A 42,282-nucleotide genomic window follows, 5' to 3' on the forward strand; every position below is an offset into this window, starting at 1 on the left:
TACAGGCTTAAGCAAGTAATCGGTAGAAAAATTACATAAGGGTTATCCCTTGATGCTGATCTTATCCACCCTTTCATTGGCTGTGCGAAATGTAGGGTTTTGAAGGCGCGGCCAAATGCCGCATTTCAAGGCCCACAATCAAAATGTCGATCAACAGCAGGTGCAAAACTCGGCTGACCATGGGCAGGTGGGTGGCAGCGTGTTCGTTGTGCTCGGCCACCAGGGCCACGTCGGCTTTGCGGGCTAAGGGTGATTGATTGGCCGTAATGGCAATCAAACTGGCACCCCGTTGTTGAATTTTCTCCTGCAAAGCCATCAGCTCTGGCAATTTGCCGCCGCTGCTGATGATCAGTGCAACGGTCCCCGGCTGGATGGTGGACGCTGTTAAGTCTTGCAAATGGGGGTCGGTGTGCGCACCGCAAGGCAAGCCCAGTCGCAGAAACTTGGTTTGTGCATCTTGGGCCACCGCAGCGTAGTTGCCGACGGCAAACAATTCCACCCGGTCGGCGGCGCCCACCAATTCAATGGCGCGGTCAATCGATTCACGTTGCAATTCATTGCGCAGTTGCAAGATGGCATTGGCCGTGTTACCCAACACCTTGGCACCCAATTCCAGCATGGAGTCGTCGTGTGTCACTTGAGAATGCGTGATGGGCACCGACATGCTCAAACCAGAAGCCAAACGCAATTTAAAGTCGGACAGTCCCTTGCATCCAACGGATCTGCAAAAGCGAATCACGGTGGGTTGGCTCACCTGTGCGGCCACAGCAATGTCGTGAATCGGGTCGCTTAAAACGGACCTTGGTTTGGACAAGACCAAATCAGCCACGCGCTGTTCGGCGGGTGAAAGCTCGGCTCTAGAACGCCGGATCTGAGTCAGGATGGCCGAACCGGGTGAATTGAGCAAAGCCCGCAATTGGGCGTCCAAAATGGCTGAGGCGCCCATGAATGTGGCTTCGGGCGCTGTGATGACGAAGGTGGGAATGTGGGCCAAGTAATTGGTGAACCGGCCCTTTTCTTCAAAACGTTTTCTAAACCCCGAACGGTCAAAAAACGCACCCAGGCGCGGCACGATGCTGCCCCCAATGTAGATGCCCCCAGTTGCCCCCAAAGTCACTGCCAGGTTGCTGGCGGCCGTGCCCAACATGTTGCAAAACACCTCCAGGGTTTCTGCACAAAGCGGGTCTTTGTCTTCCAAAGCGAGGCGCGTGATATCGGGTGCAGACAAGGCTTTGACAGTTTGCTGATTCAATTGGGCCAAGGCGAGGTAAGTTAACTCCAAGCCCGGCCCCGATAACAAACGTTCAAATGAAACGTGTTGAAACTGTTGCCATGCAAACTGCAAGACTGCTGCTTCTCGGGCATCGGCGGGGGAAAAACTGGTGTGGCCGCCCTCAGAGCCGAGTGAGGTCCAACCGTCACCCGCAGGAATCAGGCCAGAGACACCCAAGCCAGAGCCCGACCCGATCAAACCAATCACACTGTTTTTGACGGCTTGGCCAGGGCCTACTTGTCGAAAGTCCGCAGAAGCCAAGCGAGGCAAGGCCATCGCAAGGGCTGTGAAGTCGTTCACCACTACCAAGGTTTCCAGCCCTAAGTGAGCGCGTGTTTCTTCGATGGAAAATTGCCAGTGGTAGTTGGTCATGCGAACCAGATCGCCATCCACGGGGTTGGCGATGGCCACCGCCGCATGGACCACACCTGCTGACTTCAGGCTTCCTAAATAAGCCGACATGGCGGCTTCAAAACTGGGGAAATCGGCGCATCGCAAGCTGCGTTGCTGAGAGAACTCGCCGTAACTGGTCTCGATGGCAAACCGAGCATACAAGCCGCCAATGTCAGCAATCAGGCGGGGAGAATCGAAAGCGATCATGGGTAAGTTCTAGGTTTGGCACTTGCCATTGGGTACGTGAACAGCGTCTCTTTTGTAATGTAACTACTTCAAAATGTACCTGCACTGTAACCGCATTGAGGGCAGGAATTCAAGCGGTGTTTTCCAAAAAATCAAGCAAAATAGGCGTTTTCTGAACCATCTGCTGGTTGGGGTGCCCATGTTTTTTTCCAACTTTCGTAGTAAAGCTACAGTTCTCTCGGCATGTTTGACGCTGTGGGGTGGGCTTCTGAATTCAGCGGCTGCGGGGCCAGCTTTGAAGCTGCACGTGCCTTCGCCTGATTGGCGAGATCAAATCATTTATTTCCTCATGACCGATCGGTTTGAAGACGGAAATCCTCACAACAACAACCAAGGCGCGGGGGAGTTCAATCCGCAAAAAGAATCGCATTACAGCGGTGGTGATTTGGCGGGTGTGAAAAAAAGACTTGCCTACATCCAGGGCTTAGGGGCTACGGCAGTTTGGATCACGCCGCCTGTGGCCAATCAATGGTGGAACGGTGAATATGGTGGCTACCACGGTTATTGGGCCTCCGACTTCAAACGCTTGGACCCACACGTGGGCACTTTGAAAGAGTACCAAGAACTGTCCGATGCTTTGCACCGCAAAGGCATGTACCTGGTGCAAGACATTGTGTTGAATCACACGGGTGATTTTTTCCGATACAAAAACTGGAACCCCCAAAACCCTGCGCAAGGGTTTGAGCTCAAACCTACGTCTGTGCCCATGAAAGCTCCGACGCAAGCGCCCTTTCACATGAACGATCCGCGCAATCCGGCGCACCGCGCGGCCGGCATTTATCACTGGACGCCGGATGTCAACAATTACAACGACCGACAACAAGAATTGAATTTCCAGATGTCGGGGTTGGACGATTTGAATTCTGAAAATCCAGTGGTTCGCCGCGCATTGCGTGACAGTTACGGCCATTGGATTCGGCAAGTGGGTGTGGATGCGTTTCGTCTAGACACCGCCGTGTTTGTCCCGCCAGACGCAGTCCAAGATTTTTTATACGCCAAAGACCCCAAGCAACCCGGTATGCGCATCGTGGGGCAACAAACCGGTCGCAAAGATTTTTTCACCTTCGGTGAAGGATTTGCCATCGACAAGGCGGGCGAAACCAAAGCCATGCGCAAAATTGAAGGCTACGTTCGCGATGACCAAGGCAAACCTGTGATGCAGGGCATGCTGAATTTTCCGCTCTATGGCAGTGTGGGCGAGGTCATGGCGCGAGGACGTCCAACCCAAGAATTGGGTGAGCGCATTCGCCAAATGATGAAGTTGCACAGCGACCCCCATCGCATGCCCAGCTTCTTAGACAACCACGATGTCGACCGATTTTTAAAAGGCAGCAATGAGGTGGCCTTGCGTCAAAGTTTGGCCGTGATCATGACCTTGCCCGGCATTCCAACTTTGTATTACGGCACCGAGCAAGGATTCAAGGAACAGCGAGCCGCCATGTTTGCCGCAGGTTATGGCTCAGGTGGCAAAGATCACTTTGACATCCAAGCACCGCTTTACCTCTTCACCAAAAGCCTCGCCCAAGTACGCAAGCAGCACCGTGTCTTTTCGCGGGGCGTGCCCACTGTCTTGCGTGACGATGCTGCAGGTGCGGGTGTGTTGGCCTATCGCATGGACCATGGCGGGCAATCGGCTTGGGTGATTTTCAATACCGCAGAACACCCTGTGTTGCTGGACAACTTGGACTTGATGCAAGGTTTGTCAGTGTCACAAAGACCGCGAACACTGACAGGTGTGTGGGGCGTTGAAGGCGCACAATTCAAGATGCCACAAGATGTCGATTTGCGCGCAGCACTGACGCCCACGGGTTTGTTCAACTTGTCGTTGGCACCCCGCAGTACCTTCATCTGGGTAGGCAGCACAAAGCCTGTGCTTGAAAGGCGGGAGGCCCCCACTGCCTTGAAGTTAAAGTTGCCTGCCAATTTGCCGACGCAGGTATCGGGTGATTTTGACTTGACAGGTGAATGGCCAATCACCTCCGCCGCCAACGTGGAATGCGTGTGGGTGGTCAATGGTGATTTGAAAAATGCACAGGTGATTCAGCCTGCCATGGGCGCCGCAACTCGGGAATGGCAACTGCGCGTTGACACGTCGCGTTGGCCCGATCAAACCGCCCAACGTGTGGTGCTGTTGCTGCGCCATGCACAAACCAAAGAGGTGTTGGCGGTCAGTGATGCGCAGCAGGTCTACATGAAAAAAGAGTGGCAATTGATGGCTGCAATCGATGACCCTGTGGGAGACGATCGGGGTCCGCAGGGGCAGTATGTTTACCCGCAAGACCCGACCTACGTTCCAGGTACTTTTGACATTGAAAGGCTTGAAGTCTGGTCCGCTGGAAAATCTTTGCGGCTCAAAGTGAAGATGGGGGCGATCAACCGAAGCTGGAATCCAGCCAATGGCTTTGACCACGTGGCCTTTACTTTTTTCATTGGCAAGCCCGATGCCAGCAACGGCTTGCGCGTGATGCCATTGCAGCAAGACCACTTGCCCGAGAGCACGCATTGGCATTACCGCTTGCGTGTTCACGGGTGGTCCAATGCTTTGTTTGCAGCCCAGGGTGCCAGTGCCACGGCAGAAGGAATGGCTTTGCCTGAAGGCGCCAAAATTCAAGTGGATGTTGCCGCTCGCACGGTTCAATTTGATTTGCCAGCCAGTTTGTTGGCCGATGTGACTTCGCTCAAAGGGCTTCAGTTAAGCGTGAACACATGGGACTACGACAACGGTTATCGCAAGTTGTCGCCGCAAGGTGGCGGGTCTGAGATGGGCGGTGGCCAAGCCGCGCAGCCCTTGTGGATGGACCGTGTCTTGCTTGAATTGAAACCATGAAGTTACGCTTTGGTGCGGTTGCTGCGCCTTTGTTTGTCGAATTGGGGATCGGCATTGCCGTCGGCATGCTGGGGACACGCTTCGCCGCGCATATTTCGGATGCAGCTGGCGGCGCATTTGCGCTGACCAACCATTTGTTTGGTTTGTTGTTCATGGTCTTTCGCTTGGTCGGTGCGGGCATCGGCGTTGTCGTTAGTCAAAACCTAGGCGCCAAACAATTTGCGGAAGCCGATCGTGTAGCGCGTGCTGCATTGGCAGCAGGGACATGGATGGGGGGCAGCATGGCGGTGGTGGCCTTGTTGTTTGCCACGCCTTTGCTGCAACTGCTCAATGCACCGCCTGATGTGTTGGCGCTGGCAGTGCCACTGTTGCAAGCCTTGTCATTGGCCTTGCTGTTGGATGCTTGGAATGCTTGCATGGCCAGCGTCATGCGCGCGCATTTGCGGACGCGGGAAACTTTGTGGGTCATGTTGGTGATGCATGCGGTGCATGTCAGTCTGGCTTGGCCTCTTATGCACGGTGCACCTTGGTTGAAATTCATCTCAGATTGGCCTGGTATGGGTTTGCCGGGCTTTGCGGTAGCGCTTGTCATCAGCCGCTTGGTGGGTTTGATGTTGCATTGGCTGCTTTGGCAAAGGCGTTTGAACTTGGCACCATCGTGGTCTGACTTTTGGCGTGTTCGTTGGACCCAAATGAAACACATCTTGCACATTGGCTTGCCGGGTGCTGCCGAAAATCTGTCGTGGGAATTGGCTTTCATGGTCAGTGTCGCAGCGGTCGGCGTCATGGGGACGCATGCCTTGGCCACACAGGCTTATGTGTTGCAGTTCAACATGTGGATCTTGATCAGCGGTGCTGCCATTGGCATGGCCGTTGAAACGGTGGTGGGCCATTTGGTTGGCGCTAGACATTTGCGGGAAGCACATGTCTTGGTCAAGCGCGCACAAACCATTGGTTTTGCAGTGACCACCGTGGTGGCTGTGATGATGGCATGGCAAGGGTCGAGTTTGCTCGGTTGGTTCACCAGCGACCCCCTCATTTTGGAAGAGGGACGGCGTTTGTTTTGGTGGTCTATCTTGCTAGAAACTGGCCGTACTTTTAACTTGATCGTGATCTCTGCCTTGCGCGCCACAGGTGATTCTCGCTATCCGTTTTATGCCGGCGCAGGATCAATGGCGGTGGTGTTGGCTGGTGGCAGTTGGTTGCTAGGCGTGCATTGGGGCTGGGGCCTGACGGGCGTATGGATTGCGTATGCCGCGGATGAGTGGATTCGCGGCTTGATGATGTGGCACCGCTGGGTCTCACGCGGTTGGATTCCGCATGCACGGGCGACGCATGCCCGCATGCGTCATCAGGCGCTCAATTGACCTCAAGACAAAACGTAAACGCGTGCTTCCCACGCAGCCAAGGTGTCGGGTGCCAAATGCCATTCTTCAAGCGGCAAATTGCCAATTAAGGGCGTAGCTTTTGAAATGTCAGGTAACTGCTTCAATGGCAAGCCCTGAAACTGGCTGCTGAAATTGCACAGCACCAACAATCGCACAGACGCCATTTGCCTCGTGTAAGCAAACAAAGTGGTGTGTTTGGGCAGCAGCAATTCAAATTGACCGTCGATCAGGACTGGCCATGTTTTGCGCAAAGCAATCAACTGACGGTAGTAGTGAAACAAAGAGTCTTCGTCAGAAAGTGCCTGTGCGGCATTCACTTCCGCGAAGTTGTCGTTGACTGCCAGCCAAGGCTGTCCTGTGGTGAAGCCCGCTTGCGCATCACCGGTCCACTGCATAGGGGTTCTGGCATTGTCGCGACCCTTGGCGTGAATGGCCTTCATCACCTGCTCAGGGTTTTGTCTTTTTTGGGTCACTGCAACATGAAACATGTTGCGCGTTTCAATGTCTTGGTAGGCGTCAATGTGGTGCCATTTGACATTGGTCATTCCCAGTTCTTCACCTTGGTAGATGAAGGGTGTGCCTTGCATCATGTGCAGACAAGTTGCCAGCATTTTGCCGGAGCGAACGCGAAACACGCCATCGTCACCAAAGCGAGAGATGGCTCGGGGTTGATCGTGATTGCACCAGTACAAACTGTTCCAACCTTTGCCATGCAAAGCAGTTTGCCAATGGCTCAAACTGGCTTTCAAATCGGGCAAGTGCAAAGGCTTCAGCGCCCACTTGCCTTTGCCTGGTTGGCTGTCGACGTCCATGTGCTCAAATTGAAACACCATGTTCAAAGCACCTGTTTCAGCGTCCGTGATGGCCTGTGCTTGTTCAACTGTGGCGCAAGGCGATTCACCAACAGTGATGCAATCGTAGTGGTCCAGAACTTCACGCCGCATTTCGTGCATAAAGTCCATCAAGCGTGGGCCATGCGTCACCATCTCAAATGCCGGTTGCAAAAATCCGTCTTGAACAACCGGTGCATCGGGCAATCGCGGCAAAGATTGACCTGTCGGGTCCAATTGCCATGGTTTTGAGATCATGTTGATCACGTCCATGCGAAAGCCGCCCACACCTTTTGTCAACCAGAAGTGCATTAGCGCGTACACCTCTTGCCTGACCTTGGGGTTTTCCCAATTCAAGTCAGGCTGCTTTTTAGAAAACATGTGCAGGTAGTACTCGCCCGTGGCCTCATTGAAGGTCCATGCCGAGCCATTGAAAGCTGCTTCCCAGTTGGTAGGCTCGCGCCCCTCCACAGGGTCCTGCCAAATGTAAAAGTCGTGATACGGGTTGTCGCGTGAACTGCGAGCCTGCTTGAACCACTCGTGTTCATCGGAGGTGTGGTTCACCACCAAGTCCATCATCAAGCGAATTCCGCGTGCCTTCATGCCTGCCAACATCTGGTCAAAGTCGGCCATGGTGCCAAACTCTTTCATGATGCGGCGATAGTCGCGGATGTCGTAGCCGTTGTCGTCGTTGGGAGAGTCGTACACCGGTGACAACCACACAATGCCCACGCCCAAGGCTTCGAGGTAGTCTAGCTTGGCTGTGATGCCGGGCAAGTCGCCAATACCGTCGCCATTGCTGTCGGCAAACGAACGTGGATAGATTTGATAGGCGACCTGTTGGCGCCAATCGGTTGAAACGACAGTCATGTCAGTTGGGCAATTCCACGGTGCGCTGGCAGGCCATGCCGTGGCTGTCAAACAAATGCAGTTGGTCGGGCAGCATGCACAAATTGAGTGAGGTGCCCGCGCTGGTGGTGGCGCTGCCTTCCACTTTCACAGTGGTTACGGCTTGGCCTTCGCCCATTTGCACATAGAGCAAAGACGAATCGCCCAAGCGCTCAATGTGTTGCAAGTGGCCTGCCACGTTGCTGCCTCCACCAGTGAAGGTCAATGGAATGTGCTCGGGCCGGATGCCCAATTGCACGCGTTCACCCGCTTTCAAGTGTCGTGCGTCCACCGCGGCCTTGATCAATTGTTCGCCTACTTTCACCGTGGCGTAGCCTTCTTGTGCATCGACCAAATGGCCGTGCAACAAATTCATTTTGGGTGAGCCGATGAACTCCGCCACAAACAAGCTCACAGGGCGGTGGTAAAGGTCCATGGGCGAGCCCACTTGGGCCACGCTGCCGCGCTCTTGAATCAGGGCGCCTGTGTGCAGCAGCACAATTTTGTTGGCCAAGGTCATGGCCTCCACCTGATCGTGCGTGACGTAAATCATGCTGGCCGAATTCATGTCCTTGTGCAGCTTGGCAATTTCCAAGCGCGTTTGGACGCGAAGTGCCGCGTCAAGATTTGACAAAGGCTCATCAAATAAAAACAGCTTAGGTTCTTTCACAATGGCGCGGCCAATGGCCACACGCTGGCGCTGGCCACCTGACAAAGCTTTGGGCAAGCGATCGAGCAAAGGTGTGAGTTGCAAAATGTCGGCAGCCGCCTTGACCTTGCGATCAATCTCGGCTTTGTCAGAGCCCAATACGCGCAGACCAAAGGCCATGTTTTCGCCCACCGTCATGTGCGGGTAAAGCGCATAGCTTTGGAACACCATGGCCACGCCACGCTTGGCTGGTGGCAAGTCGTTCACACGCTGACCTTCAATCAGCAAGTCACCTGACGTGATGTCCTCCAAGCCTGCCACCATGCGCAGCAGGGTGGACTTGCCGCAACCCGATGGGCCCACAAACACACAAAACTCACCTTGTTCGATGGTGAGCTTGGCGTTGTTGATCGTCAAAGGCAACTCGGGTGAGTAACGCTTGCAGACGTTTTGGAAATCAATGCGTGACATGCCGGTCTCCGATGTCAAAGGGCCAACAGCAACGCGCCGTAGGTCTCTAAATGAATGTTCTCGCCCGACACACTGCCACCGCCCAAACCTGGGATGGGCAACATCGATGCAGACTTGAAGGGCGCAGGCAAGTCTAGGATGGCTGCGCTGTCGCTAAAGTTAAATGTGCACAACACTTTTTTTCCTTCATGTTCGCGAACAAAGGCCATGACTTGTTGGTGCACGGGCAGCAAGGCTTGGTCGCCATGTAGCAAAACTTCTTGGCCTTTGCGCCAAGCCAACAAGCCCCGATAGAAGTTCAGCAAAGACTGGGGGTCTTTGTCTTGCTCAGAGACGGCCAATGTGCGATAGGCTTCTGTCAAAGGCAGCCAAGGTTTTTGCGTTCCGCTGCCAAAGCCCATGTCGGCCGCTTGGCCATCCCAAGGCATGGGCGTACGGCAGCCATCACGGCCTTTGAATTCTGGCCACATGGTGATGCCGTAGGGGTCTTGCAAATCTTCAAATGCCACTTGTGCTTCAGGCAAGCCCAGCTCATCGCCTTGGTAAAGGCAAGGCGATCCGCGCAGGCACATTTGGAAGGCTGCGGCTACACGCAGTTTGCGAACGTCGGGCGTCTCTCCGCCCCAGCGTGAACCCACACGCACCACATCGTGATTCGACAAAGCCCATGAAGGCCAACCGGTGGCATTCTTTTCGGCAAATCGCGTCATCAAATCGTGCAAGTACGTGCTGCTGCTGTCGGGACCAAGCAAGTCAAAGCTGTAAGCCATGTGCAGTTTGTCCGTACCACTGGTGTACTCGGCCATGACACTCAGGCCATCGTCGTCACCAATTTCGCCCACCATGGTTGTGTTGGGGTATTGGTCGAGCAGCGCGCGCAGTTGTTTCAAGAACCCGATGTTTTCTGGCTGAGTTTTGTCAAACTTGTGATGCTGCCAGCCGTAGGGGTTAACGTCGTTCACAGCAGGATCGTTGCCCTTCGGTTGTCCCCGTCCAGGATTGCTGCGCAATTCTTTGTCATGGAAATAATAGTTGGCCGTGTCCAAGCGGTAGCCATCGACCCCCAGTTCTAACCAAAATTTCACAGTGCCCAAAATGGCTTCTACGACTTCGGGGTTGTGATAGTTCAAGTCGGGTTGGCTACTTAAGAAGTTGTGCAGGTAGTACTGACGACGGCGTGTGTCCCATTGCCAGGCACTGCCACCAAAAATGGACAGCCAGTTGTTCGGTGGGTTGCCATCGTCTTTGGCATCAGCCCATACATACCAATCCGCTTTGGGGTTACTGCGTGAACTGCGGCTTTCTGCAAACCAGGGGTGTTGATCGGAGGTGTGCGACAGCACTTGGTCAATCATCACGCGCAGGCCTAAGTCGTGTGCTTTTTTCACCAAAGCACGAAAGTCGTCCAGCGTTCCAAACAAAGGATCGACGTCGCAATAGTCACTCACGTCATAACCAAAGTCCTTCATGGGACTTTTGAAAATGGGCGACAACCAAACGGCATCAGCGCCCAGTTGGGCCACGTAATCTAAGCGCTGTGTGATGCCAGGTAAATCGCCGACACCATCACCGTTGCTGTCGGCAAATGAGCGAGGGTAAATTTGGTAAATGACGCCGCCGCGCCACCAGTTGTTGTTAGGTGCTTTGCTCATAATTTAGAAATACAAATCAAACTGAAGAAGTTAACCCTTGACCGCGCCTGCTGTGAGGCCCGAGACAATTCGTTTCTGGAAAAAGAACACCAACAGCAGCAAAGGCACTGTGACAATCACTGAGCCTGCCATGATGGTGCCCCAAGGAATTTCAAATGCCGTGGCACCGGCGATCAAAGAAATGGCCACGGGGACTGTGCGCTCTGTGTCATTGATCACAAAGGTCAACGCAAACATGAACTCATTCCAAGCGCCAATGAAAGCCAGCAAGCCCGTGGACACCAAGGCTGGCCATAGAAGCGGCATGAAGACTTGAAAAATAATTCTGATCGGACCACAGCCGTCCATGATGGCGGCTTCTTCCAACTCGCCAGGCAGTTCTCTCATGAAGGTGGTCAAAATCCAAACTGTGAATGGCAGTGTGAAGATGGTGTAAGGCAAAACCAACCCCCAGGCTTTGTTGTAAATGCCCAGCCACTGAATCAGCTCAAACATGCCCGACAGCACCGCTACTTGCGGGAACATCGAGACCCCCAAAATACAAAGCAGTAGCAAGCCTTTGCCTTTGAAACGAATCCGGCCCAGTGCATACGCTGCAGTGACGCCTATCAGCATGGCAAAGCCAACCGTCATCACCGCCACCATGACCGAGTTGACCAAGCTTTTGCCGAAAGGCTGCACACCTTCAAACAAGGCGGCGTAATTTCGCAAGTCTGCTTGATCAGGAATGATTTGCGTGTTGAACAGGGCGGTACCAGTTTTCAATGAGGTTGAAATGGCATAGACAAATGGATAGACAGAAACCAAGACCACCAAAGCCGAAGCGAGGTAGATGAAGACTGTGGTCCCAGATGAACGGTTTGTCATTTGGCATCCTCCGACAGTTTCACACGGGCCAACTTCAAAAAGACAATGGCCGTCAGCAAGATGATCAAAAACAAGGAGGTAGAGGCGGCCGAGCCATAACCCATGTTGCCGTACTCGACCATTTCGCGGCGTACAAAGCCCGACATGCTGATGGTGGTGCTGCCGTTGGCAGTGAGCACATAGATCAAATCAAACACGCGCAGCGAATCGAGCAAGCGGAAGACGACAGCCACCAACAAAGGTTGGCGAATCAAAGGCAAGGTGATTTTCCAAAACACACGCAAAGGATGCACACCGTCTACCCGTGCAGCTTCATAACAATCTTTCGGGACCGTTTGCAGAGCCGCCAAAATCAACAAAGCCATGAACGGGGTTGTTTTCCAAACGTCCACCAACACCACAGTCCACAAGGCATAGGCCGGCTCTGCTGTCCATGCAATCTTTTGAGAAATCACACCCAGTGCAAGCAGGTAGTTGTTGATCACACCAAATTGATCGTTCAGCATCCAGCCCCACATCTTGGCCGACACAATGGTCGGGATGGCCCATGGCACCAACACGGCGGTGCGAACCAAGGCCCTGCCTTTGAACTCTTGGTTCAACAGCAAGGCAACCCCCAATCCGGTCAGCGTTTCTAAAATGACTGACACCACAGCAAAGCTGAAGGTGTTGCGTATGGAGACGCCCCAGTCACCCGCCCAGAATCCACCTTCATCATTGGGGTTGAAAAACAAACCGTATTCGCCAAAGTAGTTTTCCCAACCCACAAATTCGGCAGCCGAGATGTCGTTGATGTTGATGTCAGTAAAGCTGAACCATATCGAGCGTGCCAAGGGCCAAACTGCCACGACCAGCATCAGCAGCACCATGGGTGCCAAAAAGAGCCATGCGGTTTTAACTCTGGAATTCATGAGGCGTACTTTCCGGTATCACCAGTGTTTGCGTCTGATTTGTTTCAGGCGCGATTCGAGTTTGGTCACGGCTTCTTCGCCAGTGGTGCGTTTGGACATCACTTCGTGAGCCGCATTCCAAAAGCTTTGGCTCACTTGGGGGTATTTGAGGCCAGTGGCTGTGGTGGGCCTGGCCACACTGTTAGCGAACACGTCGGCCAAGGCCCCCATGAATTCGTTGGCTTCTAGCACTTCTTTGTCTTTATAGAGTGCAGGCAATGTGGGGTTGTACGAGCCATGAATGGCACGCGTTTTTTGCACCGCAGCGCTGGTCATGTACATCACCAAGTCGGCGGCAATGGCGGGGTGCTTGGAGTATTTGGAGACGCCCAACTGCCATCCCCCCAAAGCGGCTGCACTGGGGTTGCCTGGCAATTTGGCAACGCCCACTTTGCCTTTGACCAAGCTGTCATTTTTCTGCATCAAGGCCCATGCATAGGGCCAGTTGCGCATGAAGAGTGCATTGGCATTTTGAAAAACACCGCGCGCTTCCTCTTCCTCATAATTCAACACGCCAGCAGGACTGATGCTGCCAATCCAAGAGGCGGCCAAGTTCAAGGCCTTGGCAGCTTGGGCATTGCGAATGGTGATCTCGCCGTCCGCATTCACCACCGTGCCGCCGCCTTGTCCGCCCACCCATTCAATGGCGTTGCAAGTTAGCCCCTCATAGGCTTTGGCTTGAAAGACAAACCCATGAAAATCTGTATCGCCTTTAGCGCGCTCACCTGTTTGAACTTTCAACGCTGTTTGCGTGAGTTCTTCCCAAGTTTGAGGCACACGCAAACCATATTTTTTCAGCAAGTCGGTGCGGTAATACAGCAGGCCTGCATCGGTGTACCAAGGCATGCCTAAGAGTTTGCCGTTGACACTGTTGTTGGCAATGATGGCTGGAAAGTGCTGAGACTCAACCCCTTGGCTGTAGGGCTTGAGGTCGGCCAAATGGTCCTTCAACAAGCCCGGCCACACCGTGTCGATTTGCACCACATCGATGTCGCTCGATTTGGCTGCAAACAGCTGGCGGTACAGCGCCAGTTTTTCAGTGGGGCTGTTGGGAGGGGAGAAGTTTTTGATGGTGTTGCCTGTTTTGGCAGCCCAAGCTTGGGCATGCTTCAAACAGAATTCAACGTCGCTGCCACTTGGGCCGCATGTTATGGTGATTTCAACGGCTTGCGCGTAAAGAGATGCGCCCAGCATGCCAATGGCGAACACCCAACTTGGCAAAGTCCGCGCTAATTCTTTGTACGTCATGCGAAGTCTCCGTAAACAAAAGGGTCCTTCAAGGTTGGCCTCCCTTCACAATGAACACCACGGCACTGCGCGCTGGAATGTCAAAACCGCCTGTGCTGGCGTAGTATCGCGCCTCATGCCGAATTCGTTGATCGGCCGCTTTGGCGTCCGCCAACACAGGATGCAACTCAAACGCTTGATGCGCCAGGGCCGATGTGCTGAAGTGCTTAGCCTCAGGGGCGACATTCACAAAATAAATCAATGCGGCATAGTCCTTGAGGTCGCGTCCATTCACATGGCCGACGATCAAGCGGGGGTCTGCCTGTGCTTCAGTGTTCAAGAAAGTTAGACGATCTTGGATAGCTTGAGCCGATTTCAAACGCAGCAATTCGGTGCTTTGTCGAATCTTCAACACATCGCGAAATGCATCTCTTGTCCAAGCAATGTCCTGAGGCGTGGGCTGTAGCTTTTGATTTTGAAGCAGTGAAGTACTCAAGGCTTTTGCGCTGGCAGTGCCATTCAATTCAGGGACTGCTCTGCCGAAACCGTTGTGCTTGTAAGACCAATCCAACACGTTGAATGCATCACCTGAGTCATAACTGTTGCCATCCAAGGATTTGGATCGCAGGATGTCCATGCCTGCGTGAAAATAGGCAATGCCTTGACTGAAGGCTGTCAAAGCCGAGGCCAAATGCTGTACACGTGCACGCTCTGAGCTTGGCGTGTCCAGCGGCAACTTGTAAGCCAAGCTGTCAAACAAGGTCAGGTTGTCGTGGTTTTCGGCATAGTTCACCACTTCGCTGGGTTCGCTGGCATAACCGGTTGGTTGATCGCCATAGGGTAGGTCTTGTAAAGCCTTCACGTTGCCATCGGCCGTCACCATGCGATAGGTGCGCAAAGAGCCGGCCAAGCCAGCGCGAATTTGTGCGGCCACGTGCGCCGACTTTTCTTGGCCACTCACAAAACCTGGCATCTTGACCAAAGTTTCAACCGCATCACTGGCGCCGCCACCGCGGATGGCATCGCGCAAACGATCGTTGAACGTGCCAATGCCCGTGCCATTAAGTGACAACTGTGACGCTTGGACAAAGCGTGCACCATTCGCCACTTCACCAAAGTTCCAACCTTCGCCGACAAAGTCAATGCGTCGGCCGGTGACTTGTTGCACGCGTTCTTGCATGTCGACCATCACTTGACGCGGTTGATGCCCCATCAGGTCAAACCGAAATGAATCGAGCTTGTAATGCGCTGCCCACATCAACACCGAGTCGGACATCAACTTGCCCATCATCAGATGCTCCGTCGCGGTGTTGTCGCAGCATGTTGAACGTTCGACTTCGCCTTGTGCATTCAATCGTTGGTAGTAGCCAGGGACGATGCGATCAAGAACCGAATGAAGATGTTGCCCCGAAGCCGAGGTGTGGTTGTAGACCATGTCCATGCCAACTCGCAAACCTACTTCGTTCAAGCTCTTCACCATCTGGCGGAATTCAAGAATGCGTTTTGCGCCGTCCTCGGCATCGCTGGCGTAGCTTCCTTCAGGCGCATTGAAGTGCAAGGGGTCATAGCCCCAGTTGAAGCAATCTTGTGTGCGCATTGTGGGTGTCAATGCGACCTTGGCGTTTAGGCTGCTTTGACAGTTTCTTTCTGGGACGGTGGCAAAGTCAAAAACGGGCAGCAAATGCAAATCCGTCATGCCAGCTTGCGCCAAAGCTTTTAAATGGCGCATGCCTTGCGACTGCTTTTGTGTCAATGCCAAGTACTTGCCGCGCATCGACACAGGCACTGTTTTGTCTTGAATCGAAAAATCGCGCACATGCAATTCATAGATGCGCATGTCAACGGCGTGCTTCACCGAAGAGGGTGAAGTGTGCGTGTCCCAGTTGGCAGGTTTTAGATGCGCTGCATTCAAGTCGGCCACATAACTGCGCTGCGAGTTGGCGCTCAAACTGACCGCGTAGGGATCATTCACATGGTTGATCACGCGGCCCACTTGGGGCACAAACACTTCAACGGCATAACGGTAGTAGGACCCTTGGGGTGCCTTCTGTGTTGTACTTGACCACACGCCGCTGACGTCATCGCGTTGCAAGTCCAACTTGCCATTGGCTTTACCTCGTGCTTTGGGATACAAGCAGACGCTGACTTTCAGTGCGGTAGGTGCCCAAATCGCAAAGGTCGTTTGATCGGCAGCGTGTTTGTGAGGCTGTTGTGTGATGGTGGCGCCCAAGCGGGCGTTCAAACTGGCAGGCGCAAACAAGGTGTCCAAGGCTTTGGCCGCTTGAATTCGTGTGGCATGTTGGACTCGCCCTTCGCTGTCCTCTTGAACCAAGACCAATTGCGATGCATGGAGTCGCCGCAATTCATCAGTCGACAGCGCTGACAATTCCCTCACATCATCGTTCCCTTGAAGCGGCCAAGATTGGTCATGGCCGATGGCTTGTTGGCCCACTTGAATTTGCAACGTGCCTTTGCGAGAGGCAAGCAGGCGCCATGGGAGGGCTGATGCAGGGGTACCACGGCCCGCACCTTGGGGCCATTGAATATGAGTGGCATTTAACCAAATGGCAGCAGCGGGTAAGCGCAAGTCATTGGCTTGCAGGGTTTGATGACCCAAAGGCGCATCGCACATCGACAAATTCGCGTCGCGTGGAATGTCCGCAGCCATGCTGCTGGTCAAAGCCAGCATGGCAGGGATTGAACAAAGCGGTGCCCGCCAGGCGGGCGCGCTTGCGAAACTTGGCATCAAAAGACTCTAGGGTTTGAATACCGCAAATTATCGTAATAAAACTACAAAAAATCACCATGTAATCGATTGAATTAGGGTAATTACTGAATATCGGAAATTTTCTTAGATTGAAAATCTGTAGCTTTTCTACATTCGGTGGGGTCAGTCTGTATTGTGCGGTCTGACTTTCGCAACATGACCTTCAAACATTTCTTCCATCTCCGTTTGGGCTTGTGGGCCTTGGTTTTTCTTTGCTTGTCGTGTGCCAACGCACAGCCAAAGCCTCAAACCAGCCCATTGCCAGAAGCTTGGCACCGCGGGGCTTTCATGGAAATCTTTGTTCGAAGCTGGCGTGACAGCAACGGGGATGGGATTGGCGACCTTCAAGGCCTGACCCAATCCTTGGACCATTTGCAAGACTTGGGTGTCAAGGGCATTTGGTTGATGCCCATCACCACGAGTGCAGATCACGACCATGGTTACGCCACCACCGACTTTCGCAACATCGACCCCGACTACGGCACCTTGGCCGACTTTGATGCCTTGATCAAAGCTGCGCACGCGCGTGGCATCGGCGTCATCATGGACTATGTGCTCAATCACAGCGCGGCTGAGCATCCCTTTTTTCAAGACAGCTTGCGCAACCCTCAAAGCCCTTACCGTGATTGGTTTGAGTGGCGCAAAGAAAAGCCCACAGGCTGGGACATTTGGGGTCGTGATCCCTGGGTGGTGACGCCTCAAGGCAGTTACTTGGCCACCTTTGGGCCGCACATGCCTGATTTCAACATGCGCAATCCGGCCGTTGTGAAGTACCACGAAGACAGTCTGAAGTTTTGGTTGGACCGCGGCATCGATGGCTTTCGCCTGGACGCCGTGCCACACCTCATTGAAAACAGCGCCAAAAATTGGAATGACCAACCGGAGAGCCGTCAGCTGACGAGTCACTTCACCCGCCTGATCAAGTCCTATCCTGGCCGCTATGTGGTTTGCGAAGCCACCGCTGAACCCAAGGCCTACGCCCAAGAAGACATTTGTGGTGGCGCTTTTGCTTTCGGTTTGGAAAATCAAATTGCCAAAGCCGCAAAAGGCGAAAGCGATGCCATTCAAAAGGTGGCGCAGTATTACCAAACAGCGCCCCACACTTTGGCCAGTTTTGCGTCCAACCACGACCAATTTGCTGGCAAGCGCCTTTGGGATCAAGTTGCTGGCAACGAAATCCACTACAAATTGGCAGCGGCCACTTATTTGTTATTGCCCGGCACGCCTTTTATTTATTATGGCGAGGAGATTGGCATGGCAGGCGCCCAAGGCCTGACGGATGACCCCTTCATCCGCGGCCCCTACAGCTGGTCAAACGATGCGGCAACGGCTGGCTTCACCTCTGGCAAGCCCTATCGCGCATTGGCCAGCAATCTGGCCACCCACTCTGCAGCGCTTCAATACCAAACGCCCAACAGCCTGCGTTCTTTTTACAAAGATTTGCTCAAGTGGCGCAATGCCCGTCCATCACTTTCACAAGGGACTTACGAGCAGGCGACTGCCCATGGCCAGCTACTGTCCTATGTGCGGCGGTGGGGCACCGAAGCGACGTGGGTCGTGATCAATTACAGTACGCAGCCGGCAGATTTCAAGTTCCCAATCGGTTCGGCACAGCCCCGCTTGTTGTACGTCGGCCCGTCCTCTGAACCCTATATGTCAAAGCAGGGGACAATACCCGGACAATCGGTGCAAATTTTTTCCCTTGAGCCTTGAGTAGTTTTGATTCATGCAACACGTTTCCTGGTCACGCAGTGCCAACATTTACGAAGTCAATGTCCGTCAATACACCCCTGAGGGGACGCTGAACGCATTTGCTGCACATTTACCGCGCTTGCAACAAATGGGGGTGGACATTTTGTGGTTCATGCCCATTCATCCCATTGGCAAACTCAAGCGCAAAGGCAAATTGGGCAGTTATTACGCAGTGAGCGATTACAAGGCCATCAATCCAGAATTTGGCAAGCTCAAAGATTTCAAAGCCTTGGTGCAACAAGCGCACGAACTGGGCATGAAGGTCATCATCGATTGGGTGGCCAACCACACGGCATGGGACCATGAATGGGTCAAGCAACATCCAGAGTGGTACTTGAAAAACGACAAAGGCCAAATTCAGAGTTATCGTTACGACAACGGTACTGAAGTCGAAGATTGGACAGATGTGGTGGGTTTGGATTACAGCCAAAAAACCTTGTGGACCGCCATGATCCAAGCCATGCAGTACTGGGTGAAAGAAACCGACATCGATGGCTTCCGATGTGATGTAGCGCATTTGTTGCCACTTAAGTTTTGGCAGCAAGCGCGTGCCAAGTTGGATGCACAAAAGCCCATGTTCATGCTGGCCGAGTCAGATGACGCGCATTTGCATGACGCTGCGTTTGACATGACATACGACTGGGCCTTGCAAGACGTCTTGAAAAAAATTGCCAAAGGTCAGGCAGATGTGCGTGACCTCAAAGCCTATTTGGCATCTGCTGCGAATGCCTTGCCCGCAGATGGCTATCGCATGACCTTCACAGCCAATCACGACACCAATTCTTGGCACAACCACGATGCGGGTCATTTTGGCGATGCCTTTGCCGCCATGGCCGTCATTGCCGCAACTTTTCCGGGCATGCCATTGGTCTATGGCGGACAAGAGTCGGGACTGAACAAAATGCTTCTGTTCTTTGAAAAAGACACCATCGATTGGCAAAATTTCAAACACGAAAAGTTGTACGCCAATTTGTTGGCGATGAAGAAAAAGCACCCTGCATTGCACAACGGTGTTTTAGGTGCACCCGTTGAAGTGTTTGACGCAGAAAATCACCACATCTTGGCCTTTCGCCGACAAAAAGGCATCGACGTGGTGTCCGTGCAGGTCAACATGAGTGGACAAAACCAAAGCTTCAACTTGCATGGCAAACCGCGCAAACTGGGTGCGTGGGAATTTCAAATTCAAACCAGTTGAAATCCATGCTGGCAGCCCTCGGGTGCTGCCAGCATTTTTTTACATCGCCGGCGCAGCGCAATGCTTGGCAATGTACTCGGCGTGATCGGGCATGAAGTCCACGCATTTGGCAATCACGTTGCGCACGCTTTCTAGGTACTCTTGAATACTGCCTTCGTCTTGCAAGTCAACCAAGGGGTTGTAATGGGCAGGTTTCAAGTTTTGACCTTCCATCACTTGCAGCCAACCCACTTGGGAGAATAGCTCTTCATTGAAGCGGAAAATTCTGCCGTGGGTTTGGTACAAAGCGATTTTTTCTTTGAGCGAGTCGGGCACCGCCATGTACGCACAGGCTTTCCAAAATTCGGAGTCGGTGCGCTGGTTGGCGTGGTAATGCAGGATGATGAAGTCGCGGATGCGCTCATACTGAAAACGGCTTTGGGCGTTGTAGGTGTCGATGTCGATTTGACTGAAGCCTTGGTCCGGGAAAAATTCTACCAACTGGGCTACGGCAGCTTGAATCAAATGGATGCTGGTGGATTCCAGCGGTTCTAAGAAGCCGCTGGACAGACCCACTGCAATCACGTTTTTGTTCCAAGCCTTCTTGCGCATGCCCGTGTTGAACTTGATCAATCTGGGATCTGCCAAAGGCTTACCATCCAGGTTGGACAACAAGGTGGCTGCGGCCTCATCTTCGCTGATGTGCTGACTGCAAAATACGTGACCATTGCCAATGCGGTGCTGCAATGGAATGCGCCACTGCCAGCCGGCTTTGTGTGCGGTTGAGCGCGTGAAGGGCAACAATTGAGGGGCCGATTCGCAAGGCACAGCCAACGCACGATCACAGGGCAACCAATGCGTCCAATCTTCATAGCCTGTTTTCAAGGTCTCTTCAATGAGCAAGCCTCTGAAGCCAGAGCAGTCAATGAACAAATCACCTTCGACGCGCTCGCCACTGGCCAGCACCACTGCATCGACATGGCCATCGCTGGCGCGTTGTGAGACCTGCGTGATTTTGCCTTCGGTGCGAACCACGCCACGCGCTTCGCACAATTTGCGCAAGTACTTGGCATACAAATTGGCATCAAAGTGATATGCGTAAGTGATGTCGCCCAAAGGTGAATTGGGGACCGACAAATCTGGACGCATGAATTTGTTGGCGCGGGCAGCGGCGCGTGTGATGGAATAGCTGCCAAGGTCTGCAGCTTTGCCAGCAGTCCGCATCTTGTGCCAATACTGCTCAAACGGCACAGTCCACAAGTCTTGTCCGATGGGGCCAAATCCGTGCATGTAGCGATCACCCACTTGGCCCCAATTGACAAACTCAATGGCCAATTTGAAAGTGCCGTAGGTGGCTTTTAAAAACTCGTTTTCATCGATCCCAGCCACTTTGTTAAAGCGCTGAATCATGGGAATGGTGGCTTCGCCTACGCCCACAATGCCAATTTCATCCGATTCCACCAATCGAATGTTGTACTTGCCACGCAGCACGCTGGCCAATGCGGTCGCCGTCATCCATCCCGCCGTGCCGCCGCCCACAATGACAATGTTTTGAATTAAAGGGTTTTGCATCTTCAACACCAAAGTGAAAAAAAAGGGAGGACAAGTCCCCCCTTACTTTAACGTTCCTCAAACACGCTGGCTTGAGGAAGGTTAAATGACAAGTCCAATTAGAACTTGTAAGTTGCGCCCATCAAGTAGATCTTGCCGTATTTGACTTTCTCTACGATGTTGTCAGGCGTGTTGCTGTAGCGCTGGAATTGCGCGTTGGTCGCGTTGTTCACTTGGAACAACAGAGACAAGCCTTTGGCAGGTCCTTGTTGGAACTCGTAACCAGCTTGCAAGTCGACCACAGTTTCGCCTTTGATGAAGGTCAACTGACGGTTGTCTTGGTAGTCGCTGATTTCGCCCAAGAAGTCTGAACGTTGACGACCTGCAACGGCAAACTGGAAGCCGCTCTTCTCATAGTAGAAGCGCAGGTTGTTCACGTTTTTAGACAAGCCTGGCAAAGGAATTTTGTCCTTGCCAATGTCTTGTGTGCTGAAGCTTGCTGCGGGCAAGTTCACGTTGCTAGATGTGCTGGACATGTTGGCCATTACGCCGAAGCCGTCCAACGAAGGCGTCAGCATGGAGAAGGGCACGTTGATCGCCACTTCCACACCGCTGATATCGCCACCCTGACCGTTGATAGGTCGTGTCAACATGCCCATGGTGCCGTAAGGCAGGCCTGTGGGTGCGTATGCACGGAAATCAAACGGTGTTGCAGTTTTCAGGATGTAAGTGTCGAGGTTCTTGTAGAAACCAGCGATGCTGACATAACCTTTTTTGCCGAAATATTTTTCGTAGGACACGTCAAAAGATTTGGCGCGGAAAGGCTCCAAGCCAGGGTTGCCACCGTCGCCGGTGTAGGTGCCCTTGGTGCTGTCGTAGCTGAAGTTCATGCTAGAGCGCATGTCGCCCATGTTGGGTCGAGCCAAAACTTTGGCCACACCCACACGCAAGACTTGGTCATTGCCCGCATCGAAGTTCAAGTTCAAGCTGGGGTTGAAGTCGCTGTAGGTTTTGCCATTGCCAACTGAGATGCCAGGGCAAGTTGCAACCGTGTTACCTGTGCAAGTGGCGCGGTTCACGTTAAAGCCGGTGGAGCTTTGGTCCGTGTTAACCAATTGCGCACCAATGTTGCCACGGTAAGGCATTCCAAACAGTGTGCCGTCCACATCGCCTTTGACGTAAGTGGTGGTCACTTTCTCGTTCACAGACCAGTCTTTGTTCAAGATGTCGCTGTCAACTTTCTTGGCCAAGTCATAGATGGTGCCCAATGAGCCACGTGGATCCCAAGACACCACGGCCAAGCCTGTTGTGCCGGCCACATTGGTGGCCGTGCCAGGAACGGCTGCGCCTGCGTAAGGATCGCCACCTTTGACGACCAAACGGCCTTCTTGTGTGGTGCGAACTTTGGTGCGGTCAGAGAAGTTGGCGCCAATTTCAACCGAAGAAACGGGGCCGTATTCCACATTGCGACGACCTGAGAAGCGAACGTTGTCCACTTTGTCTGTCACTTGAGGAATGGCCACATAACCTGCTTGAGGTGATGAAGGACCACCGCTCCAGCCGTTCACGTCGGTCAATTTGATTTGTGAGCGATCTGCATAGCTCAAACCAGTTTTGAAGAGCGTGTCAGCCAAGTTGGTGCCATTGAAGCCAGACCAAGAAATGGTGTCGGTTTTGCCTGTGGTGTTGCCATCACCAGGCAAGCCGGCTGTGGTTTCGTAGCGAGAACTGACGCGTGAGACTTTCGATTGAGAAATATCTGCTGCAGCTTTCCAGTCGCCTGCTTTGAACTTGGTGTTCCAGCCGAAAGAGTCCAGTTTGTCATCACCTGATTCCAAGTGGTTGCGGACCACGCCTTTGTAGCCATCCATCGTGCCGCTGGTCACGAAACCAGCAGAGTTGACAATGGCGCCAGGCAAGAGTTTGCCGGCAGGGTCGTAGCTGGCGTTTTCCAAGAAAGCGCCTTCCAAGCCTGTTTTCTTCAAAGCAAAAGTGCCTTTGGAAGAGAACACGTCCAACACAGTTTCAAAATCTTTGTTGGGTTTGTATTGAATGACCGCCATCAAACCTTCACGGTTCGACGTGCTTTGCTCTGTGTCGGCTGTAAAACCGCCAGGAATCTTCACGTCTTGACCGTTGTATTTGATGTCGCGGTTCCAGCCGCCCCATGAGTTGAATTTCAACTGTTCAGCGCCTTCGTCTTTGAGCTTGGTGTAACCGAGGGCAATACCCAAAGTGCGGTCAGCAAATTGGTCAACGTAGGAGAAAGACTGGCGATCGCCTTTGCCTTCTCCAGCACCCGAGTCAACACCTGAGCGCTGTGAGCGAACGTTGGCTGAGAACGTGCGCTTGTTGAAGTCCAAAGGACGCACTGTGCGCAAGTCAATGGTGGAGGCCAAGCCTTGACCCACCAAAGAGGCTTCGGGGGTTTTGTGGATCACGATGGAGCCGAGCAATTCTGCGGGGAATTGGTCGAACTCAACGCCACGGCTGTCGCCCGTAGAGGCTTGTTCACGGCCATTCAGCAAGGCGCCGTTGAAGTCGGGTGACATACCGCGAACGCTCACAGATTGCGCGCGACCTGTGGACTTATTGCGCTGTGCAGTAACGCCAGGCAGGCGAGACACCGATTCTGCAACCGTAGAGTCAGGCAACTTGCCGATGTCTTCTGCAGACAAGGCTTCAACGATGCCGTCAGAGTTGCGTTTGGTGGCAATGGCGTTTTCGATGGAGGCGCGGATACCCGTCACCACCAGCTCGCCGCCTGTTTGTTGCGCATGTGTAGCGCCTGCAACGCTGATCAACAAAACAGCGCAGCCAGCCGCAACGGGACTGACTTGAAAGCCGCTCTGTCTGACCGCTTTGCGCGATTTCTGATTGGTTTGTGTCATTCTTTTGACCTTAGATTGAGAAATGAAAAAAAGAGGTGTGCCGCCCTTGGAGACTTCATGTAAACGATTGCACGAAGTGATTGTGTAGTAAAACTAGATGACCATTCACTTGGGAAATACCCTAGCTGTTGTATAAAAAAAACCAGGCAATAGTGAGTACTTTAGAGGTAAATAAATCCTGAGGGATGCATTGAAGCTGCGTCAAAATAGCGGAAAATTCGAATTCCTGTACCAAAATTACAGTCGGTCTGCCGATACAGTCACCCAGTCCTTTCTTGAAGAGTCCGCCATGCAGCTTTATCGCCCCTCTCTTTTGCTTTCAATTGCCTTGCTTTGCATTGGTTTTGTCGCTCAGGCGCAAGCCCAAGTGGCCATTCGACCTGAGGTGGCCAAGAGCCTTCAAGCGGCCCAAGATGCCCTGAAGGCGGGGCAAGTCGACAACGCTTTGAGCTTGTCACAGCAAGTCTTGGCCATGCCAGGCATCACCCCAGTCGAGAAACCCATCATTCAACGCACCTTGGCTGTGGCGGCGCTTCAGGCTAAGAATTTTCCTTTGGCTGTCAGCACCCTTGAGAACTTGATTCAAGAGATGCCGGCAGATGCGCCCGCTGCACAAAAGCGACCTTTGATCGAATCCTTGCTCAATGCCAGCCAACAGACGCAGGACCACCAGCGAGTGGTCGATTGGGCTCGCATCTATTTAAAACTCGAAGGCAGCAACCCCTCGGTTCGGCCGGTCCTCATTCAAACCTTGTCCGTAATGAAACGACATGACGAAGTGGTTCAAGAAGTGAAAGACAAAATGCGTTCGGACGAGGCTGCCAAGCTCAAAACCCCCGAGAGTGAATTGCGCTTGATGGCCGTGAGCCAACGTCAATTGAAAGACGATGCGGGGTACAACGCCACCTTGAAGTTGTTGTTGCAAAACTATCCCTCCAAAGCCTATTGGGCAGAGATGATTCCGCGTTTGGCGCGTCAGGCCAACTTCAACGCCCGTTTCGATCTGGACCTGTACCGCTTGCTCGAACTCACCGGCAACTTGGAGGACAGCATTGAATACATCGACATGGCCAATTTGGCGCTCAAAGCAGGTTTGCCCGCTGAAGCTGCGCGAACTGTCGAGCAGGCCTACAGTGTCGGCTTGATGGGCAAAGGCAGCGACGCGGCCAACCATCAAAAGTTGCGTCAACAAATTCAGCAGCGTTTGAATGAAGACGACAAGGCCCTGCCCGCTTTGGAGAAGTCAGCCAAAGATGGCAACGCCATGGCCAGTTTGGCCGATGTCTACGCCGCGAAACAAAAATGGGATTTGGCACATGCTCAGTACACCAAGGCCTTGAGCGTGGGTGGCTTAAGGCGTGAAGCAGAAACGCGCCTGCACGCCGGCATCGTCTTGTTCAAAGCGGGTCAAAAAGACGCGGCGCTCAAAATGTGGGACAGCGTGGAAGGCGATGCAACAGCAGTCGACATTGCCCAACTTTGGAAAATCTGGGCGGCCAGCAACTGATCGCGTCAGTTGAAAATTTGAACACCTTCAGCCCTCTGACTGTTTAAAGCGTGGAAAAAAGAAAACTGCAAATGTCAGACATAGCCAAGTTGGCAGGTGTCTCCACGGCAACGGTCTCGCGAGCCTTGAATGGCAGTGAAGCCATACGGCCTGAAACGCGTGAGCGCATCATGGCCTTGGCGCAGGCGCATCAATACACAGTGCACGCAGGTGCCAAGAACTTGCGAAGTGGCGAAAATCGAACCTTGGGTTTGGTCATTCCTTACCGCGCGTCTCTTCGCATGCAAGTGACAGATCCTTTCTTCTTGTCGATGTTGGGCCATTTGGCCGATGCCATGACCGAGGCACAGTACGATTTGCTGTTGTCGCGTGTGAATGCCGATCATTTAGACGAGTGTGCTGCGCTTTACGATTCAGGTCGGGTGGCTGGTATGGTGGTAGTGGGTCAATGGGATCACCATGATCAACTCAACGCACTTGCCAAAAGACACGTGCCTGTGGTGGTGTGGGGCGCACATTTACCAGACCAGCTCTACTGCAGTGTTGGCAGCGACAACGCCAGGGGTGGCTTTGAAGCCACCGAGCATCTGATTCAGCAGGGCCGCAAACGCATTGCGTTCATGGGTGATTACGCTTCGGGTGAAGCCAAGTTTCGCTACGATGGCTATTGCAAAGCACTGCAAAAATATGGCATTGCCGTCGATCCGTCGCGGGTCATACCCTCTCCCTTCACTCCCCTAGAAGCGCAGCAGGCCATGCATCGATTTTGCGATCAACACCAGCCCATCGATGCCTTGTTTGCGGCCAGTGATTTGATTGCCATCAATGCCATGGGCGTTCTCAATGCACGTGGCTTCAAGGTGCCTGAAGATGTGGCGGTGGTTGGCTACGACGATGTGGACGCCGCGCGTCACAGTTTCCCGCCCTTGAGCACCATTCATCAACCATTGGATGTAGCAGCACGGGCGCTCTTGCAATCCTTGCAAGAGGTGATGCAGGGACGTCAACCTGCTTCGCGTCAACTCAGCAGCCCACTGGTGATTCGCGCTTCATCCCAGCTGGCCAAATAAGCTTCATCGTTGCGTGTTGTGATTCAGTCCTTCTGAACAACCGAAGCCGCAGCCGCTTTCAACGCAAACTCGGCACGCAAAGCGCGAAGTTTTTCGCGCGGGTCTTCTTTGATGGTGGTTTTGTCTAAAGCCATCTCAGCAATGAAGCGGCTGGGCAATGCCGCGATGGTCTCGCGCCCTTTTTTGCGGCGCTTGGTCCAACTCACCGCCAATGAGCGCTGTGCACGGGTGATGCCCACGTACATCAAGCGCCGTTCTTCTTGCAAGCGCGTCAGTTGTCCCTCAGCGTGAATTTCTGCATCGATCGACTCTTTGTTGTCCTCGTCCATTTTGAAGGGCAGCAAGCCTTCGTTCACGCCCACCAACATGACGTGCGGCCACTCCAAACCTTTGGCAGCATGCAATGTTGAAAGGGTGACCACATTGGGATCTTCCTCGCGTTCGTTCAAGGTCGACAGCAATGAAATGGTTTGCGCCACTTCCAGCAAAGATTTGGTCTCACTTGCCACGTTCACGCCAGCCGCATCATCTATCGTGCCGCCACACCGGCCCGCCATCCAATCGCAAAACTCCAGCACATTGGTCCAGCGCGCTGCGGCTACTTTCTCGTTGTCTTCGCCATCGTACAAATGCTTTTCGTAGCCAATGTCTTTGAGCCATTGCAGCAAGAAAGCTTTGGCTTCTTCGGCGCCATGGGTTCTTTTGGCGCGGTACTCTAAATCGTTCATGAAGCGACCAAACTCGTGCAGGCTGCCCACGGCGCGCGCAGAGAGTCGGCTGCTGAGGCTGTTGGAAAACAAGGCCTCAAATAAACTCAATTTGTATTGACTCGCCAAGGTGCCAAGGCTCGCCAAAGTTTGATGGCCAATGCCCCGTTTGGGACTGGTGACAGCCCGCAAGAACGCAGGGTCGTCATCGTTGTTAACCCACAGGCGAAACCAGGCACACAAGTCTTTGATTTCTGCGCGATCGAAAAAACTCTGGCCGCCCGATACTTTGTAGGGAATTTGCGCGCGACGCAAAGCTTTTTCAAAAGGCTTTGCCATGTGATTGGCGCGGTACAAAATGGCGAACTCGCGGTAATCGCGGTACTGCACACCGCCTGCTGTGGTGGCGGTGCCTGCGCGCAATGATTGAATGCGAGCCACCACGCGATCGGCCTCGTGTTCCTCATTGTCTGCATCCATGACGCGCACAGGTTCGCCTTCACCCAGTTCAGAAAACAGGGTCTTGGGATAGAGCTTCGGGTTGGGTTCGATCACGTTGTTGGCAGCACGCAAAATGGCGCTGGTCGAGCGGTAGTTTTGCTCCAACTTGATCACTTTCAACTGTGGAAAGTCTTGTGGCAAGCGTTTCAAGTTGTCGAGCGTCGCGCCGCGCCAACCATAGATCGATTGATCATCATCTCCCACCGCGGTAAATCTAGCGCGCTCGCCCACCAAGTGTTTCAGCACTTCGTACTGTGTGGCATTGGTGTCTTGGTATTCGTCTACCAGCACATGGCCCATGGCCGCCTGCCAACGTTCTCGAACCTCTGGAAAATCGGCCAGCAGTTTCAAGGGCAAGCCAATCAAGTCGTCAAAGTCCACGCTTTGGTAGGCTGCCAAACGCTCTTCGTATCGGCCCATGATGCGCGCGGTGACGCGTTCGTTTTCAGTTTTGGCAATGGCCTCGGCTTGTGAACTGTTCAAACCGCTGTTCTTCCAAGCGCTGATGGCCCATTGCCATTGACGCGCCGTGTTGGCGTCCGTGGTGCCGCCGCAATCTTTCAAGATGCTCACCACATCGTCGGCATCCAAAATACTGAACTGTGGCTTGAGCCCCAGCACGTGACCGTCTTGTCGCATGATGCGCACGCCCAGTGCGTGGAAGGTACAAATCATCACGTCCTTGGCATCTTTGCCAATCAGTTTGCGAGCGCGTTCGCGCATTTCGCTTGCCGCTTTGTTGGTAAAGGTGATGGCTGCAATGCGCTTGGGTTCTAAGCCCACTTCAATCAAGCGCGCAATCTTCTGCGTGATCACTCGCGTTTTACCCGAGCCAGCGCCCGCCAACACAAGGCAAGGGCCTTTGACGTAGTGAACGGCTTCAAGTTGAGCGGGGTTTAGACCGAAGGTGGGGGACGACATGCTATTTGGACAGAAACACCGCAGCAGAAGTCACGCGGTGTGGTCATGGATCATAGCGGGCAAATCGGGCTCAATTTCCAAGGCACAATGTGGACCATGTTAGATGTCTTGCGCGTCACTTTCCCCTTCTTTGCATTGGTCTTTTGCGGCTACGTGGCTGCGCGCCGACAACTGTTGCCCTTTGAAGCCATTCCAGGGCTCAATGGTTTCGTGTTGTTTTTTGCGTTGCCTTGCATGCTGTTTCGCTTTGGTGCCAGCACCCCCATTGCACAGCTGCTCGATGCGGGCGCGTTTTTCATGTACTTGTTTTGCGCTTTGGTCATGGTGGCTTTTGTCTTAGCGGTCACCATGAATCGACGAATCGGTTGGAACGATGGTGCGTTTGGTGCCTTGGTGGGCGCCTTCCCCAATACGGGCTTCATGGGCGTGCCTTTGTTGGTTGCGTTGCTAGGATCTGCCGCTGCGGGACCTGCCATTGTGACCATCGTCATTGACATGGTCATCACCACCTCTTTGTGTGTGGCACTTTCTCGTTTAGATGGTGCCAGCGAACAAGGTGCCGCACAGGCCACCAAAAATGCTTTGTTGGGCATGGTCAAAAATCCCATGCCGTGGTCCATTTTGTTGGGTACTTTGTTCTCCGCCTATCAAGGCCAATTGCCTGGGCCTGTCGACAAAACCGTCGCTTTGCTGGCCGACGCAGCATCACCAGTGGCTTTGTTCACCATTGGCGCCGTACTGGCGCGTTCGCAGAAAATAGCGCATCACCAACAGCACGGCCCCCTCACTTGGCATGACTACGTGCCCGTTGCATTGATCAAATTGTTTTTGCATCCCGTGTTGGTTTTGCTGGTGGGTTTGGCGGCCATTGGGGTGGGTGTTCCCATCGATGTTTTCGCCCTCAAAGTGATGGTGTTGGTGGCGGCATTGCCCAGTGCCAGCAATGTGGCCATGTTGTCAGAGCGCTTTGGCGCTGACAGTGGCCGCATTGCGCGAATCATTTTGGTCTCAACCTCAGCGGCCTTCCTCACCTTCTCGGCAGCGGTCGCCTTGCTGCAATAGCGCGCTGCGTCAAATGGCCAGCGGGTCAACATCGACCAGCCATCGAATCAAACCTTTGTGCGCAGGATCCGTGCGCGACGCGTGCAGACACCCCTGAAGCAAATCCAACACTTTGTGCAGCGATGAACGAGATGTGCTTTCTAGCAGCATTTGCGCGCGCTCAACATTGGCCACGCGTTGAATGCTCATGGGCACGGCAGGAAACACACTGACCTCCGCCATCATGGCCGCAACGTCTGCATCGTCTTGCGCCAGACTTTGCAGTTGTGCATGGCCATGGTTTAAAAAGGCTTGCGCCACAGCCTGCATGCGTGCATCGCAGCGAATCAAAGCCTGAAAGCTGCTGGGCGGCAAACCGGCTTCTAAGCGTTCTTTCAATTGTTGTTCTGCAAACGCTGGGTAGTCGTGTTTTTTCAGCGCCTCAAACAAGGGGTGCGCAGGGTGAAAGGTTTGGACCCACATTTCACTGGACGCACTTTGCGCTGCATCGCGGCCCGCGCGGCCCCCAGCTTGCATCAGCAAAGCAAACAAACGCTCTGGTGCTCTGAAATCACTGGAGAACAATGCGCCGTCTGGGTTGATGGCGGCCACCAAGGTGATGCGCCTGAAGTCATGTCCCTTGGCGATCATTTGCGTGCCCACCAACACATCCACTTCGCCGCTGTGGACACCTGCCAATTGGGCTTCGAGTGCACCCTTGAGTTTGGTGCTGTCGGCATCAATGCGCATCACCCGAACGGCTTGGCCGTCTGGTCGTTTCACGTCCACCAACAGCTCGGCCAAATGTTCTTCCAATTGTTCGGTGCCGCGTCCCATCGGGGCAATGTCTGCATTGCCGCACGCCGGGCAGGCCCGTGGTACACGCTCGGTAAAGCCGCAATGGTGGCACCGCAGGGTTCGGTCAATTTTGTGAAACACCCGAAAGGCGCTACAGTGCGCGCACTCACTTTTCCAATCGCAATCGGCGCAGTGCAGCACAGGTGCATAGCCGCGTCGATTGAGCAGCAACATGCTTTGCTCACCTTTGGCCACACGCTCTTGAATGGCTGCAATCAAGGGTGCAGACAAGACGGTTTTGCGGGGCTGATGGTTCATGTCCACGCGGCGCACAAAAGGCAGTTTGCCCGCACCAATGCGCGCCGGCATTTGCAGGCGCACATAACGACCGCCTTCTTCAGCAGGCCGACTTTGGTGCCAACTCTCCAAGGAAGGTGTGGCCGACCCCAAAATCACTTTTGCACCTTCTAGCCTTGCGCGGTAAATGGCCAAGTCACGCGCTGAATACCTGGCGCCTTCTTGTTGCTTGTAACTGGCATCGTGTTCTTCATCGACCACAATCCATTTCAGCTTGGGCATGGAGGCAAAAATCGACATGCGTGTGCCCAGCACAATTCGCGCTGAACCGTTGTGCGCTGCAAGCCAACTTTTCAAACGTTGCGGCCCGGTCATGCCACTGTGCATCGACACCACGCCTTCGTCACCAAAACGCGCTTTCACACGCTCTTCCAATTGCGGGGTTAAATTGATTTCGGGCACCATCATCAGCGCCTGCGCTTCAGGATCCTCTGCAAGGCACCGCGCAACGGCTTGCAAATAAACTTCGGTTTTGCCACTGCCCGTTGCGCCGTGGATCAAAAAGGGGCCTGGTGCTTTCGCCATTTGCGCCAGCACCTGGGTTTGCTGTTCTGACAAAGGCCAAGGCGATGCCAGTGCCGCTTTCAAGGAGGCGTCGGATGCGCTTTGTTTTTTCAAACGGCGCGCCAGTTGCACGGGAGTCAGGTCACGCAATTGCGGCGGCAAGGCTGCCAAGGCCACTTCACCAATGGCGCGTTGGTAATACTGCGCCGTGAATTGAACCAACTGAAGCCAATGTGGGCTTAAGGGGCTCACGCCGTCAAGCACAGCCGCCACATTTTTCACGGCGCTCTGTGCCAAATGCGAGGGGGCCTGCGAATGCACGCGCCAGACCACACCCAAGACTTCGCGCTTGCCAAAGGGGACGCGGACCAAGTGACCGACTTGCGCCGGCAGGTCTGTGCAGTACGTGAGCAGTCCACCCACTTGGCTGTGGGCGGGCGCCGAAACTGCGACGTCAAGCCACATTTGCATCAAGTCCCTTGTGTTGAAACTTCAAATTGAAGTCGTTGCTGCATTCTGTCATTTTCTTGCTCATAAATATTCTTGAAATCACAGGTAAGTCGTTGTTTTTCAAGATCTTTAGAAGCAGTCCCAATAAACTGTGGATAACTTTGTTGAAAACTCATTCTGATGCCTCGGAAAGCCTTGAAAAATAAGGCTTTGCTTGGATTGCTCGAGAACTGAGCAGATTCATAAAGTTGAATTAAATCAATAACTTAGATAAATCATGGCGCAAGCAAAAAGAGCGCATGCAAGCTGATAATTTGAAATTCTACCGAAATTGCTTTTGTGCATAAGTCAATAGAAAAAACCCAAAAATTTAAATATTTTTTGGGTTTTTATGGGGTGTTTACGCGTTAAGGCGCGAACTTTCAAACATCATTTTCGCAGCGCCTTGGAATGGCTGTGAACGGCCTCTACCAGGGCTGAGACGTGTTCTGGGGGGGTGAACTGGCTGATGCCATGCCCCAGATTGAAAATATGCGTGGGTCCTGTGCTGTTGGCATCGGTGTGCGGCTTGCCAAAACTGTCCAACACCCGAATCACTTCTTTTTGAATTTGCGCAGGTGGCGCAAACAGCACATTGGGGTCAATATTGCCTTGCAAGGCTTTGCCCGGACCATTCACGTCACCCCCCACCATTTGGCGGGCGCGTCCCAAGTTCATGGTCCAGTCCAAACCCAGTACGTTGCAATCGAGTTGTCCCATCTCTTCAAGCCACAAGCCGCCGCCTTTGGTGAAAACAATGCTGGGAATGCGCACGCCCAGGTGCTCTTTTTTCAGCAGCGACAGCACTTTGGCGGTGTAGGCCAAGCTGAACTCCTTGAATGCCGCATCGGCCAACACGCCACCCCAACTGTCAAAAATCATGACGGCTTGCGCACCAGCTTCAATTTGGGTGTTGAGGTAGGTGGCCACTGATTGCGCATTGATCTCCAAAATGCGGTGCATCAAATCAGGACGGCTGTACAACATGGTTTTGACCAAACGGTAGTCGTCCGAACCTTTGCCTTCCACCATGTAACAAGCCAGTGTCCAAGGGCTGCCTGAAAAACCAATCAAGGGCACGCTGCCATTTAAGGCTTTGCGAATGGACGTGACCGCATCAAACACATAGCGCAGTTTGGCCAAGTCGGGCACTTGCAGTTCGGCCACTGCCGCTTCATCGCGCACACTTTTGGCAAAACGTGGGCCTTCACCCTGCGCAAAGCTCAGCCCCAAGCCCATGGCATCGGGCACCGTCAAAATGTCGCTGAACAAAATGGCGGCGTCCAGCGGATATCGCGACAAGGGTTGGAGGGTCACTTCGGTGGCGTAGTCCACGTTGGTGGCCAGGCCCATGAAACTGCCCGCTTTGGCACGTGTGGCGCAATACTCAGGCAAGTAACGGCCCGCTTGCCGCATCAGCCAGACGGGCGTGTGGTCCGTGGCCTGGCGCATGCATGCACGCAAAAAAGTGTCGTTGGTCAAAGGGGCAAAACTGGCAGAGGTCATCGCAATCAAAGCCGTAGCGGCATTTCCAAATGGTTCTGCCGCATTCTCGCAGACGATCTGCTGCCTTTGTTCTCAATTGACATGCGTCAATCTAAATTATGGCGAAGTCTTCACTTGGCTCAATGAATTTTGAATCTCTGAAACCGACGGCAATTCAGACAACAGTTGCACGTTTTGACCGGGTGCATACCAAGCATACACAGGCACGCCATTGCGGCCCAGCGCGTTGAGGGCTTGGGTAATGGCCGGGTCGTAGCGTGTCCAATCGGCCCGCAGCAGCAAAACTTTCTTTTGTGCAAAGTCGGAGATCACGGCGGGGTTGCTGAAAGTTATCTTTTTGTTGAACTGACACGTCACGCACCAAGCCGCCGTAAAGTCCACAAACACCGGTTGACCTGCCGCCCTGGCCTTGGCCACTTTGTCTTCAGACCAAGCCTCCCAAACAACACCCGAAGTAGCTTGCGCGCCCTTAGCGTTTGATGCAGATGCAGATTCATTTGCGGCAGCAAGGCCCGCATTGCCATTCAGATTGCCCAAGTCAGGGTCGATGTGTGTCCAACTGGCGCCCCATTGCCACAAAGTGCCGAGCATCACCAGTGCGGCGAAGCTCCGCAAAGCCCAAGCGGTTTTGCTTTGGTGTGCCAAGGCCCACAACATGAAGGCCAAGCTGAGCAAACAAATCAGGAAGCCCGTGACGCCCTCCATGCCCACTTGTTGGCCCAGCACCCAGACCAACCAAATGACAGTTGCATACATGGGAAACGCCATGAACTGTCTGAACGTCACCATCCATGCACCAGGCCGTGGCAGACGGTTCACCCAAGCCGTGCTGAAAGTTACCGCCATGAAAGGCAGTGCCATGCCCAAACCCATGGCTGCAAAAATGGGCAGCGCTTGCCAAGCGGGAAGACCGATCGCCAAGCCAAGTGAAGCCCCCATGAAAGGTGCTGTGCAGGGCGAAGCAATGACCACAGCAAACACGCCAGACCACAACGAATTCACCCAGGTCTTGGACCATTGAACGCCAGCAACGCTGCTCGGAACAAACGATCCAAATTCAAACAGGCCCGACAGGTTCAATCCCATCACGGCAAACAACATGGCCAAGCCACCCACGACCCAAGGCGATTGCAATTGGAAGCCCCAGCCCAATTGCGATCCGGCTGCTCGAAGTGCCAGCATCAAACCGCCCAGCAGCAAAAATGAAATCAACACGCCTGCGGTAAAAGACCAAGCAGACACCTTCATCGCCTTGGGGCTGTCAGAGTGCTGCGTGATGCTCAGCAACTTGATGGCCAAAACTGGAAAAACGCAAGGCATCAAATTCAACAACAAGCCACCCGCAAATGCACCCAACAGCGCCAAAGCCCAGGTGGCCAAAGGCGCGGGCAAGCTGCTGACGGTTGATGCCGCAGGCGGGGTTGCTGGTTTGGCGTCTTCTGTGAACGTTTGCCACTGACCTTGTACGGGCGTATTGAAAGTCCACTGCAATCCCGTCGGTGCTTCGGCCTTGCCTTGCATCAACAGCCACGCCATTTCCTTGGGGCTGTCCATTCGCTCACTGGAAACTTTCACTTGAACCTGTGTCAGTTCCTTGCCGTCTTGAGAGGTGCCTTGGATCAGGGGCGCTGCATTGTTCTGAATCACATTGGCCGTTTGGGGCAACACGGTCCAAGGCCCCTTTTTCAATTCGTCCGGTAATGCTGCAATGCTGAGTTGAATCGAGCGGCCATCGTCCGCAATGCGCGCTGCATGGGCGCCTTTCAAAGGTGTTGCTTGCTGTGCCAGTGCTTTTTGAAATGAAGCCGATGCCATGACTGTGGCGCCTTGGAGCGGGATCGACAACTGAAAATCGCCTTCTTGCGGAATGCATTCTTGTTTGCAAACCAGCCAATTGGCATGAAGCTGAACATCGAGGGTGGTGAGCGTGGCAGACGGTTTGAAGCCCTTGTCAATTTGAAGGGGTGTTACCAGCAACACCGTGTCTTCGTAGCCAAAATTGGCCATGGGGCCAATGGGAATCATTTTGGGTGCAGGCCAAATCAAAGGCGATGCCGAAACGCCTGCAGGCAGTTTCCAAGTGAGCTCGGTGGGCAGTCCAGAGTCACCGGGATTGCGCCAGTAAGTGTGCCAATGGGGTTGATGCTGCAGTTCAAGGCCCAGCCAAATGGTTTGGCCCGCCGCAATGCCCTGCGGCGCAAGGGCCAACAGGCTGGCTTTGACTTGCTGGGTTTGAACCACATTGGACACCTTGGCATTGCCCAGCAATTGCGTTGGGGTTTGTGCTTGCGCTGACAAGACGCCCACGACGAAGACCCAAGCCAGCAGCATGGCGAGCCTGAGAGGGTTCAAAAAGCGACGAAAGTTCAACAGCAACATAAGCCAGAAGCATTCCAAAAATAGCAACGATGCCATGTTCTAACTCTACACCGCAAAATCATTCCCCGAAATGCTGTGCCTCAATTAAACTGACGCCATGAAAAGTTCGTCAGCCAAGCCCACCGCGATCCACTTTTGGTCAGAACTGACCACCCTCGATTTTGCGAGCATCGACACTTCACGCGCCATTGCCGTGTTGCCCCTTGCCGCAACGGAGCAGCATGGCCCCCATTTGCCTTTGTCGGTCGATACAGACATCGTGAACGGGGTGGTGCAGGCCAGTTTGCCTCACCTGCTTGCAAGTCATGAGGCCAGCGCGGCAGCCTTGCCCGTCTACTTTTTGCCTACCCAACATGTTGGCCTCAGCCCCGAGCATGCAGCGTTTCCCGGCACACTCACCTTAAAGCCTGACACCTTGATTCGCCTGTGGACCGACATTGCCGAATCCGTGAAAGCAGCAGGTGTCAACAAGTTGGTCTTGTTCAATTCACATGGTGGTCACGTGGGCGCCATGGACGTGGTGGCGCGAGATTTACGTGCCCGATTGGGCATGTTGGTCTACAGCGTCAATTGGTATCAGTTGCCGATGCACAACGCACAAGGCGACGATGTGAATGCTTTGTTCTCTGCACATGAACATCGATTTGGTGTGCACGCCGGCGATGTCGAAACGTCCGTCATGTTGGCCCTTACGCCCCAAAAGGTGCGCATGGCGCTGGCCCAAAATTTTCAATCCATGTCGGAAGAACGAGCCGCCAACTTCCCCATTCTGGGCAACGGGCGCAGTGCCAAACTGGCCTGGCAAATGCAAGACTACAACCCCGCTGGCGCAGCGGGCAACGCAGCTGCCGCTACAGCAGAGAAGGGCCAAGCCTTGTTAGAGGCCGCTGGCCGCTCACTGGCTGCACTGTTGTTGGAAATAGACCGCCTTCCGCCTGGCACCCTTCGCAATTGACGAAGGCCATTGGCTTGCTTTAAGTAGAAGTTAAGCAATAACGGGTAATTGGAGTTCGCAATCACCCACGTATATTTGCTGTGGGCACTCGCGGCTGGCATCGAGACAACCGCCCTCGGCGTAAATGCCTTTGCCATCGCGCATGCGCATCATCACACCCAAGACATGGTCCATTTTTTGCGGATCTGACAAGGTTTCATTCACACACGCTTCGACGATGTTTTCATCGATCCAAGCTTCGCCATGTGGGTTGGTACGAAGGCCGTCACGCCAGTGGTAAATCTCAACACATTTGGTTGACAGCGTAAATGGCTGATCGTGCTTCCAAAAATTGCTGAACAAGCCGCCGCCCATGTAAATCACCCAAGAGCCCTCATAGCCTGTGACATCGGAGGATGCTTCGTGTGGGTTTCTAAACCAAAGTCGATCGCCTGGTACAAAAAAATGAACCGGCAATGGCGCTTCGAGTGAGCCGTATTCATGCAAGTACACTTCGTGAAACTGGCCAGAACGAACGGCATGCACCTCGTTCAGTTTTTGCATCGCTGCCAGCAATGAAGGGTGGTGCATTTGTGCTTCTTGTGCCAGTCCCAACAAAATCACGTACTCGCTGGCGCGATAGCATGAGAAGTCGTAATGCTTGCCTGTGGTCGCGGCTTGTGTCGCGCAGATCAATGCATGGATCAGGCACGTGCCCGGTTGCAACACAAATCCGGCAGCTTCGTCATAGCGCCAGCAGTCTGCCGGACGCTCAGCCGCTTCAGTTCGAAAGGCGACCGCTGTTTTACTTGCCGCCCTCGCTATGTTTTCTCGAACACGGACTGCACTTGCAAGTGCTTCTGTGTTTTCAAATTCAAATTCATGTGGCGACATGAAGAGCGACCACAGAATTTCTTGCGTTAAATTTTGAGCGTGCGCATGCAAGGACAAGGTGTTGAAATTGGGCGCAAACCTCGCTACCCAATCTTCACGCATGTGGCATCGGGTGATGCCCTCCTGACATTCAACGACCACATCGCGCAGGATGCCATGTGTCTCCAAGAAAGCCTTGCACGCTTGGGTGACGTCTTGCCTAAAGCGAATGCCCATTGTGGGCTTGCCGTTTGAATGATGCGATGACTCGGGTTGCATGCTTGTCATTCTGACAAGAAATATGCGTGGGTCTTATCGGGATAAACACCATCTCAACAGCGATTCGCTTGTGTGGCTCACATCACATGCGTGTGTTTTAAGAATATGTCACCCAGGGGTGATGCGCTGCATCTTCCAAATGAGGCAAGTTGTTATAAGTTAGCAGCATGTGCCTTGAAGGGGAGTAAGTAAATTCGGTCAGTGCGGTGTTGCGGATTCGCAAGTTCAGCTCAATGGCCGTGTCTGCGGGTGCACCCAGTACCAGGCCCACAGCTGTTGAAATGGGGCCGCCACTGGACACCACCAACACACGGCCTTGGTGGCGCGTTCTGACATGTTGCAACACATCCTGAATGCCTTGTGCAAATTCAGCATAGCTTGGCATGCCCTTGGGCGCCGTGTCGCCAGCCATCCACTTTTGCAAAGCGGTTCGCAGCAAGCGGAAATGATGTTTGTACATCTCGGGTGTATCGGGCTTGGCCAAGGGCATGGGATGCACCGTTTCAATCAGTGCATGGCTGTCGTATTCGTTCAGCGCAGGCCAAACTTCTGGCGTCATGTTCAGTTCGGCACCTTCTGCAATGCCTTCCCAAGTTTGACGGTGGCGTTTGAGGCTGCCCATGAGCACGGCATCGAAGTGCAAAACATCAGGTCGATGACTTGATGCCTGTTTCCAATACTGTCCCAAACGAATGCTCTGGCGTTTGCCCAAGTCACTCAGTTGATCGTAGTCTTCAGCGCCAAAGGAAGCTTGTCCATGACGCACCAATATCAGTTGTCCCATGGTGTTCAGTCTAATGCCACTTGGCCTTCAATGCAGACCACGGTGTCGCCACCGACCCACACTTGGCCTTGCGAATCTTGTTGAATATGGACCCGTCCCTGCCTGCCCAAGGCCTGACCTTGACTGGCCAGGTATTGAGCGGGCATCTTGCCAGAACCGATCAGCCATTGCGCCAAGGAGGCATTCAAACTGCCTGTCACGGGGTCCTCCGTGATCCCGATGGCTGCGGCAAAAGCGCGCACTTCCAAGTTTGGTTCTTTGTCGGCCATGACCGATGAGTTGGCGTTTGAAGCCCTTCCCGCAAATGCCCTCGATTCGCGATTGCTGCGTGAAATCAGCAAACCTGAAGGCGCCTCTTCGTGTTGCGTGATGGCAGCAACGCCCACTTTGATGCCCAATTGTTTCAAAGCCAAATGATCGGGCGACAGCTTGCGGACTGTTTCGGTGCTGTCCAATAAAAACGACCACCATTCAGGCCCATTGTTCAGGATCTGACAAGCGATCACCTGATGGGCTGCAATGCCAAGCGCTTGCACAAGGGCTGACAACTTGTCCTCAGGGATCGCACGCTGCTGTGTGGGGGGTGCTGCAAAAGCCCATCTGCCTTGTTGTGACTCGATGCGAACCAAACCGACGCCGCACTCTTGGACGATCACGCCTTGATCTTGGGGTTGCCCTCCTGCTTTCAGCCAAGCTCGCGCACTGCCCAATGTGGGATGACCTGCAAAAGGCAATTCACCGCCTGGTGTAAAGATGCGCACCTTGTAGTCGGCGCCTTGCGCTTTCGCTTTGGGCGTTGGTGGGAAGAGGAAAGTCGTTTCACTCAATTGGGTCCAGCGCGCAAAACTTTGCATGTGCGCATCACTGAGGCCTGTACCGTCCAAGACAACCGCGACAGGATTGCCCAGATAGGCAACCGGTGTGAACACATCCACTTGTTTGAAGGGTCTCGAAGTCATGCGAGCGATCCGTTTCTACAGACTTGTTTTAAACATCCAGATGGCCGTGAAGACCAAAGCCGCTGCCATGCAGCGATTGAACACCAGCAAGCGGATGCCTTGTGCCAACCATTGTCTAAGCAAACTGCCCATCACAGCGTAGGTCAAATTACTCACCAAGCCAAATCCCATCATGATGGGTAGAAGCACCAAACTTCTGCCCAAGGCATCTTCTTTGCCGGCCACCCAGCCTGCCACGATTGACAGTGCAAGCATCCATGCCTTGATGTTCAGAAATTGAACCCCCACACCTTGAAAGAAGGTGATCGTCAAACGGGCTTCATTTGCGTTGCTGAGTTCTCTGGTGCCCCAGAGACGATAGGCCATCCACAACAAATACAGCGTGCCGCTGATGATGATGACCCAGCGTAAAGCGGGGATGGCCAACACCAAATGTCCAAGGCCCGCCATGCAGAGACTTAACAACAAACCCCAACCCACTGGCACCGCCAAGATGAAGCGCATGGCCGAGCGCAAGCCCTGATTGGCGGCCAGTGCCGTCGACAAGGTGGTGTTGGGCCCTGGTGTAAAGCTAGCCGCGGTCGACAAAATCAATAAGGCGGTCAGTTCTTCTGAACTCAGGATGAAATTCATGTCACTGATGGTGGATGTGTGTGAAGTGCTGTGAAGGCCGCCAATTACTTGGCAGAGAGTGTTTCCCAGCGTTCAAGCGCGGCCATCAATTCTGAGTCAATTTCAGCATCTCGCGCATACAAGGCGGTTGCTTTTGCAGGATCTTTGGCAAACAAGCTGCTGTCCTCCAAGGTCAATCGGACTTGCTTCTGCTCGTTTTCAAGTGACTCAATCAAACCGGGCAGACTGTCCAATTCGCGTTGTTCTTTGTAGCTGAGCTTGGCTGCGCTTTTGGGGGCAACAGGGGCCGTTGGGGCGGGCTGTACAGAAGCGGTGCTTTTTTCAACTTGTGGTGCGGCTTCCGTTGTGGCCGAGGCTTTGGCAGGTGCATTGCTTGTGCCTTGTGGCGTCCCCGTCAGCTTTGCCGCCGCTGCTTTGTTTTGCGCTTGAATCGTTTGACTGCGCTGTGATTGCGTAAGCCAATCTTGAACAGAGCCTTCGTACTCGCGCCAAAAACCTGGACTTTCATCGCTTGCTTCACAGGCAATGATGCTGGTCACCACGTTGTCCATGAAGGCGCGATCGTGACTGACCAAGAACACGGTGCCTTCGTAGTCTTGCAACAACTCTTCAAGCAATTCCAAGGTGTCGATGTCCAGATCGTTGGTAGGCTCGTCCAGCACCAAGACATTCGCAGGGCGTGCAAAGAGTCTGGCCAATAGCAAGCGATTGCGTTCGCCGCCCGACAAAGACTTCACAGGCGATGTGGCACGCGCTGGTGAAAACAAGAAGTCACCCAAGTAGCTCTTCACGTGTTGGCGCTTGTTGCCAATTTCAATCCATTCGCTGCCTGGGCTAATGAAGTCTTCCAGCGAAGCCTCAAGGTCCAATGCATTTCGCATTTGATCAAAGTAGGCCACCTGAAGATTGGCGCCTTGGCGAATGCTGCCGCTGTCGGCCTGAAGTTCACCCAAGATCATTTTCAACAGCGTTGTTTTGCCGGCGCCGTTGGGTCCCAGCAAGCCGATCTTGTCGCCACGCAACAAGGTGGCGGTAAAGTCTTTCACAATCACTTTCACATCGCCTTCGGGTGACGTGAAAGATTTGCACACATCGCTTAATTCGGCCACCAATTTGCCACTCGGTGCGCCAGATGCTACCTCCATGCGGACACGTCCCACCTGTTCTCTGCGGGCACTGCGCGTGGCGCGCAAATTTTCAAGACGCGCTATGCGACTTTGACTGCGTGTGCGCCGGGCTTCAACGCCTTTGCGAATCCACACTTCTTCTTGTGCCAACAGTTTGTCGGCCTTGGCGCTGATCACGGCCTCTTGCGCCAACTGTTCTTCTTTGTTGATTTGGTATTGCGCAAAGTTGCCCGGATAGCTTCGAAGTCTGCCACGGTCCAATTCCACAATGCATGTGGCAATGCGGTCCAAGAAAGCGCGGTCGTGCGTAATGGCCACCACACTGCCTTTGAAGTCGATCAGCAATTGCTCTAACCAGGAGATGGAGTCCAAGTCCAGGTGATTGGTGGGTTCATCTAACAACAAGACGTCGGGGCGAGTGACCAGTGCTTGTGCCAATGCCACACGTTTGCGATTGCCACCAGAAAGCGTGCCAATTTTGGCAGTGGGGTCCAAATGCAAGCGATGCAATGTTTCATCAACGCGTTGCTCCCAGCCCCAACCGTCTAGCGATTCGATTTGACTTTGCAGAGCATCCAAATCGCCGACGCAATTGCTGTAGTCATCGATCAACTTCATCACGGGTGCAAGGCCGCGCTGAACAGATTCAAAAATTGAGTCTTCAGTTTCTAGCAAGGGCTCTTGCGCCACATAGGCAATGCGAATGCCTTGCTGAACATGCAAGTTGCCATCGTCGGCGTGCTCCATGCCAGCGAGAATTTTCAGAAAGGATGATTTGCCTGTGCCATTGCGGCCAATCAGGCCGATCCGTTCGGATGTTTCGAGCGCAAAGTCTGCATGATCCAAGAGTGCAACATGGCCGAAAGCCAGTGATGCGTCCAATAAAGTGATTAAAGCCATTGGCTCATTATCAATGAGGCTAGAAAATTTTTTACAAAACTATTGCCAGCCTCTAAAAAGTAGTGCTATAGTGGAGGGCTTCGCTGCTGATTAGTTGTTTAAGACGTCAACAGCAAGGCTTGCGCCAAAAGCCGTTGAAAAGCATTCATGGTTTTTCAAAGTAGGTGGCAAGTAAAGCCTTGTGGGCAGAGCGGCAACTTGATCAAAAAATCAGTTG

28 protein-coding genes are annotated in these 42,282 nt (G+C 53.6%); 8 read left to right on the forward strand and 20 right to left on the reverse strand.

The annotated features are described in order from the left end of the window. Positions 1-73: 73 nt before the first annotated feature. Positions 74-1,873 carry a glucokinase gene (locus tag B9Z46_RS14605; protein WP_108257328.1) on the reverse strand — a complete coding sequence of 600 codons (1,800 nt, stop codon included), beginning with the start codon at positions 1,871-1,873 and terminating at the stop codon, positions 74-76. Positions 1,874-2,159: 286 nt separating this feature from the next. Between B9Z46_RS14605 and B9Z46_RS14610 the strand changes: the two genes are divergently transcribed. Together B9Z46_RS14610 and B9Z46_RS14615 are read left to right on the forward strand one after the other, a co-directional pair. Continuing rightward, positions 2,160-4,739 (forward strand): alpha-amylase family glycosyl hydrolase, encoded by a 2,580-nt coding sequence (locus tag B9Z46_RS14610; RefSeq protein ID WP_158268451.1) that lies wholly within the window; start codon positions 2,160-2,162, stop codon positions 4,737-4,739. Further along, positions 4,736-6,106 carry an MATE family efflux transporter gene (locus B9Z46_RS14615; RefSeq protein WP_108257330.1) on the forward strand — a complete coding sequence of 457 codons (1,371 nt, stop codon included), beginning with the start codon at positions 4,736-4,738 and terminating at the stop codon, positions 6,104-6,106. The genes B9Z46_RS14610 and B9Z46_RS14615 overlap by 4 nt, the downstream gene beginning before the upstream one ends. A 2-nt stretch (positions 6,107-6,108) precedes the next feature. Here the strand turns inward: B9Z46_RS14615 and B9Z46_RS14620 are convergent, their stop codons facing one another. From B9Z46_RS14620 to B9Z46_RS14650, 7 genes are read right to left on the reverse strand one after another with little or no spacing between them, the layout of a single operon-like run. Then, complete coding sequence (locus tag B9Z46_RS14620; protein ID WP_108257331.1) at positions 6,109-7,827, reverse strand: alpha-glucosidase; 1,719 nt, start codon at positions 7,825-7,827, stop codon at positions 6,109-6,111. A 1-nt stretch (position 7,828) separates the two neighbouring features. Continuing rightward, positions 7,829-8,965 (reverse strand): ABC transporter ATP-binding protein, encoded by a 1,137-nt coding sequence (locus tag B9Z46_RS14625; protein WP_108257332.1) that lies wholly within the window; start codon positions 8,963-8,965, stop codon positions 7,829-7,831. 14 nt (positions 8,966-8,979) lie between these two features. Further along, the gene (locus B9Z46_RS14630) at positions 8,980-10,617 is read right to left on the reverse strand and encodes an alpha-glucosidase family protein (protein ID WP_108257333.1); all 1,638 of its coding nucleotides are present in this window, start codon (positions 10,615-10,617) and stop codon (positions 8,980-8,982) included. Between the two features lie 30 nt (positions 10,618-10,647). Then, the gene (locus tag B9Z46_RS14635) at positions 10,648-11,484 is read right to left on the reverse strand and encodes a carbohydrate ABC transporter permease (protein WP_108257334.1); all 837 of its coding nucleotides are present in this window, start codon (positions 11,482-11,484) and stop codon (positions 10,648-10,650) included. After that, positions 11,481-12,395, reverse strand: coding sequence for a carbohydrate ABC transporter permease (locus B9Z46_RS14640; RefSeq protein ID WP_055359240.1), 915 nt, complete (start codon positions 12,393-12,395; stop codon positions 11,481-11,483). Before B9Z46_RS14640 ends, B9Z46_RS14635 begins: the two co-directional genes overlap by 4 nt. A gap of 18 nt (positions 12,396-12,413) precedes the next feature. Then, entirely contained in the window at positions 12,414-13,682 is a 1,269-nt protein-coding gene (locus tag B9Z46_RS14645) for an ABC transporter substrate-binding protein (protein WP_108257335.1), read from the reverse strand. A gap of 28 nt (positions 13,683-13,710) precedes the next feature. After that, entirely contained in the window at positions 13,711-16,350 is a 2,640-nt protein-coding gene (locus B9Z46_RS14650) for an alpha-1,6-glucosidase domain-containing protein (protein ID WP_158268452.1), read from the reverse strand. A 234-nt stretch (positions 16,351-16,584) separates the two neighbouring features. On the opposite strand from B9Z46_RS14650, the gene B9Z46_RS14655 reads away from it, so the two are divergent. Continuing rightward, positions 16,585-18,141: an alpha-amylase family glycosyl hydrolase gene (locus B9Z46_RS14655; protein ID WP_108257337.1), complete on the forward strand. Its 1,557-nt coding sequence runs from the start codon at positions 16,585-16,587 to the stop codon at positions 18,139-18,141. A 13-nt stretch (positions 18,142-18,154) separates the two neighbouring features. Further along, positions 18,155-19,375: an alpha-amylase family glycosyl hydrolase gene (locus tag B9Z46_RS14660; protein WP_108257338.1), complete on the forward strand. Its 1,221-nt coding sequence runs from the start codon at positions 18,155-18,157 to the stop codon at positions 19,373-19,375. Between the two features lie 39 nt (positions 19,376-19,414). On the opposite strand, the gene B9Z46_RS14665 is transcribed toward B9Z46_RS14660, so the two are convergent. Both B9Z46_RS14665 and B9Z46_RS14670 read right to left on the reverse strand, forming a co-directional pair. After that, positions 19,415-20,926, reverse strand: coding sequence for a tryptophan halogenase family protein (locus tag B9Z46_RS14665; protein WP_108257339.1), 1,512 nt, complete (start codon positions 20,924-20,926; stop codon positions 19,415-19,417). Between the two features lie 98 nt (positions 20,927-21,024). Continuing rightward, complete coding sequence (locus tag B9Z46_RS14670) at positions 21,025-23,796, reverse strand: TonB-dependent receptor (RefSeq protein WP_108257340.1); 2,772 nt, start codon at positions 23,794-23,796, stop codon at positions 21,025-21,027. 289 nt (positions 23,797-24,085) lie between these two features. On the opposite strand from B9Z46_RS14670, the gene B9Z46_RS14675 reads away from it, so the two are divergent. Together B9Z46_RS14675 and B9Z46_RS14680 are read left to right on the forward strand one after the other, a co-directional pair. Next, positions 24,086-25,303 (forward strand): hypothetical protein, encoded by a 1,218-nt coding sequence (locus tag B9Z46_RS14675; RefSeq protein ID WP_108257341.1) that lies wholly within the window; start codon positions 24,086-24,088, stop codon positions 25,301-25,303. A gap of 71 nt (positions 25,304-25,374) precedes the next feature. Next, complete coding sequence (locus tag B9Z46_RS14680) at positions 25,375-26,373, forward strand: LacI family DNA-binding transcriptional regulator (protein ID WP_108257349.1); 999 nt, start codon at positions 25,375-25,377, stop codon at positions 26,371-26,373. Positions 26,374-26,396: 23 nt separating this feature from the next. Here the strand turns inward: B9Z46_RS14680 and B9Z46_RS14685 are convergent, their stop codons facing one another. Next, the gene (locus B9Z46_RS14685; protein WP_108257342.1) at positions 26,397-28,502 is read right to left on the reverse strand and encodes an ATP-dependent helicase; all 2,106 of its coding nucleotides are present in this window, start codon (positions 28,500-28,502) and stop codon (positions 26,397-26,399) included. A gap of 96 nt (positions 28,503-28,598) precedes the next feature. Between B9Z46_RS14685 and B9Z46_RS14690 the strand changes: the two genes are divergently transcribed. Beyond that, on the forward strand, positions 28,599-29,564 hold the full coding sequence (locus B9Z46_RS14690; protein WP_055361744.1) for an AEC family transporter: 966 nt from the start codon (positions 28,599-28,601) through the stop codon (positions 29,562-29,564). 9 nt (positions 29,565-29,573) lie between these two features. Here B9Z46_RS14690 and priA read toward each other — a convergent pair whose 3' ends face one another. From priA to B9Z46_RS14705, 4 genes are all read right to left on the reverse strand, one after another. Then, positions 29,574-31,667 (reverse strand): primosomal protein N', encoded by a 2,094-nt coding sequence (gene priA / locus B9Z46_RS14695; protein WP_108257343.1) that lies wholly within the window; start codon positions 31,665-31,667, stop codon positions 29,574-29,576. A 5-nt stretch (positions 31,668-31,672) separates the two neighbouring features. Then, on the reverse strand, positions 31,673-31,828 hold the full coding sequence (locus B9Z46_RS15155; protein WP_158268453.1) for a hypothetical protein: 156 nt from the start codon (positions 31,826-31,828) through the stop codon (positions 31,673-31,675). A gap of 253 nt (positions 31,829-32,081) precedes the next feature. After that, positions 32,082-33,197 carry a uroporphyrinogen decarboxylase gene (hemE, locus tag B9Z46_RS14700; RefSeq protein ID WP_108257344.1) on the reverse strand — a complete coding sequence of 372 codons (1,116 nt, stop codon included), beginning with the start codon at positions 33,195-33,197 and terminating at the stop codon, positions 32,082-32,084. A gap of 96 nt (positions 33,198-33,293) precedes the next feature. Further along, positions 33,294-35,612 carry a protein-disulfide reductase DsbD gene (locus B9Z46_RS14705; protein WP_233246035.1) on the reverse strand — a complete coding sequence of 773 codons (2,319 nt, stop codon included), beginning with the start codon at positions 35,610-35,612 and terminating at the stop codon, positions 33,294-33,296. A gap of 61 nt (positions 35,613-35,673) precedes the next feature. On the opposite strand from B9Z46_RS14705, the gene B9Z46_RS14710 reads away from it, so the two are divergent. Next, positions 35,674-36,531, forward strand: coding sequence for a creatininase family protein (locus B9Z46_RS14710; protein ID WP_108257345.1), 858 nt, complete (start codon positions 35,674-35,676; stop codon positions 36,529-36,531). A 30-nt stretch (positions 36,532-36,561) separates the two neighbouring features. Here B9Z46_RS14710 and B9Z46_RS14715 read toward each other — a convergent pair whose 3' ends face one another. The 5 genes from B9Z46_RS14715 to B9Z46_RS14735 all read right to left on the reverse strand — a co-directional run bounded on the left by B9Z46_RS14715 (position 36,562) and on the right by B9Z46_RS14735 (position 42,065). Further along, entirely contained in the window at positions 36,562-37,671 is a 1,110-nt protein-coding gene (locus B9Z46_RS14715; protein ID WP_146179277.1) for a hypothetical protein, read from the reverse strand. Between the two features lie 88 nt (positions 37,672-37,759). Then, positions 37,760-38,446, reverse strand: a complete 687-nt coding sequence (locus tag B9Z46_RS14720; RefSeq protein WP_108257347.1) for a histidine phosphatase family protein — start codon at positions 38,444-38,446, stop codon at positions 37,760-37,762. Between the two features lie 5 nt (positions 38,447-38,451). Next, on the reverse strand, positions 38,452-39,405 hold the full coding sequence (locus B9Z46_RS14725; RefSeq protein ID WP_055359224.1) for a PhzF family phenazine biosynthesis protein: 954 nt from the start codon (positions 39,403-39,405) through the stop codon (positions 38,452-38,454). 15 nt (positions 39,406-39,420) lie between these two features. Further along, positions 39,421-40,038 carry a LysE family translocator gene (locus B9Z46_RS14730; RefSeq protein WP_055359223.1) on the reverse strand — a complete coding sequence of 206 codons (618 nt, stop codon included), beginning with the start codon at positions 40,036-40,038 and terminating at the stop codon, positions 39,421-39,423. 44 nt (positions 40,039-40,082) lie between these two features. Continuing rightward, positions 40,083-42,065 (reverse strand): ATP-binding cassette domain-containing protein, encoded by a 1,983-nt coding sequence (locus B9Z46_RS14735; protein ID WP_108257348.1) that lies wholly within the window; start codon positions 42,063-42,065, stop codon positions 40,083-40,085. Positions 42,066-42,282 lie beyond the last annotated feature (217 nt).

The sequence above is a fragment of the Limnohabitans sp. Hippo4 genome, assembly GCF_003063605.1.
Taxonomy (GTDB): Bacteria; Pseudomonadota; Gammaproteobacteria; order Burkholderiales; family Burkholderiaceae_C; genus Limnohabitans_A.

Excerpts from the sequence above, each read along its gene's own strand:
- B9Z46_RS14705 (WP_233246035.1), bottom strand. The coding sequence starts at position 35,612 with ATGGCATCGTTGCTATTTTTGGAATGCTTCTGGCTTATGTTGCTGTTG.
- B9Z46_RS14615 (WP_108257330.1), top strand. The coding sequence starts at position 4,736 with ATGAAGTTACGCTTTGGTGCGGTTGCTGCGCCTTTGTTTGTCGAATTG.
- B9Z46_RS14650 (WP_158268452.1), bottom strand. The coding sequence starts at position 16,350 with ATGCTGGCTTTGACCAGCAGCATGGCTGCGGACATTCCACGCGACGCG.
- B9Z46_RS14660 (WP_108257338.1), top strand. The coding sequence starts at position 18,155 with ATGCAACACGTTTCCTGGTCACGCAGTGCCAACATTTACGAAGTCAAT.
- B9Z46_RS14735 (WP_108257348.1), bottom strand. The coding sequence starts at position 42,065 with ATGGCTTTAATCACTTTATTGGACGCATCACTGGCTTTCGGCCATGTT.
- B9Z46_RS15155 (WP_158268453.1), bottom strand. The coding sequence starts at position 31,828 with ATGAGTTTTCAACAAAGTTATCCACAGTTTATTGGGACTGCTTCTAAA.
- B9Z46_RS14665 (WP_108257339.1), bottom strand. The coding sequence starts at position 20,926 with ATGCAAAACCCTTTAATTCAAAACATTGTCATTGTGGGCGGCGGCACG.
- B9Z46_RS14635 (WP_108257334.1), bottom strand. The coding sequence starts at position 11,484 with ATGACAAACCGTTCATCTGGGACCACAGTCTTCATCTACCTCGCTTCG.
- B9Z46_RS14725 (WP_055359224.1), bottom strand. The coding sequence starts at position 39,405 with ATGACTTCGAGACCCTTCAAACAAGTGGATGTGTTCACACCGGTTGCC.
- B9Z46_RS14680 (WP_108257349.1), top strand. The coding sequence starts at position 25,375 with ATGTCAGACATAGCCAAGTTGGCAGGTGTCTCCACGGCAACGGTCTCG.
- B9Z46_RS14690 (WP_055361744.1), top strand. The coding sequence starts at position 28,599 with ATGTTAGATGTCTTGCGCGTCACTTTCCCCTTCTTTGCATTGGTCTTT.
- B9Z46_RS14625 (WP_108257332.1), bottom strand. The coding sequence starts at position 8,965 with ATGTCACGCATTGATTTCCAAAACGTCTGCAAGCGTTACTCACCCGAG.
- B9Z46_RS14645 (WP_108257335.1), bottom strand. The coding sequence starts at position 13,682 with ATGACGTACAAAGAATTAGCGCGGACTTTGCCAAGTTGGGTGTTCGCC.
- B9Z46_RS14620 (WP_108257331.1), bottom strand. The coding sequence starts at position 7,827 with ATGACTGTCGTTTCAACCGATTGGCGCCAACAGGTCGCCTATCAAATC.
- priA (WP_108257343.1), bottom strand. The coding sequence starts at position 31,667 with ATGTGGCTTGACGTCGCAGTTTCGGCGCCCGCCCACAGCCAAGTGGGT.
- hemE (WP_108257344.1), bottom strand. The coding sequence starts at position 33,197 with ATGACCTCTGCCAGTTTTGCCCCTTTGACCAACGACACTTTTTTGCGT.
- B9Z46_RS14670 (WP_108257340.1), bottom strand. The coding sequence starts at position 23,796 with ATGACACAAACCAATCAGAAATCGCGCAAAGCGGTCAGACAGAGCGGC.
- B9Z46_RS14630 (WP_108257333.1), bottom strand. The coding sequence starts at position 10,617 with ATGAGCAAAGCACCTAACAACAACTGGTGGCGCGGCGGCGTCATTTAC.
- B9Z46_RS14675 (WP_108257341.1), top strand. The coding sequence starts at position 24,086 with ATGCAGCTTTATCGCCCCTCTCTTTTGCTTTCAATTGCCTTGCTTTGC.
- B9Z46_RS14605 (WP_108257328.1), bottom strand. The coding sequence starts at position 1,873 with ATGATCGCTTTCGATTCTCCCCGCCTGATTGCTGACATTGGCGGCTTG.
- B9Z46_RS14720 (WP_108257347.1), bottom strand. The coding sequence starts at position 38,446 with ATGGGACAACTGATATTGGTGCGTCATGGACAAGCTTCCTTTGGCGCT.
- B9Z46_RS14710 (WP_108257345.1), top strand. The coding sequence starts at position 35,674 with ATGAAAAGTTCGTCAGCCAAGCCCACCGCGATCCACTTTTGGTCAGAA.
- B9Z46_RS14730 (WP_055359223.1), bottom strand. The coding sequence starts at position 40,038 with ATGAATTTCATCCTGAGTTCAGAAGAACTGACCGCCTTATTGATTTTG.
- B9Z46_RS14685 (WP_108257342.1), bottom strand. The coding sequence starts at position 28,502 with ATGTCGTCCCCCACCTTCGGTCTAAACCCCGCTCAACTTGAAGCCGTT.
- B9Z46_RS14640 (WP_055359240.1), bottom strand. The coding sequence starts at position 12,395 with ATGAATTCCAGAGTTAAAACCGCATGGCTCTTTTTGGCACCCATGGTG.
- B9Z46_RS14715 (WP_146179277.1), bottom strand. The coding sequence starts at position 37,671 with ATGACAAGCATGCAACCCGAGTCATCGCATCATTCAAACGGCAAGCCC.
- B9Z46_RS14655 (WP_108257337.1), top strand. The coding sequence starts at position 16,585 with ATGACCTTCAAACATTTCTTCCATCTCCGTTTGGGCTTGTGGGCCTTG.